This is a genomic window from Cephaloticoccus primus (assembly GCF_001580015.1).
Classification (GTDB): domain Bacteria; phylum Verrucomicrobiota; class Verrucomicrobiia; order Opitutales; family Opitutaceae; genus Cephaloticoccus; species Cephaloticoccus primus.
The window spans coordinates 1-57,671 of sequence record NZ_LSZQ01000057.1 but is presented as its reverse complement, the minus strand read 5'-3'; the positions used below and the strand labels follow the sequence as shown (position 1 = coordinate 57,671).

Annotated in this window: 41 protein-coding genes (1 of these 41 running past the window's edge); 22 read left to right on the top strand and 19 right to left on the bottom strand. The window is 62.2% G+C overall.

Features of this window, described 5'->3' with window-relative positions:
• Both AXK11_RS09865 and AXK11_RS07740 read right to left on the bottom strand, forming a co-directional pair.
• Positions 1 to 56: the 5' portion of a type II toxin-antitoxin system VapB family antitoxin gene (locus tag AXK11_RS09865; RefSeq protein ID WP_068630959.1), read on the bottom strand. It extends 193 nt beyond the left edge of the window; only the first 56 of its 249 coding nucleotides appear in the window; the start codon lies at positions 54 to 56; its stop codon lies off the left edge, out of view.
• A gap of 84 nt (positions 57 to 140) precedes the next feature.
• Positions 141 to 1,505: an MBL fold metallo-hydrolase gene (locus AXK11_RS07740; protein WP_068630957.1), complete on the bottom strand. Its 1,365-nt coding sequence runs from the start codon at positions 1,503 to 1,505 to the stop codon at positions 141 to 143.
• A gap of 321 nt (positions 1,506 to 1,826) precedes the next feature.
• On the opposite strand from AXK11_RS07740, the gene AXK11_RS07735 reads away from it, so the two are divergent.
• The 5 genes from AXK11_RS07735 (at position 1,827) to AXK11_RS09860 (ending at position 8,288) form a co-directional block, all read left to right on the top strand.
• Entirely contained in the window at positions 1,827 to 2,219 is a 393-nt protein-coding gene (locus AXK11_RS07735; RefSeq protein WP_068630955.1) for an ApaG domain-containing protein, read from the top strand.
• Positions 2,220 to 2,339: 120 nt separating this feature from the next.
• Positions 2,340 to 4,118 (top strand): bifunctional phosphoribosylaminoimidazolecarboxamide formyltransferase/IMP cyclohydrolase, encoded by a 1,779-nt coding sequence (purH, locus tag AXK11_RS09530; protein ID WP_082781031.1) that lies wholly within the window; start codon positions 2,340 to 2,342, stop codon positions 4,116 to 4,118.
• 12 nt (positions 4,119 to 4,130) lie between these two features.
• Positions 4,131 to 4,946, top strand: coding sequence for a M48 family metallopeptidase (locus AXK11_RS07720; protein WP_068630952.1), 816 nt, complete (start codon positions 4,131 to 4,133; stop codon positions 4,944 to 4,946).
• A 576-nt stretch (positions 4,947 to 5,522) separates the two neighbouring features.
• A complete protein-coding gene (locus tag AXK11_RS07715; protein WP_068630950.1) occupies positions 5,523 to 6,908 on the top strand; it encodes a M20/M25/M40 family metallo-hydrolase in 1,386 nt (461 codons plus the stop codon).
• 252 nt (positions 6,909 to 7,160) lie between these two features.
• Complete coding sequence (locus AXK11_RS09860; protein WP_156469262.1) at positions 7,161 to 8,288, top strand: hypothetical protein; 1,128 nt, start codon at positions 7,161 to 7,163, stop codon at positions 8,286 to 8,288.
• A gap of 32 nt (positions 8,289 to 8,320) precedes the next feature.
• On the opposite strand, the gene AXK11_RS07705 is transcribed toward AXK11_RS09860, so the two are convergent.
• The 8 genes from AXK11_RS07705 to AXK11_RS07670 all read right to left on the bottom strand — a co-directional run bounded on the left by AXK11_RS07705 (position 8,321) and on the right by AXK11_RS07670 (position 19,888).
• Positions 8,321 to 10,096 (bottom strand): ABC transporter ATP-binding protein, encoded by a 1,776-nt coding sequence (locus tag AXK11_RS07705; RefSeq protein ID WP_082781030.1) that lies wholly within the window; start codon positions 10,094 to 10,096, stop codon positions 8,321 to 8,323.
• A 35-nt stretch (positions 10,097 to 10,131) separates the two neighbouring features.
• Entirely contained in the window at positions 10,132 to 11,301 is a 1,170-nt protein-coding gene (locus tag AXK11_RS07700; protein ID WP_068630944.1) for a class I SAM-dependent methyltransferase, read from the bottom strand.
• Positions 11,302 to 11,348: 47 nt separating this feature from the next.
• Positions 11,349 to 14,234, bottom strand: coding sequence for a hypothetical protein (locus AXK11_RS07695; protein ID WP_156469261.1), 2,886 nt, complete (start codon positions 14,232 to 14,234; stop codon positions 11,349 to 11,351).
• Between the two features lie 93 nt (positions 14,235 to 14,327).
• Positions 14,328 to 15,938, bottom strand: coding sequence for a glycosyltransferase family 4 protein (locus tag AXK11_RS07690; RefSeq protein WP_068630940.1), 1,611 nt, complete (start codon positions 15,936 to 15,938; stop codon positions 14,328 to 14,330).
• The gene (locus tag AXK11_RS07685; RefSeq protein WP_068630938.1) at positions 15,935 to 16,873 is read right to left on the bottom strand and encodes a glycosyltransferase; all 939 of its coding nucleotides are present in this window, start codon (positions 16,871 to 16,873) and stop codon (positions 15,935 to 15,937) included. Before AXK11_RS07685 ends, AXK11_RS07690 begins: the two co-directional genes overlap by 4 nt.
• A 54-nt stretch (positions 16,874 to 16,927) precedes the next feature.
• The gene (gmd, locus tag AXK11_RS07680) at positions 16,928 to 17,926 is read right to left on the bottom strand and encodes a GDP-mannose 4,6-dehydratase (RefSeq protein WP_068630936.1); all 999 of its coding nucleotides are present in this window, start codon (positions 17,924 to 17,926) and stop codon (positions 16,928 to 16,930) included.
• Between the two features lie 74 nt (positions 17,927 to 18,000).
• Positions 18,001 to 18,975, bottom strand: coding sequence for a GDP-mannose 4,6-dehydratase (locus AXK11_RS07675; RefSeq protein WP_068630935.1), 975 nt, complete (start codon positions 18,973 to 18,975; stop codon positions 18,001 to 18,003).
• Positions 18,976 to 19,075: 100 nt separating this feature from the next.
• The gene (locus AXK11_RS07670) at positions 19,076 to 19,888 is read right to left on the bottom strand and encodes an ABC transporter permease (protein ID WP_068630933.1); all 813 of its coding nucleotides are present in this window, start codon (positions 19,886 to 19,888) and stop codon (positions 19,076 to 19,078) included.
• A gap of 229 nt (positions 19,889 to 20,117) precedes the next feature.
• Here AXK11_RS07670 and AXK11_RS07665 point away from each other — a divergent pair, with 229 nt between their 5' ends.
• The 4 genes from AXK11_RS07665 (at position 20,118) to AXK11_RS07650 (ending at position 24,765) form a co-directional block, all read left to right on the top strand.
• Entirely contained in the window at positions 20,118 to 21,473 is a 1,356-nt protein-coding gene (locus AXK11_RS07665) for a TolC family protein (protein WP_156469260.1), read from the top strand.
• 13 nt (positions 21,474 to 21,486) lie between these two features.
• Positions 21,487 to 22,596, top strand: coding sequence for an efflux RND transporter periplasmic adaptor subunit (locus tag AXK11_RS07660; RefSeq protein ID WP_068630929.1), 1,110 nt, complete (start codon positions 21,487 to 21,489; stop codon positions 22,594 to 22,596).
• A gap of 122 nt (positions 22,597 to 22,718) precedes the next feature.
• Positions 22,719 to 23,963, top strand: a complete 1,245-nt coding sequence (locus tag AXK11_RS07655; protein ID WP_068630927.1) for an ABC transporter permease — start codon at positions 22,719 to 22,721, stop codon at positions 23,961 to 23,963.
• 25 nt (positions 23,964 to 23,988) lie between these two features.
• Complete coding sequence (locus tag AXK11_RS07650; RefSeq protein WP_082781029.1) at positions 23,989 to 24,765, top strand: ABC transporter ATP-binding protein; 777 nt, start codon at positions 23,989 to 23,991, stop codon at positions 24,763 to 24,765.
• Between the two features lie 64 nt (positions 24,766 to 24,829).
• Here AXK11_RS07650 and AXK11_RS07645 read toward each other — a convergent pair whose 3' ends face one another.
• Complete coding sequence (locus AXK11_RS07645; RefSeq protein WP_068630925.1) at positions 24,830 to 26,131, bottom strand: O-acetylhomoserine aminocarboxypropyltransferase/cysteine synthase family protein; 1,302 nt, start codon at positions 26,129 to 26,131, stop codon at positions 24,830 to 24,832.
• Positions 26,132 to 26,424: 293 nt separating this feature from the next.
• On the opposite strand from AXK11_RS07645, the gene ilvA reads away from it, so the two are divergent.
• From ilvA to AXK11_RS07625, 4 genes are all read left to right on the top strand, one after another.
• Positions 26,425 to 27,933 (top strand): threonine ammonia-lyase, biosynthetic, encoded by a 1,509-nt coding sequence (gene ilvA / locus AXK11_RS07640; protein ID WP_068630923.1) that lies wholly within the window; start codon positions 26,425 to 26,427, stop codon positions 27,931 to 27,933.
• A 424-nt stretch (positions 27,934 to 28,357) separates the two neighbouring features.
• The gene (gene galT, locus AXK11_RS07635; RefSeq protein WP_082781028.1) at positions 28,358 to 29,527 is read left to right on the top strand and encodes a galactose-1-phosphate uridylyltransferase; all 1,170 of its coding nucleotides are present in this window, start codon (positions 28,358 to 28,360) and stop codon (positions 29,525 to 29,527) included.
• 139 nt (positions 29,528 to 29,666) lie between these two features.
• Complete coding sequence (locus tag AXK11_RS07630; protein WP_068630919.1) at positions 29,667 to 30,680, top strand: inositol monophosphatase family protein; 1,014 nt, start codon at positions 29,667 to 29,669, stop codon at positions 30,678 to 30,680.
• A gap of 4 nt (positions 30,681 to 30,684) precedes the next feature.
• Positions 30,685 to 31,944 carry a GHMP family kinase ATP-binding protein gene (locus AXK11_RS07625; protein WP_068630917.1) on the top strand — a complete coding sequence of 420 codons (1,260 nt, stop codon included), beginning with the start codon at positions 30,685 to 30,687 and terminating at the stop codon, positions 31,942 to 31,944.
• Here AXK11_RS07625 and AXK11_RS07620 read toward each other — a convergent pair.
• The 3 genes from AXK11_RS07620 to uxuA form a co-directional block, all read right to left on the bottom strand.
• Positions 31,916 to 32,377 carry a type II toxin-antitoxin system VapC family toxin gene (locus AXK11_RS07620; RefSeq protein ID WP_197456846.1) on the bottom strand — a complete coding sequence of 154 codons (462 nt, stop codon included), beginning with the start codon at positions 32,375 to 32,377 and terminating at the stop codon, positions 31,916 to 31,918. The genes AXK11_RS07625 and AXK11_RS07620 overlap by 29 nt on opposite strands.
• Positions 32,334 to 32,603 carry a hypothetical protein gene (locus AXK11_RS09855; RefSeq protein ID WP_156469259.1) on the bottom strand — a complete coding sequence of 90 codons (270 nt, stop codon included), beginning with the start codon at positions 32,601 to 32,603 and terminating at the stop codon, positions 32,334 to 32,336. The genes AXK11_RS07620 and AXK11_RS09855 overlap by 44 nt, the downstream gene beginning before the upstream one ends.
• Before the next feature lie 385 nt (positions 32,604 to 32,988).
• The gene (gene uxuA / locus AXK11_RS07615) at positions 32,989 to 34,251 is read right to left on the bottom strand and encodes a mannonate dehydratase (protein WP_197456845.1); all 1,263 of its coding nucleotides are present in this window, start codon (positions 34,249 to 34,251) and stop codon (positions 32,989 to 32,991) included.
• Positions 34,252 to 34,436: 185 nt separating this feature from the next.
• Between uxuA and AXK11_RS07610 the strand changes: the two genes are divergently transcribed.
• A complete protein-coding gene (locus tag AXK11_RS07610; RefSeq protein ID WP_068630913.1) occupies positions 34,437 to 35,114 on the top strand; it encodes an NADPH-dependent F420 reductase in 678 nt (225 codons plus the stop codon).
• A 183-nt stretch (positions 35,115 to 35,297) separates the two neighbouring features.
• Here AXK11_RS07610 and AXK11_RS07605 read toward each other — a convergent pair whose 3' ends face one another.
• The gene (locus AXK11_RS07605) at positions 35,298 to 36,338 is read right to left on the bottom strand and encodes a LacI family DNA-binding transcriptional regulator (protein WP_082781027.1); all 1,041 of its coding nucleotides are present in this window, start codon (positions 36,336 to 36,338) and stop codon (positions 35,298 to 35,300) included.
• Positions 36,339 to 36,468: 130 nt separating this feature from the next.
• Between AXK11_RS07605 and AXK11_RS09525 the strand changes: the two genes are divergently transcribed.
• The 3 genes from AXK11_RS09525 (at position 36,469) to metF (ending at position 41,823) form a co-directional block, all read left to right on the top strand.
• Positions 36,469 to 38,727, top strand: a complete 2,259-nt coding sequence (locus AXK11_RS09525) for a TonB-dependent siderophore receptor (RefSeq protein ID WP_197456843.1) — start codon at positions 36,469 to 36,471, stop codon at positions 38,725 to 38,727.
• Positions 38,728 to 38,771: 44 nt separating this feature from the next.
• The gene (locus tag AXK11_RS07600; RefSeq protein ID WP_156469258.1) at positions 38,772 to 40,724 is read left to right on the top strand and encodes an alpha-L-rhamnosidase-related protein; all 1,953 of its coding nucleotides are present in this window, start codon (positions 38,772 to 38,774) and stop codon (positions 40,722 to 40,724) included.
• 196 nt (positions 40,725 to 40,920) lie between these two features.
• Positions 40,921 to 41,823 (top strand): methylenetetrahydrofolate reductase [NAD(P)H], encoded by a 903-nt coding sequence (metF, locus tag AXK11_RS07595; protein WP_068630909.1) that lies wholly within the window; start codon positions 40,921 to 40,923, stop codon positions 41,821 to 41,823.
• A gap of 471 nt (positions 41,824 to 42,294) precedes the next feature.
• Here the strand turns inward: metF and AXK11_RS07590 are convergent, their stop codons facing one another.
• A complete protein-coding gene (locus tag AXK11_RS07590; protein WP_068630907.1) occupies positions 42,295 to 42,744 on the bottom strand; it encodes a translation initiation factor in 450 nt (149 codons plus the stop codon).
• A complete protein-coding gene (locus AXK11_RS07585; protein WP_068630905.1) occupies positions 42,741 to 43,073 on the bottom strand; it encodes a hypothetical protein in 333 nt (110 codons plus the stop codon). The genes AXK11_RS07590 and AXK11_RS07585 overlap by 4 nt, the downstream gene beginning before the upstream one ends.
• 236 nt (positions 43,074 to 43,309) lie before the next feature.
• Between AXK11_RS07585 and AXK11_RS07580 the strand changes: the two genes are divergently transcribed.
• From AXK11_RS07580 to AXK11_RS07565, 4 genes are all read left to right on the top strand, one after another.
• Positions 43,310 to 46,078, top strand: coding sequence for a 2-oxoglutarate dehydrogenase E1 component (locus tag AXK11_RS07580; RefSeq protein ID WP_068630903.1), 2,769 nt, complete (start codon positions 43,310 to 43,312; stop codon positions 46,076 to 46,078).
• A 76-nt stretch (positions 46,079 to 46,154) separates the two neighbouring features.
• A complete protein-coding gene (gene odhB, locus AXK11_RS07575) occupies positions 46,155 to 47,444 on the top strand; it encodes a 2-oxoglutarate dehydrogenase complex dihydrolipoyllysine-residue succinyltransferase (RefSeq protein ID WP_068630901.1) in 1,290 nt (429 codons plus the stop codon).
• A 94-nt stretch (positions 47,445 to 47,538) separates the two neighbouring features.
• Complete coding sequence (gene lpdA / locus AXK11_RS07570; protein WP_068630899.1) at positions 47,539 to 48,918, top strand: dihydrolipoyl dehydrogenase; 1,380 nt, start codon at positions 47,539 to 47,541, stop codon at positions 48,916 to 48,918.
• A 279-nt stretch (positions 48,919 to 49,197) separates the two neighbouring features.
• Positions 49,198 to 49,881, top strand: a complete 684-nt coding sequence (locus AXK11_RS07565) for an HAD family hydrolase (protein WP_068630898.1) — start codon at positions 49,198 to 49,200, stop codon at positions 49,879 to 49,881.
• Between the two features lie 114 nt (positions 49,882 to 49,995).
• On the opposite strand, the gene AXK11_RS07560 is transcribed toward AXK11_RS07565, so the two are convergent.
• Positions 49,996 to 56,214: an excinuclease ABC subunit UvrA gene (locus tag AXK11_RS07560; protein ID WP_156469257.1), complete on the bottom strand. Its 6,219-nt coding sequence runs from the start codon at positions 56,212 to 56,214 to the stop codon at positions 49,996 to 49,998.
• Positions 56,211 to 57,287, bottom strand: a complete 1,077-nt coding sequence (locus AXK11_RS07555; protein ID WP_068630896.1) for a glycosyltransferase — start codon at positions 57,285 to 57,287, stop codon at positions 56,211 to 56,213. Before AXK11_RS07555 ends, AXK11_RS07560 begins: the two co-directional genes overlap by 4 nt.
• 39 nt (positions 57,288 to 57,326) lie before the next feature.
• On the opposite strand from AXK11_RS07555, the gene AXK11_RS07550 reads away from it, so the two are divergent.
• Positions 57,327 to 57,671 (top strand): phage holin family protein (locus AXK11_RS07550; protein WP_068630894.1); only part of this gene is annotated, 345 nt, incomplete at its 3' end.

The following is a 57,671-nucleotide window of genomic DNA, read 5'->3' as shown; positions in this document are numbered from 1 at the left end:
GTAATGTCCATCACCCGAGAGAAGAGTTTCTCATCAACATCGACTGTCAGTTTCATGGGACGGATAGTGGTAGTGCTGCGTCGACTTGGCAACCGCGGGGAGAGGGGGAAAGGGGCTCTCGCTGGCCGGAGCGTCTTGGGCTAGACTTGGTACTCTTTGCCGGGCTGGGGATCGAGGACTTTGGTTTTGGGGAGCTGCTCGGCGAGCTGTTGGGCGAACCAGTCGCGGGCGGGTTGGTCGCCGTGGGTGAGGACGATGGCGCGCGGGGCGGCCTGGACGGCGAATTGGAGGAGGTGGTCGCGGTCGGCATGGCCGCTGAGCTCGAAGCGTTCGACGCGGGCTTTGACCTTGGTTTTTACACCCGCTTTTTCGAACAGGAAGCTGTCGCCGGGCTTGGTGGCGAGCAGTTGCCCGCCGGGCGTATCGGGGTCGCAGTAGCCGACGAAGCCGATGGTGTTGCGCGCATGGCCGAGCATGCCCGAGGCGAGGGTGTGGCTGGGAGTTTTCTCCACCATCATGCCGGAGCTCAGGATGTAGAGGGCGTTCTGCTGCGGGTCTTTTCCGGCTTCGAGCTTGCGGGGCAGGGGGCGGATCCCGAGCTCCTTGACGATGCTGCGGCTAAACTGGATGTGCTGGGTCTTGCGGGCGATTTCGTCGAAATAATCTACGAGATCCATACCAAGGCCGGAGGCATAGATAGGGCAATCGACCAAGCGGCCGAACTTGCGCGCGTCGTTGATGACTGTGAGGATCTCCTGCATACGCCCGAGCGCGAAGACGGGGATCAGGAAAGAGCCGCCGCGCTGGATGGCGTCGTTGATGGATTTGACGAGCCGCGCGAACTCGTCGCCGCGGTTGGCCGCGTCGAGGCTGTCGGTATCGCCGCGCGTGGTCTCCATGATGAGCGTGTCGAAGTGGCCGCTGGGAAACTTGGCGCCGGGGATGGTGCGCTGATCCTCAAAGAGGACATCGCCGGTGATGAAGATGTGGCGGTGCTTGTGGACGAGCTCGACGCCTGCGGCCCCCGCGACGTGTCCGGCGGGGTGAAAGATGATTTCGACCTCTTCGCCGCGTCCGCGTCCGCGAAATCGCTTCGGGTGGGCAAAGGCCAGCCCGGTCATCCGCCCGCGCAGTCGCTCGATTTCGCCATGCGAGAAGAGCGGGTAGTCGGGGATGTTTTCCTCCTCTTTCTGGCGCTTCATGACGCTGGCGGAGTTGCGCAGCATGCGCTCTATCAATAGGCGACTGGAGGAGGTCATGATCACGGGCACCTCGGGCTGCTCGCGCATGGCGACGGGGAGGCTGCCGATGTGGTCGAGGTGGCAGTGGGTGATGATGATCAAGTCGAGCGGCTGCTCGCGCAGCCGTGCGAGGTCGGGAGTCGCGGCGCGGCCGACCTGCTTGGGGTTTAGCCCGCAGTCCACGAGGATGCGCAGGCCGCCCAGCTCAAGCAGTAGACAATTGGCGCCGATGCCGCCTTCGCGATTCAGGTCAGTTAACTTCATCGCGCCGAAAAGCAGCAGAATTACTATGACATGCCAGCTTCTTCGAGGGTAGGGCCGCTGCGGAGCCAGTGCGTTCTTCTACTGATCAGGCCGCCGGCGCGTGGGAGAGGGTGGGGGAAAGGGAAACTGCCCTTTTCCATTTTGCGCTGGTGCGATACGAAACAGCCGCATGTCGCCCCCCCCGCTACTTGTGCACAGGGCCGCCATCAGTGCGCCGGAGGACTTTTGATTCTGCGCGGATCGCGGATGTAGGTGGGTAAAAACCCCTGAGGCTTGGGAATGCTTTTGCACTGAAAGTTTTCCCGCCCAACTTCCCGCGCTGTGACCGCCCCTTCTTGCGAACTCCCCGGCCTGACCGCCCGCCTTGATCGGCTCTGCCACCATCACGGCGGGGCCAGCCTGCCCGAGGATAAGCCGCACGCCTTCGTCTACTACATCACGCTGAGCAACGGCTCCGACCGCAGCGTGACACTGCTCGCGCGCAAATGGATTCTCGAATACGAAGACGGCAGTCGCTCAGTCCTCGAAGGCGACGGCATCGTCGGCGAGACCCCGCGGCTCGCGCCCGGCGAAGCGTTTTCTTACAACAGCTACCACGTCACCGGTTGCAACGCAGTCGTACGTGGCGCCTTCCACGGTGTCGATTCTAGCGGCAACAAGATCCACACACTCCTGCCCCCCTTCGCACTAAAAATCCCCGAAGGCAAAGTGTAGGGCTCTCTCTCTTCTTTATCGGGAAGCTGTCGTTTGGCGGTTTGCTTGTGCCGGGGTTGTGAAAAAAAGGGCTGAAGACCCCTTGCGGCGGGGGAGGGGCTGCCTCCAAATCGGCGGCCTATGGCTAAACTCGCCCTTCTTTCCGTCAGCGACAAAACTGGCCTGGCAGACTTTGCTACGGCACTCGTCGAGCAGCACGGCTACACGCTGCTTTCGACCGGCGGGACGGCCAGGGCACTCGCCGAAGCGGGGCTGCCGGTGACGGAGGTCGGTGCGCACACGGGCTTTCCCGAGATCATGGAGGGGCGGGTAAAGACGCTGCACCCGAAGATTCACGGCGGGTTGCTGTGCCGCCGCGATAGCGAGGCGCACCTTGCACAGGCCGCCGCCAACGGGATCGAGCTGATTGATCTGGTGGTGGTGAATCTCTACCCGTTTGAGGAGACGGTGGCGCGGCCCGGTGTGAGTTTTGAGGAGGCGATTGAGAATATCGATATCGGCGGGCCTTCGATGCTGCGCAGTGCGGCCAAGAATCATGCGAGTGTGACGGTGGTCTGCGATCCGGCGGACTATCGCGCGGTGCTCGATGCGTTGGCGGCGGCAAAAGAAACAGAAGGCGCGAGTTCAGGTGCGGCGGGCGGCCGTGGTGATGTGGGGAGATCGGCAGCCAGTGGCAGCGCTGTACTCGCGGCGCTGCGGCAGCGGCTCGCGCTAAAAGTGTTTCAGCGCACAGGCGGCTACGATGCGGCGATTGCGCGTTATCTGGCGGGGCGGGAGGGGCAGCTTGGCGGCCACGGCAGCAAAGACAGCAAACCTGCCGGCGCAGCGGGAGCAGACTCAGCGGCAGGCGCTGCGTGCGGCGTGGCCAGCGCATCCGTGGCGGGCGGTACCGAAGCGGCGGCGTCCGCTGCGCCGGGCTCGGCGGCTTCGGTGGACGAGCCCGACCTCGCGGCGTTGAGCGGTTTCCCCGAGCAACTCACGCTGAGCTACCGCAAGGCGCAGGCGCTGCGCTATGGCGAAAACCCGCACCAGCAAGCGGCGCTCTACGGAACCTTCCACGAGCACTACGAGCAGCTTCAGGGCAAGGAGCTGTCGTATAACAACATCCTGGACATCAGCTCGGCGACTTACCTGATCGGCGAGTTTGAGCGGCCCACGGTGGCGATCCTCAAGCACACAAACCCCTGCGGCGTCGCCAGCGCGGACACGCTGGAGGTGGCTTGGGAGGCGGCCTACGCGACTGACCGGCAGGCACCGTTTGGCGGGATCATCGTGGTAAACCACACGCTCGGTGCGGAGCTGGCGCGGACGATTGCGGAGATTTTTACGGAGGTGATCATCGCACCGCGCTTCAGCGAGGAGGCGCTCGCGATTTTCTCCAAAAAGAAAAACCTGCGCCTGCTCGTCGCCAAGGAGGGGCTGGGCGCGGACTCGCTCCAGGAGCTGCGCTCGGTGGTGGGCGGTGTGTTGCTGCAAGATCGCGATAAAACGCTCGGGCGGCCCAGCGAGTTTAAGGTCGTCACCCGGCGGCAGCCGAGTGCGGAGGAGTGGGCGTCGATGCTCTTCGCGTGGAAGATCTGCAAGCACGTGAAGTCGAACTCGATCGTGTACTGCCGCGGCGAGCAAACGCTGGGCGTCGGTGCGGGCCAGATGGCGCGCGTGGATAGCTCGCGCATCGCCGTGTGGAAGGCGGGCGAGGCGGGGCTCGACCTGCGCGGCTCGGTCGTAGCGAGCGAGGCGTTGTTCCCCTTTGCCGATGGGCTGGTCGCTGCCGCCGATGCGGGCGCGACTTGCGCGATTCAGCCGGGCGGCTCGGTGCGCGATGCCGAGGTGATCGCCGCCGCCGATGCGCGCGGCATGGCGATGGTCTTTACTGGCATCCGGCATTTCCGCCACTAAGGTTTCCCACAAATGAAAAAGCGCAGTCGTTTCCCCATTCTGCCCTGCATCATCTCCGTAGCGCTGGCGATTCTCGCCGGCTGCTACGTCAATCCGGTGACCGGCCGCTCCTACACGGTGCTGACCAGCGTGGGGCAGGAAGTGAGGATGGGCGCGCAGGCTTTTGAGGAGATTAAAAAAGAGGAGAAGGTCAGCGCTGACCAGGAGGCCAATGCGCGCGTGCGGCGGATCGCCAGCCGCCTCGCGGAAGTCGTGGGCGAGGGGGTACCCGAGGCGAACTGGGAGTTCGTGGTCTTCGACTCGGAAACGTTAAACGCCTTTGCGCTGCCCGGCGGAAAGGTCGGCGTCTATGCGGGGCTGATCGACCTGCTCGACGATGATGACGAGCTGGCCGCGGTGATCGGCCACGAGATCGGCCACGTGGTCGCGCGCCACGGCGGCAAGCGGATGTCGCAGGGGATTCTCGTCGGCGTCATCGGTGCGGTGGGCGGCGCGATGGTCGAAAATGCCGAGCTCTTTAGACAAGCCTATGGAGGCATCACCAACGCGGCCTTCGTGCTGCCGCACTCGCGCAAAGACGAACAGGAGGCCGACATGATGGGCCTGCACTTCGCAGCACTCGCAGGCTACGATCCCGAAGCGGCGGTGCGCGTCTGGCAAAAAATGGACGAAGTCTCCAAGCCGGAGGATCGCCCGCCCGCGTGGCTCTCGACTCACCCGACCAATGCGCAGCGGATCGCCGACTTGAGCGAGGCCGCGCCGCGCTACCGCGACGTTTACCTCGCGAATAAAGACCGGTTTGCGGAGCAGGAGCGCGAGAACTCGTAGCAGCTTAGGCTGTCTTATTGGGCGAGCACCCAATTGATTGAGGCATTGGCCCGCTGCCGGACGAGGCCCTGACGAGGGCCTGTGAAACGGTCTAAGATGCGAGGCCAAGCGGGAGGGCGAGCCGCGCGCATAATGAAACAGTCGAAGACTACCACTACGCGTGGGGCGTGAGGGCGGCACTACGCGTGCAGCGGTGGCGTGGCGCCACGTGTCATTCAATTTGCGATTTTGCCGCGTGCGCTACGCGCCCAAGCAAAATCGCAAATTTAACGGGACTCCCCCCAATCGTTTCACGACAGGGGAAGGAGCCTGAATCGCGGATGGAGCGCTTACCCATTTGGGCGCGGAGAAACGATTTACCGGTGAATCACCGATTAATGATCGGGACCTTTCTACTGTGCGGCTTGCGGGTTGTGCGGAACGCACGGCCCGCAAGCCGCACAGTAAATGGGTGCAGGCACCGCCTGCCGCCCCACGCGTAGTGGGAAGAGAAAGAGCTGCGCGCAGAGGGATCTGCCGATACTGCCCAAGAAAAGAACTCGTGGCGGTGCGGATATGTAGCCCAAGCTACGGCGCATGTTTGACCCGATTGAAAAACTGAAAGCCTACGTGGCGCATGCGAGTGTCTCGGCAGATCCGGAGTTTGCGCCACACATGGTGGGCGCGCGCGAGTTTGTGGGAGGGCTGTTGGGCGAGATCGGTTTTGCCGTCGAGTACGTGCCGACTGCGCTGCATGCCATCGTCGTGGCGAAGCGCCCCGCGCGCGGGCCGGCGGCGGCGACTGCGCCGCACATCATCATTTACGGTCACTACGACGTGCAGCCCGCCGATCCGCTGGAGCTGTGGGACAGCCCGCCCTTTGAGGCCGAGATTCGCGACGGGCGGATCTACGGCCGCGGCACTGCCGACAACAAAGGCCCACTCATGGCGCACATTGCCGCGGTGGCGCGGCTGCTGGAGAAGGAGCCCGATCTGCCGCTCAACCTCACCTTCGTGATTGAGGGCGAAGAGGAAGTCGGCAGCGTGAACTTCAGGACCTTCCTCAAAGAGCACCGCGACAAGCTCGCGGGCGCGGACTTTATCTTCATGTCCGACACGGGGATCCCCAGTCCCGAGCAGATGGTGATCACCGTCGGCCTGCGCGGGCTCGCCTCCTTCGAGATCGAGCTCTCCAACGCTGCGATGGACCTGCACTCGGGTGCGCACGGCGGTGCGATTCTCAACCCCATCCAGGCGCTGGCCGAGCTCTGCGCCACGCTGCACACGCCCGATGGCCGCGTAAACATCCCCGGGTTTTACGACGAAGTGTGCGAAGTCGAGGACTGGGAGCGGGATGAGCTGCGCGCGCTCAATTTAAACGAAGCCGACTACGCGAAGTTTCTCGGCGTCTCGCAGTTTCATACGCCCCCGGGCTACACGCCCTTTGAGGCGATCCGGTTTTTGCCGACGCTGGAGTTTAATGGCATCAGCGGTGGCTACCAAGGCGAGGGCAGCAAGACCATCATCCCGAGCAAGGCGCGGGCCAAGGTCACCTGCCGCCTCGTGGCCAACCAGGATCCAGTGGTGATCAAGGAGCGGATTTTTAAGGCGCTGCGCGAGCGGGCTCCAGCGGGGCTCAAGATGGAGCTCATCTCGCAGCACGATGCGACGCCCTATAGGGTGGTGCCGCCCGGCCGCAGCAATACGCCCGCCGATCAATCGCCCGCGCTGGCGGCGGGATTTCGCGCTGTCGAAGCCGCAGTGAAGCAAGTCTGGGGCAGCCGTCCCTTTTATCTGCGCGAAGGTGGCTCCGTGGGGCTGATCGCCGACCTGAAAAGCGAGCTCGGGCTCGATGCGATCATGCTCGGGCTCTTCCTGCCGCAAGACAACCTGCACGCGCCCAACGAAGGCTTCGACCTCGGCATCCTGCAAAAAGGCATCGACACAATCGAAGCCGCCCTGCGCGCCATGGCGGGCCGCTGAGCCGCGAGCCTTGCGACTTGGTAAGAGCGCGCACCCGCCGGAAGCTGCGACTGCGGTTTTTGCCGTTGATCGCAGTCTCTGCTGCGCCTTCATGAGTCGCGCTCCTTTAAGTGGCTGTTCCACTCGGGTTGTTCGCTTAATATGTCTCCATTAAGACTCTTCCGACTTTCGTCGCTCCGGGCTTTTTTTCGGAAGGGGTTTGGTCCTTCCGGCGGAAAGGGGGGGCTTAAGGGCTCGAAGCCCTTGGTGCTTTTGGCTTACCTGATGATTGTGGGCGTTTTCCTTTGGGTACTCTCATCCTTCTATATACCCGGGAAAGGTTTTACTTATTTTGTATTTTTTGGGGATAAACAACCTCCCGTTATCTCTGACTTGCAGAAAGTGGATCATTATGTCAGGGAGGACCCCGGTTATGATGGTCAGTTTTATGTTCAAATAGCAATCGACCCCACGTTGCGAAATCCTGAGCTTCGCACATCGATAGATAACCTTCCCTACCGTGCGCGGCGTATATTGACGAGCGGTATCGCTTATGTGATGGGAGGCGGGAAACCTGAACGGATACTCCACGCTTATACATTGTTGAGCCCTATTGCGTGGTTTGCATTAGCTGCCTTATTGCTTTTCTGGTTTCCCCCTACCTCGTGGAGTAACTGGTTCAGGTGGTCTGGAGTTTTGTTTACGTCCGGGATGTGGACAAGTGTGTTGAGAGCGTTAAGCGATTGTCCTAGTTTATTGCTGGTGGCGATTGGCGTATTTTTGTTTGAAAGGAGGAGGCCGTTTCTTGCTACATTGGTTTTGGCGGTGAGTGGTCTGGCGAAGGAAACCAATATTTTGGGAGCCACTCTTTTTGCCCGGCGTGAGTCGGTGCTCTCTCCGCGCCAGTGGCCCGTACTGATCCTGCGTGGGGCTTTAATATTGGCTCCGCTCGTACTGTGGCTTCTCTATATTGAAAAGGTGGTTGGGCTTGCTGGCAGTGGGGGGGGCGGGAACTTTAGTTGGCCATTTGTGGGCTGGGCAAAGCAGGTCGTGGCATTGTGGTGCGGTGCTTTTTTTAATGAAGCTTCTGATTTTTCTTTTCAGCTTACTCCGTTTCGTTGTTTGTTAGGCGTTTTGGCACTCACCGTGCAGTTTATCTATTTAGTTGTCCGCCCCCAGTGGGAGAGTGCTTGGTGGCGGGTGGGTATTACTTTTGCTCTACTGATGGCAGTAATCGGAGATGCGGTTTGGGAGGGCGATGCCAATATTGCTGCCTTTCGAGTGCTCCTGCCCATGCAACTGGCGTTTAATGTACTTGTTCCCTACTCACGGCGTTGGTGGCCCGTTCTGGTCATGGGAAATCTTTCACTACTTACGGAGCTCTATACTATTTTGTTTTAAGTAAGGCTCCGCAGGGGGGCAGTTAATTGTATTTACTCGATTCGCAGCCGGAAAAGGCGGATGCCCAGCAGGCGGGCGTCGTTGGAGATACCGAGGGCCGAAGGCTGGGCAGCGTCGGGCAGCGCAAAGGTGAGTTTATGATGGCTGGGCGCGGCCAGGAGCTTGGCCGGGATTCGTAGGGAGTAGTCGCCGATGTCCGAGACTGCGAGCTCGCCAATTGTGTGCTCACCAAGCGATACGCAGACGCGCTGCCGGGGTAGGGTTTCATGGCAGAATGCCGCAGCCTGCAGGTGTAGTTGACGGGCTTTGGCCGATGCGGGGAAATCAAAGTGCAAGGCCGCTTCCGGTTCTTGGCTCCACGTAAAGTCGTCTTCGGGAGTCGACCAGCCGTCGAGTTTGTGGCGAGCGGCATTGCCGTAGACGCCAAAGTCGAGTTCTTGCCCCCACTCGTAGGAGCGCAGGGGGGCGATTTGCTCGCGGCTGACTTCAATCTGGAGCGGGAGTTGTGCGCTGCCGACAAAGTGAGGCTCGGTGCTGGGTAGTACAGAGAAGGCGATGGCATTATCCTGCCAGTCGTAGTTATCGGCGAGGTGGTCTTTACCGGAGTGCAGCGAGGTCGTCAGCAAGTATTGGCCGACACCGATCCGCAGCGGCAGGCTGAAGGTGACTTGTGCGCGCTGGCCGGGCTCGAAGTGGCCGAGGGGCATTTTGTGGTAGTGGGTGTTGGAGCCGAAGACGTCGTTGCCGAGCCGGTCGCGCAGGATGATGCCGACGGTCGGGTCATCGAGCGCGCTGTTGGCATCAATCAGGCAGACGATACGGGCTTCTTCGCCGATGGTGAACGCGCGGCTGGGGGCACCAGCGGTATTGAGCAGCTCCACATCACTGATGATGGCGCGGCGGTCGCCAGAGCGGGTGATGATCTGGCCCTTCTCGCGCTCGATCTGGCGGATTTCGAGGTCCTTCTGCTTCTTGGCGACGAGCGCGTTGTAGTAATCGCAGACGGCGCCTGCGGGGCCTTCGCGGATGACCAGGCCGCGCTCCAGGATGACCGCGCGCGAGCACATCGTTTTAATCGTCGCGGCGTCGTGGCTGACGACGAGCATGGTTTTTCCTGCTTCCTGAAACTGGCGGATCAGGTTGATCGACTTGTGCTGAAAGTAGGCGTCGCCGACGGAGAGTGCCTCATCGACGATGAGGATGTCCGGATCGAGCTGGGTGAGCACGGCGAAGGCGAGTCGAGCGGCCATGCCGGTGGAGTAAGTGCGGACGGGGTCGTCGAAGAATTGGCCAATCTCGGCAAAGGCTTCGATGGCGTGCATGCGCGAGTCGAGGAACTGGCGCGAGACGCCGAGGATCGAGCCGTACAGGTAGGCGTTTTCCCGTCCCGTGAAATCGGGATTCATGCCGGAGCCCAACTCGAGGAGTGCGGCGACCCGCCCGCGCACGGCGATTTGCCCACTGGAGGGCGAGAGCGTACCCGCAATGATCTGCAATAGGGTGGACTTGCCCGCGCCGTTGTAGCCGATGAGGCCCACGACTTCCCCGCGGCCAATTTGGAGCGAGATGGAGCGCAGCGCCTGGATCTCGCGAAAGCCGCGCTGCGCGGCGGCCTGGAACCGCGCGGCCAAGGTGTTTTCGGCTCCGGGCAATCGCCGAAAAAGGCTCGCCAATTTTTCCAGAACGCTGGCGCGCAAGCGTGCAAAGGGGCTATCCCACACGCGGTAACTTTTCCCGACCCGATCCGCCTCTATGGCGATCGGGTGCTGGGCACTGATACTGCGTTCTTGTGGACTGGAGGGCGGCATAAGCGGTGTGCGGGAGGTGAGACGTAGCCAGCTCTCTAGCCTTTGGTGCCGATGACGGCGAAGTCTTGCGGGCCGTAGAAGAGTTCATTAAATCGCTGCGCGAGCGGGTCGTCTTTGGCACCGACGTGGCACTCCTCAGAGCAGGGCGTCAGGAACTCGCAGCGTACTTTTCTAAACCCTGAGTGCTCCAGGAGGAATTGGATAAATTCGGGGTTAACCGGGTGAATGTGGGTCGGGTCGAGCCGGAAGTTCAGCGTGCTGACGAGGATGTTGCGCGGGTTAGGTGTCTCAAAGATGGCTATGCCGCCAGGGCGAAGCACGCGAAGGCTTTCGCGCACAAATTTTTGAAGAACAGGGAAGGGGAGGTGCTCAATGATATGAAAACCAGTGATGGCTGCGACGGAGTCGGACGGTGCATTGGTGAGGAAGTCGATAACGTCGGAGTCGATGACATTGAGCCCGCGCTCGCGGCATTCTTTTAGGAAAATCCGGTTAAGATCCACTCCGACGGCCGGCACACCCTGTTCCTGGAGCAGGCCAAGCCATTCGCCGCGGCCAGAGGCGAGGTCGAGCACCCCTTGTTCTTTGCAGAGGCGTTCCCAAAGTGCTGAGTGGGCAATTTCGCCTCCGGGCAATCCTGAGGATGGGGCGGCGGTCGCGACTGCCTGGCGTACTTCGGCAATCATTGGCAGGTAGTACGACTGGCGCTCACGAATGAGTTCGCGTGATCCGCGCCAGCGGGCTTCGAGGTCAGAGTAGAAGCTATCTTCCTCCAAGGCTTTTAGCTCATCCAGACTCGCGAGTGCCGACTCTGCGGTATTCGGCTGTTTGAGGGGAAATGATTGAGCTGAGACGAGCGCCCTTAGGTGCTTTTCAAGGTCGCGTAGAAGCTCGCCGGAGGCGAGTTTGAGGGCCACCGAATCGGTCTCCAGCTGCCTGAGTCTTTGCTCCCAGACAGCGGCCGTCTCGGTCGCATTCGCTGCCAGCTTCGACAGACGCTGCTGCTTGGCCACCGAATCGGTCTCCAGCTGCCTGAGCCTTTGCTCCCAGACAGCGGCCGTCTCGGTCGCATTCGCTGCCAGCTTCGACAGGCGCTGCTGCTTGGCTACCGAATCGGCCTCCAGCTGCCTAAGCCTTTGCTGGATTTTTTTTGGAGAGGGGAACCAGTTTTTCCAGAAACTGCTTTGTTTGGAGGCGGATGGCATGAGGGCTGGCTTGTAAAACTTAAGGGTCTGTCGGGGGGCGGGTGGCCCTATTGTTTTTCATTATCTACTGTCGATTTTATAGTTAAGTTCTTTATATAAAATGCGAGCTCACGAGTGTCGCGTGTGTCGGGCTGGATCGGGTCTTGGTCTGTGGATAAGATAAGGCTGTTGTTACCCTGTTTTAGTCTCAATGGGATTGATAACTCCTGCTCTCCTGCCTGATCGAATTCCAGAATCGCAGCGAGCTCTCCATTTACCATGACATCTACTTTTCGTTGATTAATGGCACCGACCAGGGCGAAGAGCTCATAGGTGCCCTCTTCACCATGATTATCGATTGAGACCTTGCTTCCCGTGCGCTTTCCTGTCCAGTGCCACCAGTTATCGCCGCCCCTCTCTTTCGGGAACCAGTTATTGTCAAAGGATACCACCTGAGGAGGAAGGGCGGCTATTTGTGCATTTTTGATGTAGAAAGCCAGATGTCTTGGATCGCCGACGGGGCTGAGCCCCATTTGATCTGTAGAGAGGAGGATAGTGTTGTCACCTTGTTTTAGCTTGAGAGTAAATGATATGGCCTGTTCCCCTTGATGCTGGAATTCTACTTTCTGGATGAGCTCCCCTTCTCTCATGAAGTATACTTGTCGTGGGGATATGACACCCAAGGAAGCAGTGAGTTGATACTTTCCTGCCTCTTTGCTATAGATGCTGAGCTCGCTTCCCGTGATGGTGCCCGTCCATCGCCACCAATTATCCGCTGTGCCTTCTCTAGGAAACCAGTTTTGGCCGAAATTTAGAGAGAGACTTCCTATAGGGACGAGGTTGAGATTCGCGACACATAGGGAGAGTGCCCTATTATCTCCAATCGGGATGGTTGGCGGTTGATCGGTGGATAGTGTAAGTATATTTTTCCCTTTAGGTAAATCCAGAATCAAAGAAATGGCACGGTGCAGGTTACTTGTGGAGAGATTTATTGTATCCAAGGGTTTGCCATCCAGTGTTAGATAGATATTTCTGGCGGAGACTGCCGAGATGTCGAATGTGAGGTGGTGTCTCCCTGACTCTCGCGTATAGAGGTGGATGATATTGTTTTTGCTGGTAGACGTCCACCTCCACCAGTTGTCAGGTGTACCTTCTGAAGAAAACCACTTGTCCGGGAAGGAGTAAGGGAGGTGCGGAAGTTTAGGTGTCGGAGACGGGTTGAGCGGAATAAAGACCCACTCATCACCTTGTTCAATAGTGGGTTTGTGGCCTGCGCTAGCTAGCTCTTCGAGTAGTGAGTTGGCATTGTCTTCGTATCCATGACGATTAATCAGAATTCCTCTGAATCCATAGGATTCGAGCTCTGTTACCATTTTATTCGCAGGTAGGTAGGCGGTGTGTTTTTGCCACTCTGTCGTTGGGCGGCCCTTATGACTCCCATAAGAGTATCGCAAGGTCTTGGAGTGAAGAAAGGGTCTGAATAACTCATAATCCTGCATGCCATACAATTGTTGTGGGCCCTCAGGAAAGGGAACAATGGGCAGCATGAATAACATGCTCTTGGCGGGAAGCTCGGTCTCTAGCTTGGTAACCAAGGTAGCGTCTTCTTCTAGTTGTCTAGTCATAGACTCCGCTGACCCTTGCCACTTTTTGAAGTGTGGCCACGCTTGGTCGGCTAAACCGCCTATGCCTATTGCGGAAATTAAAGCGATTTTGGGAATATTATGCCAATCCCTGCTCCAGCGGCTTAGCCCCAAAGCGAAGTATAGGAATGAGATTGTAGAAATAATCGTCGCGTAACGCTGGATCGCCCTGATCATATAAAAGTCGCTTATCAAAGCAAAGAGTCCGACCAGTCCTCCGAAGCTTATAAAAGCGAGTGTCCAGATAGTGCAGAGCGCGGGGAGGGGGATCGGCTTACGGGCGAGACTTCTTGTTATAAAATTCCATATTAATAGTGATAGTCCTGCTATTCCAATAAGCCCGACATAGACTGTCATCTGTTCGGGAAACATCAGGGATGTTACGGTACTATATTTTTTATATAGCCAATTAAATAAACCAAAGGCTTGACCCAGGTTTGGGATGACCAGGTCGAAAGGCTTAAGAGATCCCCACTCCAGGTTGGCGTAGTGGCGGATAACTGCTCCCGGGTTTTTCCCATTAGTTATACCATAGATAATGAAACTGCTTAATACGATAGTTAAGGCAAGGGCCGTAAATAGAGATGGGATGATAGCCAGCCTAAAGTCGCAGTGCCTTGCGCAAATGCGGCGCAATAATGCAAAGAAGTAGAATAGGGCAAAGGAGACTACGAAATATATATTATTAAACCCGGAAAGGAAGGAGATGGCAACCGCTAGCTTAAACCTCGGAGATCTCCAACCAAGCTTGGGTGCTGCCGATAAATACCAACAGACATAAAGTTGAAGGGGGAGTAGACCGAAAAAGAGAATTCCAAGAACCTTGGTGTGCCAAAGTAGTCCGTAGTGGATAAACGCATAGGGGATGGAGAGGCCCCATGCGACTGGTTGGGAGATTCGCCAGAGTCGTGCTGCCAAATAAAAAGAGAAAGCGGCTAGAATATGCGCGCAGACCCCCATCAGGTTATTTGCAAAAAATGGACCGCTAATACGACTGAAAAAACCAGCGACCCAGGACATCGCGCGGTCGGTATAGGGGAAATCATTTAGATTTCCTACGAAGGGAGCACCCAGAGCTTCCGTAAAGATATGCCCTGCAATGCTTAGCTCGCCTCTCTCGGCAAGTTTGGTGCAAGCCAGGTAAAAAAGCCCGTCACCATCGTAAGTGATTGGGACGCTCCAGTCGGAGGGGCGCCAGCGGTCGAAGATAATACCCCATAAAACTGCCACAGTAAGCGCGAGCGCGGAGAGTGTAGCAATACGTCGCAGCATTTGGTTGCGGGGTGTGGTGGAGTGGGATGAAGGGGGCATGGTGAGGCTTTATTGAGGGGGGGGGCTTTTTGACTGATGGACAGCGTGTTCAGTGTATGGCCAAAGTGTATGTGGAAATAAAACAGGTACGCGTTATAAGCCCATTTCGAGCGCGGTGCAGAAGGTGTCGGTAGGGATATAATCCATGACTTCTATGGCTTTGTGGAGTGCTCCCAGTGCGATCAAAGAGGGTGTTACTGCAGGTTGGGGATGAGTGCCTGTTGAGTGATGATTTTCCAGTCCGGAAGTCGCGAAGGGAGGGGGGGCTGCATATGCCGCGAGTTTCAGGGCGTTCTCCGCCAACTCGGCTTCGACTTTGCTGAGCTGGATTTGTGTTTTTTGAGCCAGGGTTTCCGAGTGGCTCTCGACTCTAGACAGGCCGTTTTGCAGGTCTTCAAGTGTTTGTCTGAGAGCGATAATCTGGGCGTTTAGCTGGGCCGTCTGTGCTTCGAGCCGGCTACGGGTGGGGAAGCATTTATCCCAAGCTTGGCGGAGGGAGCGTTTCAGTGTGTTGCGCAAGCCGAAGCGTGGCTCTTTGCGTATTTTGGTAAGTTCCGTAGTCCGGGTGAAGGGGGCTTTGAGGACTTCTTCATAGAAAGCCAGGGTCTGCTGTGCGGTTTTCTCCCAGCTGAATTTGGCGACCTGGATGAGGCCTTCGCGGATGAGGCCTTCGCGCAGCCCCGCTTCACTTTCTATCCGGTGCATGGCGGCGGTGATTGTCTGCGGCGCGGCGGGGTCGATGTACAGAGCTGCGCTGCCGCCGACTTCGGGGAGCGAGCTGCGGTCGGAGCTGATGACGGGGCAGCCTTGGCTCATGGCTTCGAGGACGGGCAGGCCGAAGCCTTCGTACCAGGAGGGGAAGATAAAGGCGGCGGCCCGTTGGTAGACCTTGGGCAGCTCTTCGTCAGAGACGAAGCCCAGGTGGCGGGCGAGCCCGCGCTCTTCGAGCGGGCGGAGTTTGGCTTTTATCTGCTCGTTCTTCCAGCCGCTGCCGCCGACGAAGCATAGGGGCTTGGGGGCGGGGTGCGCGTGGGCGTAGGCCTCGTAGGCTTCGAGGAGCGCGACCAGGTTTTTGCGCGGTTCAAGAGAGCCGACGAAGAGCCAGTAGTCGCCGTCATGGGCGATATTGCGCACGGCTTGTTCTTGGGAAATCGGCGCGTAGCGGCAGGCCAGCAGGGTGACGATGGAGGGGATCTGCCCGCGCCGGGCGTAGCGGGGCAGGTAGCGGTCGAACTCCCGTCGCGAGTGCTCGGAGCTGAAGATGAGGCCATCGGCATAGTCGAGCGAGTCGAGAACTCCGCGTTGGCAGCCGAGGCGTGTCGCATCGGTGGTGTATTCGGGGTGAGCCCAGAAGCCGACGTCGAAGATTGTGACGACGAGTTTCGAACTGGTGAACTGGGGGGCTTGAAAGGAGAGCGAGTGAACGATGTCGGGGGCTCCCGGGGCACGGCCTTGGGCGAGGTGCTTGCGCCACGCTTTGCGGGTGGTGCGTTGTGGCTGCCCGGGGAGGGGGTTTACGACGTTTGGGAGTGCGGGCAGGGGCACCAGTTTTTCATCGGGGACGAAGATTCCGCCAAAATGTCGATAGCCGAGGAACTGGTGCTGCGGAGCGAGTTTTGCCATCTCCACGAAAAGTGAGTGCGCATGCCAGCCGCAGCCTGCGGGGGTGACGGAGGGTTGCACGTAGTCGTAGCCGATCTTCATAGCAGCAGGGGCGGTTGTTGGCGAAGGTCGATGACGGGTTTGCCCGAGGTGTGGATCTCCAGCTTGCCAAGCCGGATGCCGTGGATGCGCGGGTCGTCTTCGCTGAGGCGGGCGGCATCGGGGCAGTTTAGCCGCAGTCTGCGTGTGCCCGCCGGGATGCGGAGCTGGCCGGTGAGCGGTTTGCGCGGAGGCGGGCTCAGCGTCTCAAGGAAATGGTCGTCGGCGTAGACTTCGACTCGGCGCGGTGCGCCGACGGGGATGGTGGCGTAGTGGAGTGTGACGGGCTCTTTCCCGGGAAGCGCAAATGTGGCGAGTTGCTCGATAAAGCCGTCGGCCGGGTGGAAGCCTACGCTGTGCGTGGCCTGGGGAGGCAGCGCGCTGAGGTTTTCAAATGTCGGGCGTAGTTTGCCGGGAAGGATGACGGGCCGAAACCCGGCGACGCGCGCCCTGCCGCGTTTGACGAGCGAGCGGCGCAGCTCGTGGCTGCTGGCGATTTCTTGCATGGCTTTGGCAAGGGTTAGCGGTGCGCGGGCATCGACCAGGAGTGCGGCGTCCGCGCATAGATCGGGGATGGCGGACTGGTTGTTGGCGAGGATCGGAATGCCGCGCTCCATCGACTCCAGCAGCGTGACTCCTGTCCCCTCATGTTGGGAGAGGAAGAGCATGGCCCCCGCCCCGATCCAGAGGCTGACGAGCTCGGGCTCCTCCACGTAGCCGCAGAACGTGACGTAGTCGCCGAGGTCAAGCGTCTGGGAGAGCTGCCGGATGCGCTGCATCTGCGCGTTGTCGTGCCCGGTGAGGACGAGTCGCCAAGCCTGTACGGGGCCGACTTCGTCGAGGTAGAGGGCGTAGGCGACGAGGAGTGCTTTGTGGTTTTTGTGCGGCCAGGCATTAGCCGGATAAAAGAAGTAGGGCGCATCCGGGGGAGTGCTCATAAAGTGGGGAGCGCGGAGAGTTCTTTTTTTAATGGGGACAGCTCGGGCTATGGGTCAGCCTTGGCTGCGTGTCAGGGTGGCGAGGTCGGCGTCGACCATGAGGCGGGCGAGGCCGTGCATGCGGGTTTGCGGTTCCCAGCCGAGCTCGCGCCTGGCTTTCGAGTAGTCGCCGATGAGCAGGTCGACTTCGGCGGGGCGCAGGTAGCGGGAGTCGAACTTTACGTAGTCGCGCCAATCGAGGTCCGCATGTCCAAAGGCGGCTTCGAGGAAGTCCTCAATCGTGTGCGTCTCGTTGGTCGCCAGCACGTAGTCGTCGGGCTTGTCCTGCTGGAGCATCCGCCACATGCCCTCGACGTACTCCTTGGCGTAGCCCCAGTCGCGCTTGGCGTCGAGGCTGCCGAGGTAGAGCTCCTTCTGGAGGCCTTTCTTGATGCGGGCGGCGGCGAGCGAAATCTTGCGCGTGACGAAGCTTTCGCCGCGCCGCGGGGACTCGTGGTTAAAGAGGATGCCGCTGCATGCGAAGAGGCCGTAGGACTCGCGGTAGTTTACGGTCAGCCAGTGGGCGAAGACCTTGGCGCAGCCGTAGGGCGAGCGCGGGTAAAAGGGCGTGGTCTCGGTCTGCGGTACGGCCTGGACTTTGCCGAACATCTCGGAGGAGGAGGCCTGGTAGTAGCGCACTTTTTTGCCGATGCCGGACTCGATGATGGCTTCGAGGATGCGGCCTGCGCCGACTCCGGTGATGTCGCTGGTGTACTCGGGGATGTCGAAGCTTACGCGCACGTGGCTTTGCGCGGCGAGGTTGTAGATCTCGTCGGGCTGGAGCGAGTAGAGCAGCTTCACGAGCGAGACGCTGTCGGCCAAGTCGCCGTAGTGCAGGATGAGGCGCGGCGAGTCACCATGCTCAAAGGAGTGCAAGTGATCAATTCGCGCACGATTCAGCGTGCTGGCGCGCCGCACGAGTCCGTGGACTTCGTAGCCTTTTTCCAGGAGGAGTTCGGCAAGGTAGGAGCCGTCTTGGCCAGTGACTCCCGTAATGAGTGCTTTTTTGGGCATGTGCTTATTGAAGTAGGTAAAGTGGAGAGTCGGTGAGCGGCGAAGCGCCGCTGGGCCGGTGTGACCCGCGCACTTCAGGAAAGTTTGGCGAGTTCGCTATCGACCAGGCGGGCGACGATTTCGGCAAAGGGGACAGTGTTTTCCCAGCCCAGTGCGGTGTGCGCTTTGGCGGGGTTCCCGCATGAGGCGACGGGCTCAACCGTGGTGAGCAGTACTTCGTCGTGCCGCACGTAATCGCGCCAATCGAGCCCGACACGGGCAAAGGCGGCCTCGACGAAATCTTTGACCGAGTGGAGCTGGCCGGTGGCGAGGACGTAGTCGTCGACCGCCGGCTGTTGGAGCATCAGCCACATGCCGCGCACGTAGTCGGGGGCCCAGCCCCAGTCGCGGCGGCCCTCCAGACTGCCGAGGGGGAGCGAGTCTTGCAGCCCGCGCTTGATGTGGGCGACCGCGCGGGCGATTTTCATCGTGACAAAGCTGCCGCTGCGCCGCGGCGATTCGTGGTTGTAGAGAATCGCGGCACAGGTGGGCATCCCGTAGGCCGTGCGGTAGATGCGGGCCACCTGTTGCGAAAAGGCTTTGGCCGCGCCGTAGGGCGTCGTGGGCACCAGCGGGGTGAGCTCGTCTTGCGGCGAGTGGCTGGGCGAGCCGAAGACTTCGCTGGAGGAGGCGTAGAGAAACTTGGTGGGCTTGGGCAGGTCGCGCAGGATTTCGAGCAGGCGCAGCGTTGCCATGCCGATGCTATCGACCGTGCTTTCGGGTAGCTCCAGGCTGAGTCGCGGGCTGGATTGACCCGCGAGGTGGTAGAACTCATCGGGCTGCGCCTTGCTGATGATCCGGCGCAAGTGCGTAGCGTCCTCAAAGGCGCCGTTGTGGAGGAAGAGCCGCTTGCCGAGTAGCGCGTCATTGCGCGCCAAATGGCCGATGTTGCTGCGGGCCACGGTGTCGGGCCGGTGCACGAGCCCGTGCACTTCGTAGCCTTTCTCCAGCAGAAGCTCCGCAAGATAAGAGCCGTCCTGACCGGTGATTCCTGTAATAAAGGCGCGCATGAAATGAAAAAAGTAAAAGGTGGGTAGTGTGGAGTAGTTCCGAGTCGTACCGTCCCCCAGCCGCGGGGGATACGAATACGCAAAGTCGGCGCGCGGTTACTTACAATACGTCGGCAAATACCGGTTTTAGCTTACGGAATACGTAATTGCCGAAGACGCACAGCCCCAGGCCCCAAGCGTACAAGTAGGCGAGGTGGGCCATTGAGAGCGGCTGCTCCCAGAGGGCGGCGTTGCGTGCGAGGTCGATCGCCAGCAGTAGCGGGTTGAAGCGCAGCCAGGTCCATGCAGCGGGGTACTTGTGCGCGGTGAAAAATACGCCACTGGCCCAGAGCAGGACCATATTGATGAAGCCGATGATTTGGGAAATATCGCGAAAGAAGGTGCCCAGTGCGGAGAGCAGCCAGCCGAGCCCGAGCGCCATCAGGATGATTGGCAGCAGGATAACGGGCAGCCAGAGGAGCCCGAGATGCAGCCCGGGACCGAGCCAGAGGATGCCGATCAGGGTCAGGATCAGGCTGATGACGAGGTGCACCGCAGCGCTGCCGACATTGGCGGCGGGGAGGACTTCGAGCGGGAAGACCACTTTTTTAACAAAGTTCGGGTTTCCCAAAATAATGTTCGGTGCCGTCCCGAGCGTCTCCGAGATGAAGTGAAAGAGGGTCAGCCCCAGAAAAATCCCCAGCCCGTAGTCGATGCGCGATTCGCCTTCGATTACGCCAAAGCGGCCGCTGAAGATGTAGCCAAAGACCATTACGTAGAGCCCGAGCATGAGCAGCGGGTTGAGGAAGGACCAGACGAGGCCGAGGTAGCTGCCCCTGTGGCGCAGCTCCACATTGCGCAGGGTAAACTGCCAGAGCAGCTCGCGGTGTTGCCAGAGGTCGGCGATGAAGGGGGGGCGGAAAATACGGCGCATTAGTAGGGTGTACGTAGTACAGGGGGAGGAGCTGCTGTTGGCGAAGCGCCGCGCCGCCTGCGCTGTGCACGGTAGAACAACGAAGCGGCGACTACAGCCCGCGCCCGATCACTCTTGCAATTCCTAAGCTGCGCTTTCTGCCTCGCGGCTTTTCCCGCCTGTGACTCTGCCTGTGAGACCCTGCCTGGCCCATCTTTTCACTCTACTAGGTTTCGCCACCTCATCACTCGTGCCCTCTGCGTTGGCTCAGGGCTTGTCGGCTCAAGCGGGGCAGGCGGGGGCAGTCGTCTTCGCCCCTGCGCCCGTCCTCTCGCTTCCGGAGGACTATTTCCCGCAACTGCGCGAACTCCTCGCCGCTGCGCTGCGCGAGTCCCCGCGGATGCTCCTCGCGCGGCTCGACCTCGATGCCGCCGCGGGCGAGCGTACCCAGGCGCGCTCCGGGCTCTACCCCAGCGTGAGCAGTACCGTGCGAGGTGTGTTTACGAGCGACATCCGCCGCGACCTGCCGGGCAGCACTGAGGCGACCAAGACGTATTACGATGTGGGCCTCTCGCAGCCGGTTTTCCACTGGGGCGAAAAGCGCAACACCGCCCGAATCGGGGATATCCGCTCGGCGATTGCCGAGCGCGATTATGCGGAAGGCTACCGGCTGCTCGCCCGCGAAATCCGCCAAGGCTACCTCGACCTCATCGTGCTGAAATCCCGGCTCGCAGGCGCGCGCTTCATGCGCGGGCAGGCCGAGGAGGCACTAAAGGCAGCCGAGGCGCGCGCCAAGGTCGGCGCGATTGCGGAGGGCGAGCTCTTTGGCCCGCAGATTGCGCTTGAGCAGGCGACCTTGGGCGAGGGCTCTGCCGAGTTGGCGTTTATTACGGCGCGCGATCAACTTGAGGCACTCACGGGAAAACCCGCGCCGGCAGAAGCCGAGCTCCCCGATGAGCTTCCGAAAATCGAGACTTCAAATGCTGCGGCATCCGACGGCCTGCTCGCCGAGTTTCTTGCCGAGCCGGAGCCATCCACACCCGCGCTGGAAACGCTGCGCGAGCAGGTCGAGGTCGCCCAGCTCACTTACAAAAACCAGAAAACGCGCCTGCGCCCGAAGCTCAGTTTCGTACTCGGCGTGAGCCAGGACGAGCAGAGCTATACGCTGAATAACGCCCAGCGCTATGGCGTCACCTCGCGCTACGTGGGCCTGCAGGTGAGCTGGTCGATTTTCGACGGTTGGGCCACGCGCGGCGCGGTGCGCAGCTCGCTCGCGCGACTGCGGCAGGCGCAAGCCCGTTACGCTCAGGCTCGATCTACTGCCCCGCGCGCCGCCCAAGCCTCGGCCCGCGCCCTCGGGCTCGCCCAGCGGCAGATGCAGATCAACGACCGGCTCCTCGTCGCCAGTGCCGATGGGTTGCGGATCCACGAGGCGGATTTCGCAGCGGGCCGCACTGCCAGTGACGCTGTGGCGCAGGCGCGCGCGGGCTATTATCAAGCGCGTGCCAGTGCCAACGCCGCGCGCCTTAATTTCCTGATGGGGCAGGTTGATCTTGTTTCGCAGATCGACCGTGACCCGCTAATCGAGAACCTGCCTCGCCCTTAGCTCCCGAAAACTCATGGGTAAGAAAATCCTACTCGTCGCGCTGGTAGCGCTCCTCGCTCTCGGTGTCTGGATCTACTTCTCGCCGCCTGCGGCTGTGGTGGCAGAGGTGCGGGCCGGACGCGCGATCAAGGCCGTCCCGGGCAGCGTCACCGTGCAGGCGGAGTACGAGATGCAGATCCGCAGCGAGATGGGCGGGCGCATCTTGCGCAGCTCGCTCGAAAAGGGGCAGCACGTGAGCGAGGGCGATATCCTCTGCGAGCTCGATGCGGGTGACCTGCTCCTCAACATGGAGCGCACGCGCGCCGAGTACGAGACGGCGAAGCAGCGGCTCGCGGTGGGCTCGGCAGTCGAGCTCCAGCTCGCGACTTCTGCGGAAAACCTCGCCGAGTACGAGCGGCTGAACCGCGCGGGCCGCTACGCCGATGCGGAGCTCACCAAGCGCCGCCGCGAGCACGAGCAGGTGGAGCAGCGTGCGGCCCTCGAAAAGGTGAACAACGCGCAGACGCTTTCTTCCTACGAGACCACCCTGCGCCAGCAGCAGCGCCAGCTCGAAAAGATGACGCTGCGCGCGCCTTTCGACGGCGTCGTCTCGCAGATCTACGCGCGCCCGGGCGACTTGATCGGCGGCGGCGCCCCCATTGCCACGCTGATCTCCACGAGCCGCATCGTTGAGGCAAAGATCAGTGAGGAGGATTTTGCGGACATCCGCGTCGGCCAAAAAGTCTCGGTACGTTTCTTGCCTTACGGCAATGGGCTCTTCAACGGCACGGTGAGCAAGATCCTGCCGACGGCCGATCCGGCGACCCAGCGCTACGTCATCGAGCTGGCGGTCGAGATCGACGCCGCGCGGCTCGTGCCGGGAATCACGGGCGAGGTGACGGTTGTCGTCGGCGAGCGCGACGAGCAGACGCTGATCCCGCGGCGCGCGCTTTTCGGTAGCTCGGTCTACGTGGTGCGCGCCGGGCGGGTCGAGCTGCGCCGGGTGCAGGTCGGCTACGTGAGCTTGACGACTGTGGAAATCACCAAGGGCCTCAGCGCGGGCGAGCAGGTCATTGTCGATTCGCTTGACCAGTTCCGCGAGGGGCAGCGCGTGCGGGCCGCACCCGATGGCGCGCGCTCCTGATTATTTCCGCCCCCGACATCTCGTAAACTGCGCCCAGATTTCTCGCGTCCCTCGCGTCGATCGCACTCGCTGCCTCCACTACCTTTTCCGCTCATCCGCCGACTCCTCTTTCGCTACGTTCCATGTCGCCCAATCTGCGCATCGCCTACCGCTTCCTCACCGCGAAGAAGCGCGCCATGTTGATGAGCCTCTCGTGTATCGTGCTCGGCGTCGGGCTGTTTATCGTTACGCAGGCGACGACCAAGGGCTTCGAGGAGTTTTTCATCCGCACGATCTTGGGCACGCGCGGCGCGGTCGTGATCGAAGACCAGATCCAGGACACGCTGCGCAGCATGAGCGCGGGCGGGGCTGGCTCGGGCTTTGAGGTTAAACAAAAGGAAGGGCGCAAATACATCCAGGGCATCCGCGAACCGAAGCTGTTGCGCGAGGCGCTGGCACAGTTCCCGAGCGTGCTTGCCGTCTCCGAGGTCGTTACCGGCAACCTCACAATGAAGAGCATCTACCAGGATGCGACCGTGAAGCTCTACGGCATCAACCTCGAAGACCACATGCGCGTCTCCGAGCTGGGTAGCCAGATCGTGCGCGGTGACCTCAACGAGTTTCGCGCCAGCCCGCGCGGCGCGATCCTCGGCCTCGAAATGGCGCAGAGGCTCCAGCTCGACCTCGGCGATTCCTTCGTGCTGGAGACGGGCGGCCAGAGCCGCCGCTACCGCGTCACCGCGCTTTACGAAACCGGCGTCAGCGACATCGACCGCGTCGCGCTCTATCTCAACCTGACCGAAGCGCGCTCGCTGCTCGCCCGCCCCACGGGCGCGTCCTACCTGCAAGTCAACCTCGTCGATAAAGACCGCGCTCCGGCGGAGGCCGAGCACATGCGCGAGGTGCTCGGCCACAGCGCGAAATCGTGGCAAGAGCGCGAGCGCTCCTGGCTCCAGGCCTTTGCCGCGCTGAGCTACTCGTCGGCGATCACCGTCTCCGTCTTCACGCTCATCGCGGGGCTGGCCATGTTTAACACGCTGGCGATGCTCGTCATGGAGAAGACCAAGGAAATCGCGATCCTGCGCTCGATGGGCTACACCCGCGAAGACATCTCCCGGATCTTCCTGTGGCAGGCCGGGATCGTGCTGGCGATTGGCTGCCTGCTCGGGATGGGCTTTGGCGCGGGCGTCACCTACGCCGTCTCGAAAATTCCGATCTCGATCTCGGGGATTTTCAAGACGGAGACCTTCGTCGTCTCGTGGAACAAGTGGCACTACGTGGCGGCCAGCCTGACGGCGATTGTCATGGTGATGGTCGCCAGCCTCATCCCCGCGCGCCGCGCCGCCAAGCTTGAGCCCGGCGACGTGATCCGCGGCACCGCTCAGTAACGCACCACCGCCGCAAATGCCGACCATGCCTGCCGAAATTTCCAGCCCCTCCAGCCCCGCGATTTCTCCGGTCGCTCCCGCACAAGCGCCCGCAGTCGCCGCCAAACCGGCGGGCAGCGACGCCCCGCTCGCGCTGCGCTGTAGCGGCATCCACCGCTATCTCGGCCAGGGCGAAGGCCGCGTGCACGTGCTCAAGGGCGTGTCGTTCGAGGCGCAGCGCGGCCAGGTCTATGCGATTGTGGGGCCCAGCGGCTGCGGCAAGAGCACGCTGCTTTACCTGCTCGGGCTGCTCGACCGGCAGGACGCAGGCGAGATCGTCATCAACGGCCAGACCATGTCGCAGAGCAGCGACGCGGCGCGCACCGCAGCGCGCTGCGAGCACATCGGCTTCGTCTTCCAGTTTCACTTCCTCATGCCCGAGTTCAGCGCGCTGGATAACGTGATGATGCCCATGCGTAAACTCGGGCGGCTGAGCGTGCCCGAGATGGAGGCGCGCGCGCTGGAGCTGCTGGGCGAGGTGGGCCTGCGCGAGAAGGCGCAGCGACTCGGCACCCAGCTCTCGGGCGGCGAGCAGCAGCGCGTGGCAATCGCGCGCGCACTCGCCAACCAGCCCTCGATCATCCTTGCCGACGAGCCTACGGGAAACCTCGACGTGAAAAACTCGGGCATGGTCTTCGACCTGCTCACCCGCCTCGCCAAAAACAACGGCCAGGCCGTGATCCTCGTGACGCACAACCCCGAGATCGCCGAGGCCTGCGACGCCGTGCGCCCCATGCGCGACGGCCTCTTCGTCACACCATAGACGCCGAAGACTCCACTGCGCGTGGGGCAGCCCCGCGCGTAGCGGGAGTCTCGTTGGTAGCTTGTCAGGCCAGGGCGAGGGCTTGTTCGAGGTCGGTCTGGATGTCGGTGAAGTCTTCGGTGCCGAGCGAGAGGCGCACGTAGTCGGGCGGGGTGCCGGAGGCGAGTTGCTCTGCGGGGCTGAGCTGGCTGTGCGTGGTGCTGGCGGGGTGGATCGCGAGCGAGCGGGCGTCGCCGATATTGGCCACGTGGGAGAACAGTTTGAGCGATTCGATGAATTTGCGCCCTGCCTCGTAGCCGCCTTTGAGGCCGAAGCCGAGGAGCCCGCCGAAGCCACCGCTGAGGTACTTCCTGGCGGCGGCGTGGTTGGGGCTGTCTTTGAGGCCGGGGTAGTTTACCCAGGCGACCTTGTCGTGCGCGGCAAGCAGCTCGGCGGTCTTGAGCGCGTTTTCGCAGATGCGCGGCATGCGCAGGTGCAGGGTCTCGATGCCCTGGAGCGTGAGGAAGGCGTTGAAGGGCGAGAGGCAGGCGCCGATGTCGCGCAGGAGCTGCACGCGCATTTTGAAGATGTAGGCGACGTTGGTGCCACCGGTCGGCGGGAAGGCTTTAAACGCGTCCCAGTAAACGAGGCCGTGGTAGCTGGGGTCGGGCTGGGTGAAGCCGGGGAAGCGCCCGCCCGTGCTCCAGTCGAAGTTTCCGCAGTCGACGACCACGCCGCCGATGGAGGTGCCGTGACCGCCGAGGTACTTGGTGGTGGAGTGGATGACGATGTTGGCGCCCCACTCGGCGGGGCGGTTGAGGTAGGGGCTCAGCGCGGTGTTGTCGATGATGAGGGGGACGCCCGCTTCGCGCGCGATTTTCGCAACCTCCTCTATGGGGAAGATGTTGAGCGCGGGGTTGCCGAGGCCCTCGGCGTAGAAGGCCTTGGTGTTGGGGCGCAGCGCGCGGCGAAAGGCGTCGGGCTCGGCGGCGTCGACGAAGGAGATCTCGATCCCCAAGCGCGCGAGGGTGTAGTGAAAGAGGTTGTAGGTGCCGCCGTAGAGTTGGGCGACGGAGACGATGTGGTCGCCCGCGCCTGCGATGTTGAGGATGGCGTTGGTGATGGCGGCCTGGCCGGAGCTGTGGGCGAGGGCGCCCGTGCCGCCTTCGAGTGCGGCGATGCGCTGCTCAAGCACATCGGTAGTGGGGTTCATCATCCGCGTGTAGATGTTGCCCAGCTCCTTTAGCCCGAAGAGGCTGGCGGCGTGCTCGGTGTCGCGAAACACGTAGCTGGTGGTTTGGTAGATGGGGACGGCGCGCGAGCCGGTGGTGGGGTCGGCCTGCTGTCCAGCGTGCAGGGCCTTGGTTCCGAGTCCTTGGAGTTGCATAATGGCTGGCGACTATCGGGGCGGTGGCCCCGAGCGCAAGGGGGCTTCGCAGGCATAGTCGCTTTTATCGGGTTGCCGCGCCTTTTGTCGGGCGGGGCGCCGCTGCCGCACATCGCCCGTTGGCCCGTCGTGGCTGCGTGCGCATCCCGGTTGGGCGGCCCGCGTGTGTGCGCTCCAAGTGCGTCTTATAATGGGGCGAATGGCGCGGAAAAATCCCCTTTGGCATCGACAGCGTTTGGGGGGCTTGGGAGAAATGCACCCCTCCAGAGGGGGTATCCTCCGGGACTGTTTCGATGACTGACTATTTACAAAAAATACTGACGGCGCGGGTTTACGATGTGGCCCGGCAGACGCCTTTGGAAAAGGCGGCGCAGCTTTCGGCGCGCCTGAACAATACCTTGCTGCTCAAGCGTGAGGACATGCAGAGCGTGTTCTCGTTTAAGCTGCGCGGGGCGTACAACAAGATGGCACACCTGTCGGAGGAGGCACTCGCGCGCGGCGTGGTCTGCGCCTCGGCGGGGAACCATGCGCAGGGCGTGGCACTGGCGGCCAAGCGGCTGGGCGCGCGCGCGGTGATCGTGATGCCGCTGACGACACCGCAGGTGAAGGTGCAGGCAGTGCGCTCGCGCGGCAGCGAGGTGGTGCTCTTTGGCGATTCGTTTGACGAGGCCGATGCGCACGCGCGCGCCCTGGAGAAGCGGCAGGGGCTGACTTTTGTGCATCCGTTTGACGATCCGGAGGTGATCGCCGGGCAGGGAACGATCGGCCTGGAGATCCTGCACCAGCATCAGGGGCCGCTGGATGCGGTGTTTGTGGCGGTGGGCGGCGGCGGGCTGGTGGCGGGGATCGCGGCGTGCCTGAAGCGCGTGCGCCCCGAGGTAAAGGTGATCGGCGTGGAGCCGGCAGACTCGGCCGCGCTGGCGCGCTCGCTGGAGGTGGGGCGGCGGGTGCGGCTGGAGCATGCGGGGCTGTTTGCCGACGGGGTCTCGGTGAAGCAGATCGGCGAGGAGACGTTTCGGCTGTGCCGCCGGCACGTGGACGAGGTGATCCTCGTGGAAAACGACGACATCTGCGCGGCAACCAAGGACGTGTTTGAGGACACGCGCGCGGTGCTGGAGCCCGCGGGCGCGCTCGCGGTGGCCGGAGCAAAGGCGTATGTGGAGCGCGAGCGCCTGCGCGGGAATACGCTCGTGGCGGTGGCGAGCGGGGCGAACCTGAACTTCGACCGACTGCGCTACATCGCCGAGCGCGCGGAGATCGGCGAGCACCGCGAGGCGGTGTTTGCGGTCACGATCCCCGAGGGGCCGGGCAACCTGAAGCGCTTTTGCAAACTGGTGGGCAAGCGCAGCGTGACCGAGTTTAACTACCGGATCGCCGACGAAAAGGAGGCGCACATCTACGCGGGAATCCGCGTGGGCGGGCGCGAGGAGAGCGAGAAGATCGCGGCGTACTTCGAGCGGCACGGCTTTTGCACGCTCGACCTCACGAACGACGAGATGGCCAAGACACACATCCGCCACCTGGTCGGCGGGCACTCGCCGCTCGCACACGACGAGGTGCTCTACCGCTTCGAGTTTCCCGAGCGGCCCGGGGCACTGATGGGATTCCTCACGGCGATGTCGCCCAACTGGAACATCAGCCTCTTCCACTACCGCAACCACGGCGCAGACTACGGGCGCGTGCTCGCTGGCCTGCAAGTCCCCGCCAAAGACAAACCCGCATTGCGGCGTTTTCTGGAAAAACTCGGCTACCGCTACTGGGACGAAACCGAAAACCCCGCCTACAAACTCTTCCTGCGGTAGCCGCGTGGTTCGCCAGATGAAACAGTCGAAGACTCCCCTGCGCGGGGGGCGGTGGCGTGGCGCCACGTGCCGTTTAATTTGGGAATCGGCTCCGTCGCTAAGCGACGAAGCGCGATTCCCGAATTTAAAGGCCTCTCCCTGTTGCGAAGCAACAGGGGGGAGGCATCAAATGCGAATGAAGCGGGAACCCATTTGGGCGCGGCGAAAAAGTTGACGGGTTAAATCTCCGACCCGACCGGAGGTCGGGAGTCCCTTACTGTGCGGTTTGCTGGGCGGGCGGAACGCCCGCCCAGCAAACCGCACAGTAAATGGGAGCAGGCACTGCCTGCCGCCCCACGCGCAGTGGGATCGAGGTCTGTGTTGGCGCCACGACTGATCGTGGCTTGACCTTGCGCCCGCTACGCTGTTGCCGCAACGGCTCCGAATGAACGCTTCACCCGCTCCCGCTGCCCCGCCTGTTTCCGAGCCCCCATCCCCTGCTCCGCGCTCCCCTGCGCCCGAGCCCGCCGATAAAACGGCAGCGGCGGTGGCGCCGCCCGCGAGTCCTCTTTGGGAGCAGCGCTGGCACCCGCTGCGCGAAGAGTGGGTGCTCTACACGGCGCACCGCGGTGGGCGCCCGTGGATCGGCGACACGCATAAGCCTGCCGATGCGGATGCACGCCCGCCGAGCTACGACCCGACCTGCGCGCTGTGCCCGGGAAACCTGCGGCTGGAGGGACGGCGCAACCCCGACTACACGGGCGTGTACTGTTTTACCAACGACCTGCCCTGTTTCGGTGGTGGCGTGCCCAGCGCGGGCGATGCGTTTTACCAGACTAGGCAGGCCACCGGCACGGCGGAGGTCGTCTGCTACAGCCCCGATCACGGGAAGACCTTTGTCGATCTGCGCGACGACGAGTGCGCGGCGGTGGTCGCGCTCTGGGCCGAGCGCTACCGCGAGCTGGGCGCGCGCGCGGACGTCGATCACGTGCTGATTTTTGAGAACAAAGGCGCGCTCGTCGGCACTTCCAACCCGCACCCGCACTGCCAGATTTACGCGGGCAACATGATTTACGGTCACACCGTGCGCGAGGTGGAGAGCAGCCGCCGTTTTTATGCAAAAACGGGCGGCGGCTTTATCGGCCAGGAGATCTTGTGGCGCGAGCTCGCGGGCCCGCGCGTGATCGGGCAAAACGCGCACTTCGTGGCCTGCGTGCCGTGGTTTGCGCGCTACGCGTACGAGGTGTTTATCCTGCCGCGGCGGCAGCTCGCCTCGCTGGCCGAACTGAGCGCGGACGAGCAGCGCGCGCTCGGGCTCATGATCCGCGAGGTCACCACCCGCTACGATAATCTCTGGCAGATGCCGATGCCGTATGTGATGGCGATCCACCAGGCGCCGACGGACGGCGGCGACTACGCGGCCTATCCGTTTCACATCGAGTTTCACCCGCCGCTGCGAAAACCCGACACGCTCAAGTATCTGGCGGGCCCCGAGGTCGGCGGTGGCTCGATGACCAACGAGTCTGACCCCGATGCCAAGGCCGCCGAGCTGCGCGCCGTCTCAGGCACGCGGCACTATCGGCTCGCGCGCGAGACCGCTTCGGCCTCCGCTTGAGGAGAAACGCGTGCGCGCGCGCGCCGAGGGGTGCACGCACGCGTGGCTTGTTCCCTGCCTGCGGGCACCTCACACTTTTTCTCGCACTGCCGCTTTCCCCCCCACTCCCCAAAAACGGTTCCTCTACCTCACCCACATTTTGAGCACGACAACGACGCCCAACCTCGACACCGCGCGCAAGCTACTCTGCGCCCTGCAAGACCACATCCGCGACACGCTCGTCGCCGCCCGCGCCAAGCGCGGTGCGACCTTTGCGCGGATCGCCGCAGTCACCGCAGCCGATACGATCTACGAAGTCGACAAGATCACCGAGGACGCGATCTTCGAGTGGTTCGAGGCGCACTGGCCGCGCAAGTGGCCCGTGCAACTGGTCATGGAGGGAATCGAGGACAGCGAGGTCGTGACTTTCCCGCGCGGGCTGCGCGCCGGGCAGACGCTGTTCAGGTGCATCCTCGACCCGATCGACGGCACGCGAAACCTGATGTACGACAAGCGCAGCGCGTGGGCGATCGCCGGCCTCGCGCCGCAGCGCGGCAGTAAAAACACGCTCGGCGACATCGTCGTCGCGGCGATGACCGAGCTGTCGACCAGCAAGATGTGGCGCAGCGACCAGCTCAGCGCCGTGCGCGGAAAGGGCGTGGTGGCGCGCGCCTTTGACCTGCGCGAGCGGCGCTGGTCGCGGCTGAGCCCGCGGCCTTCGCGCGCGACGGATTTCGAGCATGGCTTTGCCTCGATCTCGCGTTTTTTCCCCGAGGGTAAAGGGCTGCTCGGCACGATTGAGGAGGCGCTGTGGCGCGAGCTCGGCATCTTGGGCAAGAACGGCGGGCAGCTCGTTTTTGATGATCAGTACATCTGCTCCGGCGGCCAGATGTATGAGCTGCTGATCGGGCACGACCGGATGCTCGGTGACCTGCGCCCGCTCGTTTACGCCAAGCTCGGGCTCGGCAGTGCGACGCTGTGCTGCCACCCCTACGACGTGTGCGCGGCACTGATTCTGGAGGAGGCGGGCGGCGTGGTGGAGACGCCCGAGGGCCGGCCGCTGCGCGCGCCGCTCGACACCACGACTCCGATTGCGTGGATGGGCTACGCCAACCCCACGCTCGCGCGGAAAGTGCGCCCCATCCTCAAGCGCCTGATCAAGGAGTATTGCTGAACACATGAAAACCGTAACTGCCGAGGCCCCGGGCCGCCTGGACTTCATGGGCGGAGTGGCCGACTACAGCGGCTCGCTCGTGCTGGAGATGCCGCTCTCGCTGACGACGCGCGTGACGATCACGGAGCTGCCGCCGAAGCGCATTTCGCGGGCTTGCGAGTCGTCGGGCTCACCGAAGCTGGTCTTCGCGAGCGAGACTTACGGCGAGACGCAAGTCACCCCCGGGACGCCGCCCGCCGAAGTGCCCAAGTGGCTGCGCTACCCTTACGGCTGCCTGTGGCTCTACGCGAAGGAGCGAGGGAAGCCCGTGGAGAAGCTGGTGTCGAGCGCGAGCCAAAGGGGCGGCGGAGCGGGAGACTCGGGAGGGCTGCGCTTCGAGATCTCGTCGAGCGTGCCGGGGTCGATGGGCGTATCGAGCAGCGCGGCTCTGGAGGTCGCCACGCTGCGCGCGCTGGAGAAGTTTTTCGGCCCGCGGCTCAAGGGCACCGCGCTGGCGCGGCTCGCCCAGCGCGTGGAAAACGAGATCGTGGGCGCGCCCTGCGGGCTCATGGATCAGCTCGCCTCGGCCAACGGGGTGCCGCGCGCGCTGCTGCCGATCCTGTGCCGCCCGGATGTGCTGGGTGCGCCGGTAAAGCTGCCCGCGGGCGTGGTCGCGGTGGGCTGGCCCAGCGGCGTGAAACATGCGGTGAGCGACTCGCCCTACGCGACCGCGCGCGCCGCCGCCTTTATGGGGAAAAAACTCGTTGAGCGCGCGCTCGGGCGGCGGCTCGGCTACGCGACCGAGCTGGCGCCATCGGTCGTGCGCAGCCTGTCGCCCGAAGACTTGCCCGAGAAGATGAGCGGCCGCGCCTTCCTCGCGAGTTTCGGCGGCGTGGACGATCCGCTCTCGGTGGTCGAGCCGCGCCGCAGCTACCCTGTGCGCGCGGGAGTGAGTTTTCCGGTTGAGGAAAACTACCGCGGCGAACTGGCGCTGGCACTGTTGCGCGGCGTGAATGCGAAAAATCGCAGCGAGTCACTGGCCGCACTCGGCGAGCTCCTGTACCAATCGCACGCGGGCTACTCATCCATCGGGCTGGGCTGCCCGGAGACCGATGCGATGGTCGAAGCCGTGCGCGCACAGGGCGCGAGACGCGGCCTCTACGGCGCGCGCGTGAGCGGCGGCGGCAGCGGCGGCACCGTCGTCGTCCTCCTAGAGCGCGAATCGCTGCCCGCACTCACCCGCCTCGCCAAAAAACTCAAACGCCCCGCAACCTTCGTCCTTTGAGTCTCTCCAAAAGCGGCAGCGGCGGCAGAGCTATGACGTCCTTAAACTTGCGGTAATCGCGGTCGAAGCTGGCGATGAACTGGCCAGTTTCGCAGGCCCTCGCGGCAAGCCAACAATCAACGAAGTCGAGGTTGGTTTGTGAGTAGCGCTCCATCGCATTTCGACTGTGCGCACTGATTCTGACTGAGGGCTTTTCCATCAGGGATTGGATGGCGGTAGCAACCTCCTGTCTCGGGATCTTGTAGCGCCCTCGCAGCACCCAAATTACCTCTATTATTACCAAATGATCCAAGTAGAGGCTCCCGGGCGGGGACTCTCCAATAAGCTGGATCGCTTGCGCCGTTTGTTCCGGATCGTCGGCGGTGAGGTAGCGCACTGCGACGTTGGTATCAAGCGCGGCGTCGGCGGGCGGCTTGTCGTTGGACGCGTTCATCACTTGCGGCCGCATATTGGCTGGCGATTTCGTCATCCGTGCGCCTGTCGTTGACCGCGTTTTTGGCGTACTTGGCGAGTATGCCTGCGCCCATCGGTGGGGTTATGACGATTCTCCCCTTTTCCAGATGCACGGAAATATCGCCGCCGGGCTCTACTCCGATCCAGTCGCAGAGGATTTTCGGGAAGGTCGTTTGCCGTCTTTTACCGATGTGGAGGCGTATCATGGCGTCGTGCGTTGGCTGGAGGTTTCGTGAAGGGCGTCGAGTCTCTGCGTGTTTATGCCTGTCGCCCAGCCAAGTCAAGGGAGCCCCCCCTGATGCGTGGTGACAGGAGGTGAGGCATCAAAATGTGAATGAAGCAAAAACCCGTTTGGGCGAGTTTTGGGTTAACGGGAAAATACTGCTCTAGCGCGGCCGTTCGTTCTGCGCTCGCGATGCCGTAAATGGGAGTGGGCAAGTGACGAGCCGCCAGGCGGGAGGGCGAGCGGCTCGCAAAATAAAAGGGTCTGTGACCCCCGCCCCTCCGCCCCTGCGATAGCAGAGCAGAGCTGCCCGCGTGTGTCCTAAGTTGCGCGCGCGTGAGTGGGCGGAGAAGGCACGCGCTGCTTTGCTAGCTCGCCGGCTCCAGCATGGCGGAGATGCCGTGTTGGAGGCCGCGCAGCTCGGCGAGGCCGCGCAGGCGGCCGATGAGCGGGTAGCCCGGGCAGGCGGGCTCGGGGCGGCGGAAGTCGTCGAGAATCTTGTGCGCGTGGTCGGGCCGGAAAACGAGTTGCCAGTTCGGCTCGCCCGCGGCGTGGCGGCGGCGCGTCTCCTCCAGAAACGTGCGGACGACGGCGGCCATTTTTGCGCTGTTAGCGAGGTGTGGGCCTTCGTAGAAGGCGCCGCCTGCGGTGTGCACGACGGTGCGTAAGTGCAGTGCGTGGATGCGGCCCGCGAAGCGGCGTGCGATGCGCGGCAGGTCGTTGCTCGGACGCGCGCCGAGCGAGCCGTTGCAGTAGCAGATGCCGTTGGCGGGCGCATCGACCATTGCGACCAGATCGGCGAGGTCTTGCTCGGTGGAGATGATCCGCGGCAGCCCGAGGATGGGGAAGGGCGGGTCGTCGGGGTGGATCGCGAGGTTTACGCCGACCTCGGTCGCCACGGGGACGATTTCCTGGAGGAAAAGGCGCAGGTGCTCCTTGAGTCTCGCAGAGTCAATGTGCGCGTAGGGTGCGAGCATGCCACGCAGATCGTCGAGCGAGACCTGGCCCTTTAGCCCGGGGAAAAAGTCGAGCGTTTGGCAGATGAAGGCGGCTTGGCCTTGAGAGCCGAGCTTTTCCCAAAACGCGGCGGCGTCTGCGCGCTCTTCGGCGCTGAAATCGCTCTCCGCCCCCGGGCGCGCGAGCCCGTAGAGGTCGAAGGCGGCGAGCTTTACCGGATCGTAGAGCAGGCCCTCGGCGCCATCGTCGAGCGTGTGCGCCATGTCGGTGCGGATCCAGTCCAGCGCGGGCATGAAGTTGTAAATGACGGTGCGGATGCCCGCCGCGGCGAGGTTTCGCAGCGTGGCCTTGTAGTTCTCGATCCGCGCAGCGAAGTCGCCCGTGCGGGTCTTGATACTCTCGTGCACGGGGACGGATTCGACGACCGACCAGCGCAGGCCGGCGGCGGCGATCAGGTCGCGCCGCGCCTCAATGTCGGCGCGCTCCCAGGTCTCGCCATAGGGGATCTCGTGCAGCGCGGTGAAAATGTCGGTCGCGCCCGTCTGGCGAATATCTTCGAGCGGAATCGGGTCGCTGGGGCCAAACCAGCGCATCGCCTCGGCGAGAAAAAGCGGCGATTCCGATTGAGGAACGGTGGCGGCGGCACCGACGGGACTTGGTGGCTGTGCAGACATTTTTTTTTAGCGGGGAAAAGGGAAGGGGGAGAAAGTGGGAAGCGCGGGTTTGTGCGAGTAACGCAACTGGGAGCAGTCTCGGAAAGCCGTAATTTCGGGGCAGAGTGGACACCGAGTTTTCCCAGTTTGGTGCAATAGCGTTACATCAATTGACCAAGTCTTAATGTGAGCTATTGGAAGTATTTATGAAAATTGGAATTATTGGAGCAGGTGCAATGTCCAGGGCGATAGGCAAACATGCCGTCGCTGCTGGCTACAGCGTCATGTTGAGCAATACCCGCGGGAAGTCCGGCGCTGAATCAGTTGCCCAAACGATTGGCTGTCTGGCAGGCTCCGCGCAGGAAGCGGCTTCTTACGGTGACTTGGTGGTATTGGCTGTTCCCTTGCGCGCCTATCGATCATTGCCGTCAACGGAACTGGCAGGGAAGGTGGTCGTGGACCTTCTCAACTACTTTCCGCACCGGGACGGGGTGATTGGAACGCTCCAGCGTGGCGAAATGACCACCTCAGAGCTATTGGCGCAGCAGCTCCCGGGAGCGCGTGTTGTCAAAGCCCTCAACTCGATTACGGTAGAGGATCTTCTCAAGGATGCGCGACCGGCGGGGGCAGCAGAGCGGCGCGCCATGCCGGTTGCAAGTGATGATGCCGATGCAAAATCCGTCGTCTGCGAATTCGTCAATAAACTCGGATTTGACCCGGTAGATGCCGGTGGACTTGCTGAAAGTTGGCGTTTTGAGCGATTCAGACCGGTGTATTGCGTGGCGCTTGATCAGGACACGATGAGAGCCACATTGGCCGCAACCTCGCGTGAGACTACCGTGCCTGATGGCTACTGGCTATACAATCGCAAGGTGCTTCTATAGGCCAGTCCGCCCAGTAGCTCGACGGTAGGCAGCAATGCTCGAAACGTTTACGGTCACCATAAAGTAGTTGCCAGTTACGAGCCTTGGACGCCGCTGCCGGAGCCTGCGGTTTATGGGGCGGGGTTGCAGGCTGTTTCGGTGTTAGAAATGGAGGGGGAGAGGGTGGCAAAAGTGGCTGCTCTACTACAGTCGCGGATAAAGCCCAGCGGCTTCGCACCATTTCCCTTCGAGCATTGTCACTATCGGGTTGGTTGGTAGGCCACGTTCGTTGCGAAGGATTTGGTTAACGACGTCGTCAACGGCCTTGGTGCCGATCGTCTCGAAGAGTTGGTCAATCCCCGCAATCCCATCGGTCGGCTGTTGGTCTAGGCAGGCGAAGGCAGTCTTGCGCAAAGTGGAAATAGGGGTGTGTGGCAGGATGGATTCGCGGAAATGGTTGGAGTTGGCCAAAACGACAGCGTCGGGACGGTGGCGAGCCAGCCAACGAGGAACACTTTGTTGGCGTGTTTGCTCCTCAATCATGAGGATCGGCACGGTTTTGACGCTATCGATTGCGTCGAGTCGGCAGTAAGCCCCGCTGTAGCTGTGGTTAGCACGGAATTCCATATCGGGAGTCATTGCTAGGCCGATACGGCTGAAGCCGCGCTCACGAAGGAGGGCAAAGACGCGGTGTGCATTGTCGAAATGGTGTGTGACAACGCGGTTTACCGGAAGCTCAGTAAAAGAGTATCCGACTGCGGTTGTCGCAAACAGCGTCCAATCGAGCAGCTCGCGATAGGTGTCTGGGCACTTTGCTGGGGTCAGAATGATACCTGCCACACCTCGTGCGAGGAGGGTGCGTGTGAGAACGGCTTTGCTGGGGATCTGACTCAGATTAATGCGGTCGAGCGTGTAGCCAAGCTGCGCCGCGCGTGCTCTGGCCCCGTGGATCAAGCGACTTACGAAAGGGGGCTCATACATGGTTAGCAGCGCGAGGTTTTCGCTCGTCTTGGGGGAGCCGCGCCCGCCTCGCAGATGTGTCATTAAGTGAGTGAGTAACGGGTCGGGGTGATACCCGAGCTCGGCAGCGAGTTTACGGATGCGCTCACGCTGGGGCTGCGAAATTTGGGGTGAGCCTCGCAGCGCGTAGGAGACTGTCATAACACTAACGCGTGCTGCCTGAGCGATGTCCTTTAGGGTGACGCGGGCGGGAGCCTCTGGCGAAGCAGGTTGGGGTTTCTTCATACGGCGGCGGGGGAAGCTTTACGATAAAGCCAAGCGCTATTTGAGCGAGAGCATATTTGTTACTTTCTTCATCGGCGTTGACCTCCTTTGGAGGGCTTTCACTACCCCAACCCCATCTACCCCAATAATTATGAAGACTATTTCCATTGGCATTGCCGTGTCGTTTTTTGTGTTATCGCTTTTTCTTCCTTCTGCATGGTTGGCTGCGCAGTCGGAACCCGAAGTCCCTGCTCCTACTGATACCCAAGTGAGTGGAGAAACTGTGGTGCTCTCTCCTTTTTCAGTGAGAGCTACGGAGACAGGCCGCTATCAAGCAGCCGAAGCGACTTCGGGGGCACGTGTGCGTGTTTCACTCTTTGATACGACACAGAGTGTATCAGTCGTTACGCGCGATTTGATTGAAGACATCGGTGCGGGCCGTATTCTTGATGCGGCTAAATATGTCTCTGGCGTCTACGAGTCTACGATTCCAAACGCACAAGATCGCACAACAATTCGCGGCTTCCAAAGCGACGGAGCCACAATCGATGGCTTCAGCCATTTTTCCTTCCTGAATGTAGATCCGGCAGTGATAGATAGAATAGAGGTTGTTAAAGGGCCCAATGCAATTATTGCCCCTCAGGGGGTGCCCGGTGGCACAGTCAATCTGGTCTCTAAAAAGCCGATATTCCAAAACCGTGGCTCACTTTCAGCCCAAGTCGGGCGTTGGGCTTCTAATCGTGCTGAAGCTGATATTAGTCGTGTGGTGACTCCTGGAAAGATAGCTGTGCGTGTGGTAGCTGCTGCGCAAGATACCGAGGATTATGGTGAACATAATTACCATGAAAGCTATTTGATCATGCCGATGCTCACTTACCGCTTTATCTCGGGGGCTGAGATTACGCTGCAAGTGCAAGCTTACAATGCACTTGCGCTTACTTATGGCGGGATCCCTATTTCGCCCTACGCGACTTCGATGGGGAACTGGCGACTACTTGAAAATATCCCACGCGATACTGTGATTCAGCGAAGAGATGCCTCGCGTCACCAAAGCGGGCAGCATTATCGTGCATTCTTTACCGCTTCGTTATTGGATAATCTGTCGATGCGAGTTGCGGCTAACGTTGTGCACTCTAATGCAACCTCATCGCAGCTTAATATTGGTGCTATCACTAGTTCTCCAGTGATACTCGACCCACTCACGGGGAATACGGTTTGGGATGGTGTTACGCGTAACGACAATCCGCAGTTCCCACTTGGGGCAAGTGTCGTATGGCAAACTAGAACTTATACCAACCTCCAGAACGACTACGTATACGAGCTCGACAGTGATTCTTGGAAGGCGACTACGGTTGCTGGTTGGGCAGCCAGCTTTTCCGGAAACTATGATGACCGGAGTCGTAACTATACTGTTCCTTCTCCGCAGGAGTTGAGAGATTATGTATGGTATCCTTATATGTTTACGAGCTCCGGATTTGATGGTTATGGGCACTCGCGCTCTCGCTCGTACCAATTCTATATTTCACAAGTGGTTAACCTGCTTGAGGGGCGTTTAATTGCTAGTGCAGGCATTTCTTACAATAATTACTACGTTGATAACTATGACGTTTTGCGCGATCTGCGCGGAGCTAATGCTCCAGATGCTTGGTTGCCTTCTGCCGGGCTGGTCTATAAATTTACACCCGGCCTTTCTGCCTACTACGGTTACTCCGAGGTTGCGACTGCGATTGGGCCTAACCTTACTGGTCCGCTAGCCTTTGATAAACAGTCGAGCAAGCAACATGAGTTTGGTATGAGGTTACAATTACTTGAAGGGCGATTTTACGCGAGCGTAGCCTACTTTGACATCAAGCAAGATAATTACTCAGTGCCAAACCAGCTTAATACTGCCGTGCCTCCTCCTCCTATTCCTTTTCCCGATATCTATTCAGATCGTGTTGCGGATGGCGTTGAGTTACAAGTGACCTACAACGTTACCCAAAACTTGGCCCTAGTCAGCAACGCGACCGTCATGAAGAACCGTGATCCGGACAACATGCCATTCCGTGGTACTGCCGAGAAATCGGGTGCGGTGTGGGTTAACTACGATTTCAGGGCAAGTACACCGTTTAAAGGCCTATCGATTGGTATTGGTGCTGATTATTTAAGCAAGCGCGCAGGTGATAACCCAGGTGGTGCAACTTCAGCGAGTACAGTTGATAAGGTTATTCGTATCCAGCCCTCATTTTGGCTGCCTGAGCGCACTTTGGTAAATGTGTCGCTTGGCTATCGTTTAAGCGAATTTTGGAAAGCTCAACTCAATATTGATAACTTGCTCGATAAAGAATACCTCCAGTCTTCAACCAGTCGACAAAATGTGTGGGTTGGCCTTCCGCGCAACGCACGACTGATGCTTAGCTATAATTTCTAGTTATTGATGATCTATGTGCGCTGTGGATATCGTATTTTTTTGTGATGTTTTTTATCTTCTCGTATCCCAATTTTAATCCCCTTATACCTATGGTTATTGTACGACTTTTGGACTTCTTTGTACCGGCTGATTTAACTCGTGTTTTTATTGGTGTTATGACTTTCTCAAGTCTCACGAGTACTGGTGGGGCTACGGCCCTAGTTGAGCTGGTCGAGCAAGAACCTGTTTTGACGACCCAAGTTGATGAGGCGACTTGGCTGATCGACTTTGGAAAAGTCGCCTTTGGTAATCTTGGGCTGAAGTTTCCATCAGCTTTGCCTTATGCGCGGTGGCGTGTTCACTTTGGCGAGGCGGCCACTGTTGAGGGGCGTATTCATCGTGAACCACCAGGGACGGTGCGCTATGCTCAAGTTGAAATCGAGGTGAGTCAAAGTGGCGATTGGCAAATTGTGACTCCAGTGGCTGATGCGCGAAATACGGCGGGCCAGCGCGGCTTCACTCCGCCAGCAGTGCTCACACCCGAGGAGTGGGGCGTGATTTTGCCCTTTCGTTGGGTCGAACTTGAGCGGTTGGGGGAAACTTTGGAGGAAGAGGCCCCTCTAATTGAGGGGAGCGGTGTGAAACCGCTATTCGAGGCCGTACGGCGAGCGGCTTTTGATGCGAGTTGGGATGACTCAGCAGCCTATTTTGAAGCTTCAGACGAGCTTCTTAACCAAATCTGGGAATTGTGTCATTATTCGATTAAGGCGACGACCTATGCTGGGGTGTTTGTTGATGGGGATCGGGAGCGGATTCCTTATGAGGCCGACGCCTACCTCAACCAGCTTAGCTATTACGCCTGCAATCCTGATCCGAGGATGACACGCGCGACTTTTGACCATTTGGTCACGCACCCGACTTGGCCAACGGAGTGGGCTCCGCATATGATATTCATCGCATATGCCGACTGGTGGCATACGGGTGATCACGAGCGACTATCGCAAACTTGGGAGATTTTAAAAAGTAAGCTGCAATTCGACCGCAGCGGGCCTGATGGATTATTGACCAGTACACCTGAGCAGATTGAGCAAGGGGATATCGTAGATTGGCCAATCGGTGAGAGAGATGGCTACGTTTTTACTTCGGTTAATACAGTTGTAAATGCCTTTCACTTGCGCGCACTGGCCCTCATGGCGGAGCTCGCCCACGCGCTCGGATACGAAGAAGATATGCGAGTATATCGTGAGCGTTTTTCGCAGGTACACAGAATTTTTTTGGAGCGTTGCTTTGATCAGGACCTTGGGCTTTTCCGTGATGGAGTGGGCACGGAGCACGTGTCTTTGCACGCCAACCTATTCCCTCTGGCTTTTGGTTTGGCTTTGGATAGTAAGGGGTTGCAAGAGGAAAGGCCTAGTCCGAGCGAAGAGAGGATTGCACAGTGGCTTGCCCAGCGTGGGATGCGCTGCTCCCCTTATGCGGCGCAATATTTGATGGAGGCACTCTTTCTTTATGGAGACCCAGATGCGGCTCTTAGATTGATGACTGCTGATAGTGACCGCAGTTGGAAATACATGGTGAACTCGGGAACGACGATTACTTGGGAGGCTTGGGCGCAGCATTATAAGCCAAATCAAGATTGGAACCATGCGTGGGGCGCAGCTCCGGCTAACTTGTTGCCACGGTTTGTGCTTGGGGTGAGAGCAACTAAGCCGGGATGGGAGCTGATACATGTGCGCCCTTTCTGGGGGAAGTTACTTAGCTACGCAAAAGGGAGGATTCCGACCCCTCGTGGGGGGATAAGCATGCACTGGGAGCGTTCACCAGATTCACGAACTGGCTTCCAGATAAACCTGTCACTGCCCGACGGAGTGGCGGCGCAGGTGGATGTTCCAATTAGCTCCCCCGATGAAGTCGTTTGGGTGGATGGTGTGCAGGTTGAAGTGGAGCGTGTTGGAGCTTACTGGCGAGTACTCCAGCCTGTGGTTGGAGCAGTAACCGTGAGCACTGGGGTGTTTTGACTGGAAGGAGCACCATTGGGGCGAGCAAAAAGGTTGAGGGGAAGAGGGGAGCCATCGGATTGGATGAGAGGAGGCTGACTCCGCCGGTGTCGAAGTCGATGTTGGCTGATCAGAATGAGCCTCAGCCCCTGAGTGTGGCTTTGGGGCTTTTTTTTATTTGTAATGCATCAGGGATGGTTGATGCGTTGTGAGCAGAATGCTTCCAGATCCTGCAATCAGTCGGCTGTTTGGCGAGAGGCCGCGGCCGCTTCGCTCGCTTGAGTTTTTCCCTCCCAAGGACGAGTCGGGCGTGGCGGCGTTGAGGAAAACGGCGGTGGCGCTGCGTGCGTTTCGCCCCGATTTCGTTTCGGTGACTTATGGTGCGGGTGGCGGCACGCGGCAGCGCACGGCGGAGGTGTCGCAGATGCTGCGGTGCGAGTTGGGCTGCGTGGTGATGCCGCACCTGACCTGTGTCGGCCATTCGCGCGCGGAGCTCTACGAGCTCGCGGATGCGATCCACGCGAGCGGGCTGCGCAACATCATGACGCTGCGCGGGGACTTGCCGCGCGGCCCGGCGCAGGATGGCGCAGCAGCGAGCCCCACGCCGCCGCCTGCGGATAGTCCGCGCTATGCGTCGGACTTGGTGGCGCTGCTCAAGGCGCGGCACAGCGATTTCTGCCTCGGGGTGGCGGCTTATCCGGAAAAACATCCGCAGGCGGCGAGTGCGCAGTCGGACATTGATGCGCTGAAGGCGAAGGTAGATGCGGGGGCGGACTTCGCGGTGACGCAGTTGTTTTTCGATAATTCGCTGTACTTCCGTTTCGTGGAAAAGTGCCGCGCGGCGGGGATCACGGTGCCGATCGTGCCCGGGATCTTGCCCGCGCTGTCGCTCGCGCAGGTGCGCCGTTTTACCGCCATGTGCGAGGTGGTGTTGCCGGATGCGCTGGCCTCCCAACTCGACGCGGCAGGCACGGATAATCCCGATGCGGTCGCGGAGCTGGGCACACAATGGGCGCTGCGCCAAGTGGAGGAGCTGCTCGCCGGCGGCGCACCAGGCTACCATCTCTACACGCTCAACCAGGCGCAGAGCGCCCTCGCATTTGGCGCCTGTGGTTTCTGAGCGCCCTGTGCGGGCTGACGGCGAGGCAACGACTCGCCGCACAATGAAACGGTCGAAGACCGCCCTGCGCGGGCGGCGGTGGCGTGGCGCCACGTGCCATTCAATTTGCGATTTTGCACGGGCGCTTTGCGCCCGAACAAAATCGCAAATTTAACGGGACATCCCCCTGTCGCTTCGCGACACGGTCTTCGACCTTTCCATTTTGCAAGCCGCTCGTTGGCGGCTCGTCAGCTGCTTCAGTCCGTGCGCGGCTGAAGCGGATACCCGTTTGGGCGATTTTTTTGGTTCACCGGTAAACTCCAGCCCGATCGGAGATCGGGCATTTCCTACTGTGCGGTTCGTGTTTCGCGCGTTCCGCGCGAAACACGAACCGCACAGTAAATGGAAGTGGCGACCCGCCACCGCTGCCCGCGTAGGGCCACAACCTCAGTCCCACGCGCAGTGGCTGAGGTTACCGCCCTCCTGTCCGCTTTAGCCGCCGGAGAAGACGGGGCGGAAGCCGGCGTCGCGGAGGAGGGCGGCGATTTTTTCGCGTTGGTCGCCCTGGATTTCGATGGCGCCGTCTTTGACGGTGCCGCCGCAGCCGCAGGCGCCGCGCAGGGTTTTGCAGAGGGCGTCTTTTTCGGCGGCGCTGATGCCGACGAAGCCGCTGATGAGGCTCACGGTTTTGCCGCCGCGGCCCGCGGTGCTTCGGCGAATGTCCACGCGGCCGCGGTCGCGTGGGCGCTGCGCTTTTGCGTTTTGTGGCGCGGAAGATGGCGGCGCGCAGGCCGCTGCCGGATCGCGCTCATTGCTGCTACAGGCTGCGGCATTCGCGGCGGCTTCCGGGAGGCCCGCTGCGCTTAAATTTCCAAAAGGGTTTTGGCCGAGGCTCTCGCCACCGCTCGTGGAGACTCGGCCGGGTTTGGCAGGGCGGCTCATGAGGTGGGGGAGCCGCTGGCGCGCGTGTTTGCCGTCGCTGCGGCAGTGTCGCCCGCGCGTGCGCCTGCCTGCCGTTGTGGTCTGCGCGCACTTGGCGGGATGTCGCCTGCGGGGCCGCCGAGAAAGGCGAGTGCTTTGGCGTAGCTGCGGTGCTGGAGGAAGTGCGCGAGCTGCGGGTGCAGGTGCCGCCGCTCGCGGGCGAAGAGCGTGTCGAGCGTTTCGAGCGCGCGGGTGATTTGCCCGACCTGGGCGGCCTGCGCAGCGGTGCCGCCCGCACTCGCGGTTGCTGCTGCTGCCGCGCCTGCCGCTGCGGAGTTTGGCGCAGCCATCGCCGTAGTTAAGCTTATCAGAGAATCTTTTATCAGGGCCTCGGTCATTATCTCAGTTGTTACTAATTCTTTTGCTAGAAAGCCCAAGTGGGATTGCAATCTCGCCTCTCCCTCGTGGCTCTGTCTCATAAGGGCGATCAGCAGTTTTGAACTCTGTACTCCAATTGTCGAAGGCACACTCGGTCGGCCGCGGCTCGCTGCCGTTGCCCGCTGGTGTGCTTCTTTTTTACCCGTAAATGAACTCCCTGTCTGTGCCGACTCAGGCCAATGCCGCCCTCATCGAGGAGGCGTATCACTCTTGGTTACAAAATCCCGACTCGGTTGACCCGACTTGGCGCGCCTTTTTCCAGGGCTTCAAGCTCGGCTACTCGGGGGGCTCGATCAGCGGGCCAGCCGCCGAGAGCGTCAGCATCATCGACGGGCTCAAGCAGTCGCACGTCCACTACCTGATCAGCAACTACCGCGCGATCGGGCACCTGGAGGCGCACCTCGATCCGCTCAGCGAGCCGCCGCCGCCGCACCCGAAGCTGAGCCTCGCGTACTACGATTTGGGCGAGGCGGATCTGGACACGGCCTTCGACGTGGGGACGTATCTGGGCGGCGGGCAGATGACGCTGCGCGACGTGATCGGCAGCCTGCGCGAGACGTACTGCGGCACGGTGGGCGTCGAGTACACGCACATCCAGGACCTCGACGTGCGGCTTTGGCTTCAGGAAAAAATGGAGTCCACGCGCAACCGGCCCGACTTCACCCGCGGCCAGAAAATCCGCATCCTGCGCCGCGTCCACAAGGCCGAGCTTTTCGAGAAATTTCTGCACACGAAGTACATCGGCCAGAAGCGTTTCTCGCTCGAAGGCGGCGAGACGATCATCGCCGCGCTCGACGCGTTGATCGAGCACTGCCCGCAAGTCGGCGTCGAGGAGATCGTCATGGGCATGGCGCATCGAGGCCGGCTCAACGTGTTGACCAGCATCATGCGCAAGTCCTTTGACGAGCTCTTCGCGCAGTTTTCGGAAAACTATATCCCCGACACGGTCGGCGGCGATGGCGACGTGAAGTACCACCTCGGCTACACGGCCATGCTCAAGACGACTACGGGCGGCGAGGTGCATGTGCGGCTGGCGGCGAACCCCTCGCACCTCGAAATCGTCAACCCCGTGGTCGAGGGCAAGGCGCGCGCGCGCCAGCGCATCCGCGGCGACATCGAGCGCACCTGCGTGATGCCCGTCCTCATCCACGGCGATGCGGCCTTCGCCGGTCAGGGCATCGTGGCCGAGACGATGAACTTTTCGCAGCTCGCCGGCTACCGCACAGGCGGCACCGTCCACTTCGTCATCAACAACCAGATCGGCTTCACGACCGATCCGATCGATGCGCGCTCCACGCACTACTGCACCGATGTCGCCAAGATGATCGAGGCGCCCGTCTTTCACGTAAATGGAGACGACCCCGAGGCGGTCAGCATGGTCGCGCGGCTCGCGCTGGAGTTTCGCGTAAAGTTCCACCGCGATGTGGTCGTGGACATGTACTGCTACCGCAAACACGGCCACAACGAGAGCGACGAGCCCGCCTTCACGCAGCCGCAGCTCTACCGCAAGATCAGCAAGCACCCGCAAGTCTCGGCGATCCTCACGCGCAAGCTCACCGAGGAGGGCACGCTCACCGCCGAGGAGGGCGAGGCCATCAAGGCCGAGTACACCCAGGCACTCGAAGCGCACCTCGAAAAAGCCAAAGCGGGCGAGGGCGCCCGCAGCGCCAAGCGCAAGGCCCGCAGCGAGTCGATCACCAGCCGCATCAGCCAGCAGTTCCTGACGCCATCGGCGCGGCTCCAGCCCGGCTTCAACTTTGACCCCGTGCCCACCCACGCGAGCGCGGAAGACGTGGCGGACATCGCCCGCGCGCTCAGCACCTTGCCCGATGGCTTTAACGCCAACACGAAGATCAAGCGCATCCTTGAGCAGCGTGCCGCCGCAATCGCCAAAGGCGAGGGCATCGACTGGGGGCTGGGCGAGGCGCTCGCGATCGGCTCGCTCCTGCTCGAAGGCGTGCACGTGCGGCTCAGCGGGCAAGACTGCCAGCGCGGCACTTTCAGTCACCGGCACGCCGTCCTCCACGACATGGAGACGCAGCAGACGCACATCTCGCTGCGCCACATCCGCGAAGGGCAGGCCATGTTTTGCGTCTACAACTCGCTGCTCAGCGAGGCCGCCGTCCTCGGCTTCGACTACGGCTACGCGACCTACCACGAGCAGATGCTCTGCATCTGGGAAGCGCAGTTTGGCGATTTCGCCAACGGCGCCCAGGTCATCATCGACCAGTTCATCGCCAGCGGAGAGTCGAAGTGGCAGCAGACCTGCGACCTCGTGCTGCTGCTCCCGCACGGCTACGAAGGCCAGGGCCCCGAGCACTCCTCGGCCCGCCTTGAGCGCTTCCTGACGCTGTGCGCGGAGGACAACATCCAGGTCGCCAACCCCACCACGCCCGCGCAGTACTTCCACCTGCTGCGCCGCCAGATGAAGCGCAAGTTCCGCAAGCCGCTCATCATCATGTCGCCCAAATCGCTGCTGCGCCACCCTGCGGCGACCTCGCGGCTCGACCAGTTTACCAGCGGCCAGTTTCAAGAAATCCTGGAGGAGGAAAACGCGCCCGCGAGCGCCGCGCGCCTCATCCTCTGCTCGGGCAAGGTGTACTACGACCTCTGCGACTACCGCGCGAAACACGGCTTTGGCGACGTGGCGATTGTGCGCATCGAGCAGCTGTACCCGCTCAATGCCGAGCGCTTCGGCGAAGTCGCTGCGCGCTACCCGCAAGCCCGCATCATCTGGTGTCAGGAGGAGCCGCAAAACATGGGGGCGTGGACTTACATCGCGCCACAGATCGAGGCGATCACCGGCCGCCGCCCCGCCTACGCCGGACGCGAGCCCGGCGCCTCGCCCGCCGTCGGCTCGCTGGCCTTGCACCATATTGAGCTCGAAGCCTTCCTGAATGCGGCCTTCACCCTCTAGCTTCACAGGTCCCGCACCCTTCCCTCTCCCCCAAAAAAAACATCACCACACCGCGCGCCCGCGCAGCACCGCACCCATGAGCTTGGCAGTTAAAATCCCTAACCTCGGCGAATCGATCACCTCCGGCATTTTAGCCAAATGGCACGTTCAGGACGGCGACTTCGTCCAGAAAGACCAAGTGCTCTTCGAGCTTGAGACCGATAAAATCACCGCCGAGGGCAGCGCCGAAGCTGCCGGAAAAGTCGCGCTCAAAGTCACCGAAGGCACGGAGGTAAAGATCGGCGAGGTCGTCGCCGAGATCGACGAAAGCGCGGCTGGGGCTGCGGCAGCCGCGGGCACCGGAGCGGGCGGGAGTGCCGCGCCGACCGCGCCTGCCAGCATGGCCAAAAACGCTGTGGCCGCAGCGACCACGGCCTCTGCGCAGAATGCCGGTTCGGCTGTTGTCGCTTCTCCCGCCGTGCGCCGAATCGCTGCCGAGACCGGAATCGATCCGGCCAGCCTCAAGGGCACGGGCAAAGACGGGCGCGTGACCAAGGCCGACATGCTCGCCGCGGCCGCCGCGCCCGCATCTGCTCTGCCGGTCAAGCCGGCCGCGCCGACAACGGCGGCTCGCCCACCAGAAAAGGCGGAGACCCCCCATGCGGGCGATCCTTCCGGTTCCAGGGGGCCGCGCCAGAGTCGCAAAAAGCTCAGCCCGCTGCGCGCGCGGATCGCCGAGCGGCTTGTGCAGGCCCAGCACGAGGCCGCCATGCTCACCACCTTTAACGAAGTAGACATGTCGGCGGTCATGGCACTGCGCAAAAAGTATCAGGACAGCTTCAGCAAAAAACACGGCATCAAGCTTGGCTTCATGTCCTTCTTCGCGAAGGCGGTCGTCCACGCGCTTCAGGAAGTCCCCGCGATCAACGCGCAGATCGACGGCGACTCGCTCGTGCAAAATCACTACTACGATCTCGGCGTCGCCGTCTCCACGCCCAAGGGCCTCATGGTGCCCGTCATCCGCGGCTGCGACACGCTTGGGATGGCCGATATTGAAAAGCAGATCGCCGATTGCGCCGCGCGCGCCCGCGACGGCAAGATCACGCTCGCCGATCTCGAAGGCGGCGTCTTCACGATCACCAACGGTGGCATCTTCGGCTCGATGCTCTCGACCCCGATCCTCAACGCGCCGCAAAGCGCGATCCTCGGCCTGCACGCCATCAACGAGCGTCCGGTCGCGGTCGACGGTCAGGTCGTCATCCGCCCGATGATGTATCTCGCGCTCAGCTACGATCACCGCGTCGTCGATGGCCGCGAGGCCGTCACCTTTTTGGTTAAAGTGAAGCAGGCGATAGAAGACCCCGCGCGGCTGCTCCTCGGCGCTTGAGCGCACGTGCACTGCACACTGCCTGCCTGCTGCCCGCAACGGCCCCGCCGCCTGCCAGCCCGCCACCCACCACGTCTGGACTCGTTTACGCATCATGGAAACTTACGACCTCATCGTCATCGGCGCGGGCCCCGGCGGCTACGTGTGCGCATTTCGCGCGGCACAGCTCGGCCTCGGGAAAATCGCCCTCATCGATAAGCGGGCGACGCTCGGCGGCACTTGCCTCAACGTCGGCTGCATCCCGAGCAAGGCGCTGCTCGCCTCCTCCGAGCACGTCGTCTTCGCCAAAAAACACGCGGCGGAGCACGGCCTGAAAATCGCCGGACTAGAAGTCGATCTGCCCGCGATGCTGAAGAAGAAAGAAAGCATCGTTGCCAAGATGACGAGCGGCCTCGCTGCGCTGGCCAAGGCGCGCAAGGTCACGGTGATCAGCGGCGAGGCCCGCTTCCTCGACGCGAAGACGCTGGCCATCGGCGATAAAAAACTCGGCGCGGCAAACATCGTCGTCGCCACCGGCTCTGCGCCCGTCGAGCTGCCCTTCCTCAAATTCGATGGCGAGCGCATCGTCTCCTCGACCGAGGCCCTCAGCTTTTCCGCTGTGCCGCAAAAACTCGCTGTCGTGGGCGGCGGCGCGATCGGGCTTGAGCTCGGCTTAGTCTGGGCGCGGCTCGGCGCGGAGGTCACGGTTGTGGAGTTTCTCCCGCAGATCGGCGGCCCTGTGGCCGATGCCGATATCGTCCGCCAGTACACGCGCCTGCTCCAGGCACAGGGGCTCAAAATCGAAGTCGGCGCCAAAGTCACCGGCTGGGAAAAGGGCACGCTGCACGCCGAGCGCGACGGCAAGCCGCTGCGTTTTGCTGCGGATAAGGTGCTCGTCTCCGTGGGCCGCCGGCCCTTCACCGACTCGCTCGGCCTCGACAAGGCGGGCGTCGCCCTCACGCCCTCGGGCCGGATTCAGGTCGATGCGCAGTTGCGCAGCAGCGTGCCGCACATCCGCGCGATTGGCGACGTGGTCGATGGCCCCATGCTCGCACACAAGGCCGAGGAGGACGGCGCCGCCGTCGCCGAATGGATCGCCGGAAAAGGCGGGCACATTAATTGGGACCTGATGCCCGCGATCATTTACACCGACCCCGAGCTGGCGACCGTCGGGCTCGGCGAAGACGCTGCCAAAAAAGCGGGCCGCAAGGTCAAGGTCGGCAAATTCAACTTTGCCGCCAACGCGCGCGCCCACGCCAACGACGGGGCCGAGGGCTTTGTGAAAATCATCGCCGATGCGGAGACTGACCAACTGCTCGGCGCGCAAATCCTGGGCAAAAACGCGGGCGAGCTCATCAGCGAAGTCGTCACTCACATGGAGTACCACGGCAGCGCCGAAGACCTCGCGCGGACCATCCACGCCCACCCGACCATGAGTGAAGCCGTGAAGGAGGCCGCACTCGCCGTGGGCAAATCCGCCCTCCACGCTCTCTGAGTGGAGCGCGCACGGCGCACGCGCGGATTATGCGGACTTCTGGGCTACGGGTTGGAGGGGCGCAGAGGTGCACGCGCCATGCGGCCTGCCCCGCCTCACCGCTTGGGCCAGTTTCAGTAAGTACTTTTCCTCTTCGCCTCTTGCTGCGGGCGGCAACGACCGTGCCGCATGACGGAGAAGCCAGAGGTCCCGCGGGAGCGTGAGTGGGCTCCCTGAGTAGTAGCCGCAGCGCCCGCACGCTTTACCGCTCGGGGGATTGCCGTCTAGCTCGGCGCGCACATGGACACACTGTTACTCTGGGACATTGATGGCACGATTATCGCCGGTCGCGGCGCAGGCGTTCGCGCGATGGAGCGCGGTTTCCAGAAGGCCTTTGGCCAAGACTGCGATCTGGGTGTGGTCGATTGGGCGGGCCGTACCGATAAGTGGATCACCCGTGCCGTCCTGGAGCATTTCAAGATCGAGCCCAGCGAGGCAAATATCGCCCGCTACCTCGACGCCTACCTGGAGGTGCTCGACGAAGAGCTCACGCGCGGCCCGGGCGAGCTGCTCCCGGGCGTGATCGGACTGCTCGACACATTCCACGCCAACCCGCGCGTCGCCCAAGGGCTGCTCACGGGCAACCTCCGCGCAGGCGCGCAGCTCAAACTCGCCCGCTACGACGCTTGGCACTACTTTTCGTTTGGGGCATTCGCCGACGATAGCGCGCTGCGCAACGAGCTGGGCCCGCATGCGCTGCGCCGTGCCCAGGCTGCCAACGGAGGCCGCGCCTTTGCGCCGGAGCGCTGCTTCATCATTGGCGATACACCGCGCGACATCGAGTGCGCGCGTGTGATCGGCGCACAAGCAATCGCCGTGGCAACGGGGACATTCACACTGGCCGAGCTCGCGTCCCACTCGCCCACACTCGCCCTCGCCGATCTATCCGACCCCAGCGAGTTCCTCCAAACCATCCTGGGCTAAGGCCCTGCGCTGCCTCCCGGGTGCTTTTGGTTTTTCCCGTTTGTAGTCATGGCGCTGCCACTGGGGGGGCGTCGGCGGATGCGTGACCGCGGCGCAGGGGAGTGAAAGGGCAGATCAGCGGCTTTGCAGTTTTTCGCGGAGGTAGGGGGCGGTGGGGGACTGGGGGGCGAGCTCGGGGTTTTCGAGCAGGCCGGGGAGCTCGCCTTGGTAGAGGAGTTGGCCGCCGCCGGGGCCGCCACTGGGGCCGAGCTCGACGAGGTAATCGGCCTCGGCGAGGAGGTCGAGGTGGTGCTCGATGACGATCACGGTGTGGCCTTGATCGACGAGGGAGTGGAGCACGCCGATGAGTTTTTCGCAGTCGCTGAGGTGCAGGCCGATCGAGGGCTCTTCGAGGATGTAGAGGTTGTGCGGGAGCTGGCCGCGGGTTTTCTCGCGGTAGCTGCTGAGCCCGCGCACGAGCTCGGTCACGAGTTTGAGCCGCTGGGCTTCGCCGCCAGAGAGCGTGGGCGAGCTTTGGCCGAGCGAGAGGTAGCCGAGGCCGCAGTCGACCATCAGTTGGCAGACTTCGGCGAGGCGGCTGTGAAAGTCAAAAAACGCAGCGGCTTCCTCAAAGCTCATCTGGAGCACTTCGCCGATAGACTTCCCCTTCCAGCGGATTTCCGAAATCTCGGGTGCGTAGCGGCTGCCGCCGCAGTCTTCGCAGGGCAGGTAGGTCGCGGGCATGAAGGCCATTTCCAGTTTGATGCGGCCTGCGCCGGCACAGGTTTCGCAGCGGCCGCCCGCAGTGTTGAAGGAAAAGCGGCTGGCGCTGTAGCCGCGCATTTTGGCTTCGGGCAGCGAGGCGAAGAACTGGCGGATCAGGTCGAAGATGCCGAGGTAGGTCGCGGGGGTGGAGCGCGGCGTTTTGCCAATCGGCGATTGGTCGACCTCGATCACGGATTTGAAGCGGTGCCCGTTGATGAGCTCAGCAAAGGGAGTCGCAGACTCCTTTACTGTGCGCGCATCCGTTGGTGCGCCGTCGGGGCGACTGGTTGTTTGCTGGCTGAGCGCTGCGGTGCGACTGCGCTTGGGCTTGGGCGGGGTGAGTTTGGCTTTCCCGGTTTTGATGGCTTGGGTGACGGCGGGGTGGAGGATGTCGCGAAAGAGCGTGGATTTTCCCGCGCCGCTGGGGCCGGCAACCATGATCAGGCGCCCGAGCGGCAGGTGCAGATCAATGCCGCGCAGGTTGCGCAGGGTGGCGCCTCTTAAGGTCAAGGTATCCGCGGCGCTGTTTTTGCGGCGCGGGCGGGGCGGGAGGGCGGCTGGCCCTTGGCGTGTCTTGGCCGTCGCCGCTGCGGCAGCGGCAGTGTCGGCTGCGATGAGTTCGCGCAGGCTTTCGGGGAGCGTTCGGTAGTGGCCGCGTGTGGGGTGCGAGATGCCTTTTTTGAGGAAAAGGCCGGTGAGCGATTTCGCGTTGCGCTTGATCTGCGCGGGCGTGCCGCTGGCGAGCAGTTCGCCGCCGCGGAGTCCGGCGGCGGGGCCCAGGTCGATGATGTGGTCGGCGCGCTCCATGAGTGTATCGTCGTGTTCGACGACGAGCAGCGTGTTGTTCTTTGTGCGCAGGGCTTGGAGGGTCTCGATGAGGGAGTCGTTGTCGCGCGCGTGCAGGCCGATTGAGGGTTCGTCGAGGACGTAGAGGACGCCGGAGAGATTGGAGCCGAGCTGTGCGGCGAGCCGGATGCGCTGCGCTTCGCCGCCGGAAAGGGTGGCCGTGGGCCGGTCGAGCGAGAGGTAGCCGAGGCCCACGGAGTCGAGGAACTTTAGCCGCTCTTCGATCTGCGGGATGATGTCTTGGGCGATGGCGCGCCCGCGGGCGTCGAGGTCGAGCCGGGCCAGGTGGGCGAGCAATTCGGCGGGTGTGAGCGCGAGCAGCTCGGGCAAACTTGCCGAGTCTCTTATCGCGGGCGCGACCGCAGTGGCTGCCGCTGTGCTGGCCGCCGCTGGCGCGCGGCCCATTTCGGCTGGCGCCTTGAAGTAGAGCCTCACCGCGCGTGAAACGCGGTTAAGCCGCGTGCCGTGGCAGTCGGGGCAGGGCTGCCCGTCTTCGGAAATGTCTTCGCCGGTTTCGATGCCGAAGTTGCGGAGCCGAGCGGTCGGATCGTCATCGTCATCGGCCGCCTGTTCGAGCATCCACGGGAAAACCATACCGTGGCCGCGACAGGTGGGGCACCAGCCGCGCGGTGAGTTGAACGAGAAGTGTTTGGGGTCGAGCTCGGGGAAGGACTCGCCCGTCTCGGCATCCGTGCGCGTGGTGGAGAGCCAGCGGAGCAGGCCGCCTTTGCCCGCTGGCTGTTTTTTGCCAGTGCGCTTCTTTTTCGCGGCGGTTTCGGGGGCTTCCCCAGAGACGAGCAGGCAAGTGCTCTTACCCAGCTTGAGGCCGGTATCGAGTGCGCGTTCACGCTCGCCCACGCTGGCGCGCTTCAAGTCGGCGATGACGACCTCGATGTCGTGCTCGCGATAGCGGTCGAGTTTTTCAAACGCGGCGACAGGCAGCACGCGCCCATCGGCGCGCATGAGCGTGTAGCCCTGCTTGTCGATCCAGGTGGCGATGGGTTGGTGGTGGCCCTTGCGTCCGCGAATGAGTGGCGCGCACAGGTAGAGCGCCTCGGTGTGCTGGGCTTCGGGGCTGTCGAGCAGCCGCGCGAGCAGTTCGCGCAGTTGCGCCGGACTCAGCGGCGTGACGGGGCGGCCGGTCTCCGGGTGGTGCTGCATGCCGAGCCGCGCGTAGAGCAGCCGCAGGTACTGGGCGACCTCGGTGATCGTGGCGACGGTGGACTTGCGCGAGCCGCGCGTGACGCGCTGCTCGATCGCCACGGTGGGCGGGATGCCACTGAGCGAGTCGATGGCGGGGCGCGGGAGCTGCTCGACGAACTGGCGCGCGTAGGCGGACATCGACTCCATGAAGCGCCGCTGGCCTTCGGCAAAGATGATGTCAAAGGCCAGCGTGGACTTGCCCGAGCCGGAGACACCGGTGACGACCGAGAGCGTGTGGTGCGGGATCGTGAGCGAGAGGTTTTTGAGGTTGTTCTCGCGCGCGTTGATCAGTGTCAGCGCATCGTTTCTTTGCGCAGGCGTGCGGGTGTGCGGCGCGCTTTCGACACTGTGCGCAGCGGCTGGCTGGCGCCCGGAGCGGACGGGCTGGAGCAGCCTGCGCAGGAATGGAGAGGTCGCGGTGGCGGCTTGGGCGATCTGCTCGGGCGTACCCGCTGCGACGATTCTGCCGCCTGCGCTGCCCGCGTCGGGGCCGACTTCGATGAGCCAGTCCGCCGATTTGAGGACATCCAGGTTGTGCTCAATCACGATGACGGAGTGGCCGCCGTCCACGAGGTTTTGGAGGATGCCGAGCAGTCGCTTGATGTCGTGCGGGTGCAGGCCAGTCGTGGGTTCGTCGAGCAGGAGCAGTGCGCCCACTTCGGTTTGCGCGGGAGCAGCGGCGTTTGCGGCGGCTTTTGTTTCCGTTTTTGCGGAGAGGTATTTCAGCAGCTTCAGCCGTTGGGCTTCGCCGCCAGAGAGCGTATTGAGTGGCTGGCCGAGCGTGAGGTAGCCGAGCCCGAGCGAATCGAGCGCGCTCAGTTTTTCCAAAATCCTGGGCTGATCGGCGAAGAGGGGCAGGGCGGCAGATACGCTGGTTTCCAGCAGGTCGGCGACCGAGTGCTCGCGCCAGCGGATGGCGAGCGTCTCGGGCTTGAAGCGGCGGCCTTCGCAGACAGGGCAGGGCACGAACACGTCGGAGAGAAACTGCATCTCGACCTTTTCGTAGCCGCGACCTTGGCAGTGCTCGCAGCGGCCATCGCCGCTGTTGAAGGAGAAGCTGGAGGCGGTGAGCCCGGCGGCCTGGGCGGCGGGCGTGGCGGCGTAGAGCGCGCGGATGTCGTCCCAGGCCTCGCAATACAGCGCGGGGTTGGAGCGTGGCGTGCGGGCGAGTGGCGACTGGTCGACGAGGACGACCTCGCCCAGCGACAAGTCGCAGTGCAACGCGCCGATGGTGGCGGGCTCCTCGACGTGCTGGCCGCGCGTGGCCATGAGCCCTTGGTAAATGACGTGGTTGAGCAGGGTCGATTTTCCGGAGCCGGACACGCCGCTGAGTGCGACGAAGCGCTGGAGCGGCACGCGCAGCGAGAGCTCGCGCAGGTTGTGCTTGGTCGCCCGCTCGATGTGCAGCGCGGGAGTCGGGGGCTGGGGCGCAGACCCGTTTACTTGGCGGGCCGCGTGTTGGCGGCCCAACGAGGTGCTGCCGGCGTCGCTATCTTTGCTGGTGCTCTGGCTGGCGGGGAGAGGGGGCAGCGTGACCTCGCGCCGCGCGCGCGGTGCATCGATTTTCTCGCGGCCCGAGAAGTAGGCGCCCGTGAGGCTCTGCGGCGCGGCGAGCATCTGCGGCACGCTGCCTTGGAAGACGACGTGCCCGCCCGCGCTTCCGGCCTCGGGGCCGATCTCCACGACGTGATCGGCGGCGCGGATCATGGCTTCGTCGTGCTCGACGACGACGACGGTGTTTCCCGCTGCGGTGAGGCTGCGGATGATCTCGATGAGCCGGTCGATGTCGCGCGGGTGCAGGCCGACGGAGGGCTCGTCGAGGACGAAGAGCGTGTCGACGAGCGAGGAGCCCAGGCAGCTCGTGAGGTTGACGCGCTCGACCTCGCCGCCGGAGAGCGTGCGCGAGCTGCGGTCGAGCGTGAGGTAGCCGAGGCCGACTTTTTCGAGATAACGCAGCCGGGTGAGAATCTGGACGGTGGCAGCGCCGACTGCCGCCTCGGCACTGCGCGCTTGTGCGGCTCCGCGTTTATTTGCCGCGTCTTGCTCGCTTCCCTCAATGAGGGCGAGCAGCCCGGATACGGGGAGCTGGTAAAGCTCGGGGAGCGTCCGGCCCTGCCAGCGCCAGCAGAGCGCCTCGGGCTGGAGCCGCGCGCCGTGGCAATCGGGGCACGTGTTGTAGCTGCGGTAGCGCGAGAGAAAGACGCGCACGTGCATCTTGTAGGTGTTCTTCTCCAGCCAATCGAAGAAGCCCTTGAGCCCGTACCAATACTTCGGCCAGCCGCGGCCCTCGGCTTCGTTGTAGTCGGGCTCGCCGTAGATCACGAGGTCGCGCTGTTCGGGCGTGAGCGCGGCAAAGGGAATTCGCGTCGGGATCTTCAGGCGCCGCGCGACTTTGAGCAGGTCTTTCTTTGATTCGCCGTAGATGTCGCTCTCCCAGCACTTGATCGCGCCGCCCTCAATTGAGAGCGAGTGGTCGGGGATCGCGAGGCGGTAGTCTACCTCGATGACGCGACCAAAACCGCGACAGCGCGGGCAGGCGCCGAGCGGCGAGTTGAAGGAGAAGAGCGCGGGGCTCGCCGCGCGAAACTGGCGGCCCGTGCCGGGCGAGTGCAGCCCTTTGGAGAAGTGGGCGACTTGCTCGCAGGATTTCGCCGCGTCGCGCTCGCTTGTATCGTGGCTGAAGAGGAACACCTGGCCCTGCCCAAAGTGCAGCGCGGTCTCGGCGGCTTCGAGAAAGCGCGCGCGCGCCTCCGGCTGAATCGTGAGCCGGTCCTGGATAACGTAAATGCGGCAGTCTTCGACCGTTTTACTTTGCGAAGCCCCCGTTGGGGCTTCGCCTGAAACCGCTCCGGCCTCACCGCTAGGCGAGTCAGCGAGCGCGTCGATTTTTTCCACACGAGTGCCCACGATTACGCGCGTGTAGCCTTGGGCTTTCAGGTTTTGGAAAATCTCGCCCCAGCCAAGCGCGGCAGGCCGATTGACGGCGAAGCACAGCAGCAGCGTGCGGCTCTCGAAGCCGGCGAGGGTTTTCTGCCAAATGCTCGCTGGCGTATCGTCCTCGACTTCCTCGCCCGTGTCGGGGTCGTAGCAGTGTGCGTTTTGGGCGAACCACACTTTGAAGTAGTCGCAGAGCTCCGTCATCGTCCCGACGGTCGAGCGCGAGGTTTTTACCGTATTGGTCTGCTCGATGGCGATTGAGGGGCGGATGTTCTCGATCGAGTCGACCTTGGGCGCGGGCAGCAGCTCGAGGAACTGGCGGGTGTAGGCACTAAAGGTCTCGACGTAGCGGCGTTGGCCTTCGGCGTGCAGTGTGTCGAAGACGAGTGAGGATTTTCCCGACCCGCTCAGGCCGGTGACGGCGATGTATTTCCCGAGCGGCAGGTCGAGGTCGAAGCCTTTGAGATTGTTTTGCCGGACGCCGCGCAGCTTTAGGGTCGAGGAGTCTTTTTTCGCGCGCGCTGCCGATGGTCGCAGGGGCGCAGCCCCTTTTGGGGAGCGTTGAGACGAAGCGGGCTTGGTGGGGGTGTGGGCGCGGTTCAATTTTTGGAGAGCAGGTGGGTGAAGAGGGCGAGGTAAGCGGCCGCAGGATCGTGGGCTTCCTCATGCATGGGAGCTCGGTCGAGCGACCGTGTCTTTGGTTGAGCGAAGTGCAGGATCGCCTGGCGAAAGCTGTCGTAGTCGTCCGGCTCGATCACAAGGCCGGTTTCTCCCGGGCGGGTGAAGCATTCCTCGATTCCCTGGGCGCGTGCGGCGACGGCTGGAAGTCCAGCGGCCTGGGCTTCGAGCAGGAAGTTGCACAGCGACTCGCTGCGCGAGGCATGTACGGCAAGGTCGGCAGCGGCGTAGAGCGGGCGCGGATCGCTCACGAAACCGAGGAAGCGCACGCGCTCGGTGACACCGAGCCGGGCGGCGCGCGCGCGGCACTCGGCGAGTTTTTCGCCATCGCCTGCGAGCCAGAGTTGCCAATCGAAATCACTGCGCAGCCCGGCGGCGATCTCGATCAGGGCGCGTTGGTTTTTCTCGGGGCGAAACATCGCGCAATCGAGCAGCACGGTGCTTTGCGCCGGGGCGCGGTGCTCGCGCCGCAGGGCCGCGCGCGCCTGCGCGGCCTCGGGCTGCGGCAGCGGCGGGAAGACCAGCGCGTTGGGGATGACGCTGACCCGCTCGGGCGGCACGGCGTAGCGGCTCTGGAGCGTCGCGCGCGCGGCTTGGCTGTTGGCGACGATGTGGGTGACTCGCGCGAGTGAGCGTCGCGCGAGCAGCGGCAGCGGCTTCCCCGTGCGCATTGTGGCGACCGTGAGGGCAGAGCTCTCGGTCGCGGCGATGCGGCCCGCGTAGCAGTTGGCCATCCGGCCCATGCACAAGACGACGTCGGGCGCAGTGCGGCGGATCGCGCGGCACAGGCCCGGTGCGAAGAAGTCGAGCCGCGTATCAAAGGCTTGCAGCGTGCGCCGCGTGACTGCGGGCGAGAGGGTGGGGGCGAGCGGCCCGCCCGGGCGAAAGCTCAATAGCTGCGTCGGGTGGCCGGCTGCCGCGAAGGCATTCGCCAGCAGGACGCTTTGTCGCTCGGTGCCGCCGCTGCGCAGGTAGTCTTGTACGAGGAGTATTTTCATTGCGGGGTGTCGCTGCGGGCGGGAGCTTGCGGAGCAAAAATGAGCGCATCTTTACCGCAACTCATCATTCGTTGGCTGGTGCTCGCCGTGGGGGTAACGGTCGCCACGCACTTGATTCCCGGGATCGTGTGCGAGACGCGTACGGCCCTTTTCGTGGTCGTGGTGCTGCTCAGTTTCTTTAACGCGATCCTGCGGCCGATCCTGGTGTTCTTCGCACTGCCTTTCATCGTGGCGACCTTGGGGCTGGGGATGGTGATCATTAATGCGCTGCTGTTCTTGCTCGTGGGCCGGCTGGTGGAGGGCTTTCACGTAAGCGGTTTCTGGGCCGCTGTGGGTGGATCGCTGATCGTGAGTGCGACGAACTACTTGATCGGGGGGCTACTG

Bases quoted from the DNA above. Each gene is read 5' to 3' on its own strand.
- AXK11_RS07740 (WP_068630957.1), bottom strand. From the start codon at position 1,505: ATGAAGTTAACTGACCTGAATCGCGAAGGCGGCATCGGCGCCAATTGT.
- purH (WP_082781031.1), top strand. From the start codon at position 2,340: ATGGCTAAACTCGCCCTTCTTTCCGTCAGCGACAAAACTGGCCTGGCA.
- AXK11_RS07720 (WP_068630952.1), top strand. From the start codon at position 4,131: ATGAAAAAGCGCAGTCGTTTCCCCATTCTGCCCTGCATCATCTCCGTA.
- AXK11_RS07715 (WP_068630950.1), top strand. From the start codon at position 5,523: ATGTTTGACCCGATTGAAAAACTGAAAGCCTACGTGGCGCATGCGAGT.
- AXK11_RS07705 (WP_082781030.1), bottom strand. From the start codon at position 10,096: ATGCCGCCCTCCAGTCCACAAGAACGCAGTATCAGTGCCCAGCACCCG.
- AXK11_RS07700 (WP_068630944.1), bottom strand. From the start codon at position 11,301: ATGCCATCCGCCTCCAAACAAAGCAGTTTCTGGAAAAACTGGTTCCCC.
- AXK11_RS07695 (WP_156469261.1), bottom strand. From the start codon at position 14,234: ATGCCCCCTTCATCCCACTCCACCACACCCCGCAACCAAATGCTGCGA.
- AXK11_RS07690 (WP_068630940.1), bottom strand. From the start codon at position 15,938: ATGAAGATCGGCTACGACTACGTGCAACCCTCCGTCACCCCCGCAGGC.
- AXK11_RS07685 (WP_068630938.1), bottom strand. From the start codon at position 16,873: ATGAGCACTCCCCCGGATGCGCCCTACTTCTTTTATCCGGCTAATGCC.
- gmd (WP_068630936.1), bottom strand. From the start codon at position 17,926: ATGCCCAAAAAAGCACTCATTACGGGAGTCACTGGCCAAGACGGCTCC.
- AXK11_RS07675 (WP_068630935.1), bottom strand. From the start codon at position 18,975: ATGCGCGCCTTTATTACAGGAATCACCGGTCAGGACGGCTCTTATCTT.
- AXK11_RS07670 (WP_068630933.1), bottom strand. From the start codon at position 19,888: ATGCGCCGTATTTTCCGCCCCCCCTTCATCGCCGACCTCTGGCAACAC.
- AXK11_RS07660 (WP_068630929.1), top strand. From the start codon at position 21,487: ATGGGTAAGAAAATCCTACTCGTCGCGCTGGTAGCGCTCCTCGCTCTC.
- AXK11_RS07655 (WP_068630927.1), top strand. From the start codon at position 22,719: ATGTCGCCCAATCTGCGCATCGCCTACCGCTTCCTCACCGCGAAGAAG.
- AXK11_RS07650 (WP_082781029.1), top strand. From the start codon at position 23,989: ATGCCTGCCGAAATTTCCAGCCCCTCCAGCCCCGCGATTTCTCCGGTC.
- AXK11_RS07645 (WP_068630925.1), bottom strand. From the start codon at position 26,131: ATGCAACTCCAAGGACTCGGAACCAAGGCCCTGCACGCTGGACAGCAG.
- ilvA (WP_068630923.1), top strand. From the start codon at position 26,425: ATGACTGACTATTTACAAAAAATACTGACGGCGCGGGTTTACGATGTG.
- galT (WP_082781028.1), top strand. From the start codon at position 28,358: ATGAACGCTTCACCCGCTCCCGCTGCCCCGCCTGTTTCCGAGCCCCCA.
- AXK11_RS07625 (WP_068630917.1), top strand. From the start codon at position 30,685: ATGAAAACCGTAACTGCCGAGGCCCCGGGCCGCCTGGACTTCATGGGC.
- AXK11_RS07620 (WP_197456846.1), bottom strand. From the start codon at position 32,377: ATGAACGCGTCCAACGACAAGCCGCCCGCCGACGCCGCGCTTGATACC.
- AXK11_RS09855 (WP_156469259.1), bottom strand. From the start codon at position 32,603: ATGATACGCCTCCACATCGGTAAAAGACGGCAAACGACCTTCCCGAAA.
- uxuA (WP_197456845.1), bottom strand. From the start codon at position 34,251: ATGTCTGCACAGCCACCAAGTCCCGTCGGTGCCGCCGCCACCGTTCCT.
- AXK11_RS07610 (WP_068630913.1), top strand. From the start codon at position 34,437: ATGAAAATTGGAATTATTGGAGCAGGTGCAATGTCCAGGGCGATAGGC.
- AXK11_RS07605 (WP_082781027.1), bottom strand. From the start codon at position 36,338: ATGAAGAAACCCCAACCTGCTTCGCCAGAGGCTCCCGCCCGCGTCACC.
- AXK11_RS09525 (WP_197456843.1), top strand. From the start codon at position 36,469: ATGAAGACTATTTCCATTGGCATTGCCGTGTCGTTTTTTGTGTTATCG.
- AXK11_RS07600 (WP_156469258.1), top strand. From the start codon at position 38,772: ATGTTTTTTATCTTCTCGTATCCCAATTTTAATCCCCTTATACCTATG.
- metF (WP_068630909.1), top strand. From the start codon at position 40,921: ATGCTTCCAGATCCTGCAATCAGTCGGCTGTTTGGCGAGAGGCCGCGG.
- AXK11_RS07590 (WP_068630907.1), bottom strand. From the start codon at position 42,744: ATGAGCCGCCCTGCCAAACCCGGCCGAGTCTCCACGAGCGGTGGCGAG.
- AXK11_RS07585 (WP_068630905.1), bottom strand. From the start codon at position 43,073: ATGGCTGCGCCAAACTCCGCAGCGGCAGGCGCGGCAGCAGCAGCAACC.
- AXK11_RS07580 (WP_068630903.1), top strand. From the start codon at position 43,310: ATGAACTCCCTGTCTGTGCCGACTCAGGCCAATGCCGCCCTCATCGAG.
- odhB (WP_068630901.1), top strand. From the start codon at position 46,155: ATGAGCTTGGCAGTTAAAATCCCTAACCTCGGCGAATCGATCACCTCC.
- lpdA (WP_068630899.1), top strand. From the start codon at position 47,539: ATGGAAACTTACGACCTCATCGTCATCGGCGCGGGCCCCGGCGGCTAC.
- AXK11_RS07565 (WP_068630898.1), top strand. From the start codon at position 49,198: ATGGACACACTGTTACTCTGGGACATTGATGGCACGATTATCGCCGGT.
- AXK11_RS07555 (WP_068630896.1), bottom strand. From the start codon at position 57,287: ATGAAAATACTCCTCGTACAAGACTACCTGCGCAGCGGCGGCACCGAG.